This is a genomic window from Pseudomonas sp. TH37 (genome assembly GCF_016650735.1).
Taxonomy (GTDB): Bacteria; Pseudomonadota; Gammaproteobacteria; order Pseudomonadales; family Pseudomonadaceae; genus Aquipseudomonas; species Aquipseudomonas farris.
Genome location: NZ_JAEKFD010000001.1, coordinates 1 through 57,671 on the forward strand (window position 1 = coordinate 1; position 57,671 = coordinate 57,671).

Sequence of the window (57,671 nt, forward strand, 5' to 3'; positions counted from 1 at the left end):
AAACACTGCCCCGGCCATCTCCCGCCGCTTCTCCGTCGCCCCGATGATGGATTGGACTGATAGGCATTGCAGGTTTTTCCTACGCCTACTATCCAAGCACGCCCTCCTCTACACAGAAATGGTCACCACCGGAGCACTCCTTAACGGCGACCACGACCGCTTCCTGCGTCACAACGAAGCCGAGCACCCGCTCGCCCTCCAGCTCGGCGGCAGCGTCCCATTGGACCTGGCCGCCTGCGCACGCATGGCCCAGGAGCACGGTTACGACGAGGTGAATTTGAATGTCGGCTGCCCGAGTGATCGGGTGCAGAACAATATGATTGGGGCGTGCCTGATGGGGCATCCGCAGTTGGTGGCTGATTGTGTGAAGGCAATGCGTGACGCGGTGTCGATTCCGGTGACGGTGAAACATCGGATCGGGATCAATGGGCGGGACAGTTACGAGCAGTTGTGTGATTTCGTCGGCACGGTTCGGGATGCCGGGTGCACGAGTTTTACCGTGCATGCGCGGATTGCGATTCTGGAGGGGTTGTCGCCGAAGGAGAACCGCGACATTCCGCCTCTGCGCTATGACGTGGCGGCGCGGTTGAAGACGGATTTTCCAGAGCTGGAGATTATTCTCAACGGCGGGATCAAGACGCTGGAGGCTTGTCACGAGCATTTGCAGACGTTCGACGGCGTAATGCTGGGCCGTGAGGCGTATCACAATCCTTATGTGATGGCTGAGGTGGATCAGCAGCTGTTCGGCAGCAAGGCCCCGGTGATCAGCCGGGCCGAGGCGCTGGCGCAGTTGCGGCCTTACATTGCCGAGCATCTGCTGGCGGGTGGGGCGATGCATCACATCACCCGGCATGTGTTGGGGCTGGGCACCGGGTTTCCGGGGGCGCGGAAGTTTCGGCAGCTGTTGTCGGTGGATATTCATAAGGCCAAAGAGCCTTTGGCGTTGCTGGATCAGGCCGCGGAGTTGTTGGAGGGGCGTTAACGGTCACCTGCGTTGAACCTGTCCCCCATTTCAGCATCGTATCTACCGATACCACGCCCCGCCTTTCAAACATCCGTTTTCAGGTTGTTGCCGCTGGGGCCATCGATACACGTACGCGCCCTTGAGTGGCTGCAAGCGCTCGGGTAATGTCATTAGACCCATAGGACAGAGCACGCTCATGACTTCCAAGCTGGAACAACTCAAACAAATGACTACCGTGGTTGCCGACACCGGCGACTTCGAAGCAATCGCTCGCGTTAAACCCGTGGACGCTACCACCAACCCTTCCCTGCTGCTCAAAGCGGCGGCCATTCCCGGTTATGCCGAGTTGCTGAACGCTTGCGTTCACGACTGCAAGGGCGATGTGGGCCTGGCCAGCGACCGTTTTGGCGTTGCGGTAGGGCAAGAAATCCTGAAGGTTGTACCGGGTCGTATTTCCACCGAAGTGGATGCGCGCCTGTCGTTCGACACTGACGCCGTATTGAAGCGTGCGCACCGTCTGATCGACCTGTACGACAAGGCCGGCGTTGGCCGTGACCGTGTGCTGATCAAGATCGCTTCGACCTGGGAAGGCATTCGCGCTGCCGAGAAGCTGGAAAAGGAAGGCATTCAGTGCAACCTGACGCTGCTGTTCTCCTTCGCTCAGGCTGCCGCTTGTGCCGATGCCGGGGTGTTTCTGATTTCGCCGTTCGTGGGCCGCATCTACGACTGGTACAAGAAAGCCACCGGCAACGACTACACCGGCGCGGATGATCCGGGTGTGCAGTCGGTGACGCGTATCTACAACTACTACAAGGCCAATGACTACAAGACTGTGGTGATGGGCGCGAGCTTCCGTAATCTGAATCAGATTGAGCAGTTGGCTGGGTGTGATCGCCTGACCATCAGCCCGGATCTGCTGGAGAAGCTGGCGGCGGACACTGGCAAGCTGGAGCGCAAATTGGCGCCAGGGCATGCCGGTGAAGCGCGTCTGAGCTTGAATGAAGCGCAGTTCCGTTGGTTGTCCAACGAGGATGCGATGGCGACCGAGAAGCTGGCTGAGGGTATCCGCCAGTTTGCTCGGGATCAGGAGAAGCTTGAGGCGTTGTTGCAGGCCAAGCTGTGATCTAGCTCGCAGCGATGCAAAAAGGGCGAACCTTAGCGGGTTCGCCCTTTTTTGTGTGCGTTTGGTAGTGGGGATTGGGTTGGCTTCGCGCTAGTGCCCGTGGTGGATGTGCGGACGCCTTCGCGGGCAAGCCCGCTCCCACAGGGATTTATGGTATGGCTGAGATCGGTGTGGGAGCGAGCCTGCTCGCGATGGGGTCAGAGCGGCCCTCCATCACTTCAAAGGATCAGTGCCGCTCCAACGCATTCACCAGGTCATGGAACGCTTCACGGTTGGAGTCGTTCAGGCCCATGAGGATTTTGTGCGCTTCGAGGACTTTGATTCGTACCACTTCTTCGGACTGGTCCTGGTCTGGCAGGTCGGTCAGGCATTCAGGGCATGGGATCGGGCGGTCAACGATGTTGAACACTTGCTCGAAGCCCATGGACTGCAGCAGACGGGTGATGTCTTCGTGGGTGGTGACGACGGTCGGCAGCAGGCCGACCTTTTGCCGAGACAGGATCGACAGTTTGGCCAGCAGGCCCAAGGTGGTGCTGTCGATGCTGCGGGTTTCGGTCAGGTCGATCACGATGGCGTTGAAATTCAACGCAGTGAAGATCCGCTCAATAGTCGCATCCAACGCCGAACACAGGGTCAGGCGAACTTCACCGACGAACTTCAGGACGAAGGTGCCGTCCTGCTCGGCGAACTGGATTCTACCGGTACTCATTAAAGATTCCTGCTCAACACCAACAGGGCGATATCATCCGGCATCTCCCCTAGCGTGGCCAATCCAAAAACCTGGCGCAGACCATCCAGGCTGCCGCCCGCTGCCTTCACCCGTTGAGGTAAAGCAGCTTCTTTATCTTTGAGTGTGGGTTCTGGCAAAAGGTCCAAAATGCCATCAGACATCAGCGTCAAGCTGAACACTGGCGGCAATTCCAGTACGTGGTCTTCGTAGGTGGCTTCATTGAAGAGGCCCACCGGCAGACCGCGCCCTTCCAGGTAACGAACACTGTCTGGCGTGTACAACACAGGCAACGGCAGATGACCGCCGATGCTATAGGTCAACAAACCGGTCTCCTCGTCGATGACTCCACCGACCATTGTGACGTGTTTACCCAGCTTACAACTGATCAGGCCCCGGTTGATATGACCAAGAACCTCTGAAGGCTTGAACTCTGGCAATGTGCCGTTGCGCTTGGATTCGAACAGCAAGCGCGTGGTCATGAACTTCAACAGCACGGTAACGAAGGCTGAAGAGGCGCCATGACCGGAAACGTCCGCCAGGTAAAACGCTACCCGACGCTCGTCGACCCGAAAGTAGTCAACGAAATCGCCCGACAGGTACAGCGATGGAATGATCTGGTGCGCAAACTGGAACTCATCAATGCTCCAGGGGCTGACCGGCAGCATGTTCATCTGCACCTGGCGACCGGCGTTCTGGTCTTCCTGGAGCAGGTTCAGGCTGGCTTCGAGCTCGCGGTTGGCCTTTTCCAGCTTCTCGCGATAGCGCTGGTTTTCCAGCAGCAGACGCGCACGATCCAGAGCCCGGCGCACGGAGTGCTCGAGCACGGCCAGATCTTCGAGAGGCTTGATCAGGTAGTCCGCCGCGCCCAGGCGCAGGGCCTCGACCGCGTCGTTCATCACGCCGGCGCCCGACACCACGATTACCGGTGTTTGCGGCGACAGCTCGGTGACCTGGCGAATGAGTTCGAGTCCGCCCATCTGCGGCATGCGCAGATCGCAGATGACCAAATCGGGCTTGTCTTGCTCGAATACCTGAAGACCCTGCTGGCCATTGCTGGCCTGCAGGACACTGAAACCACTGTCTTCCAAGTAGGCCGCGAGGCTCGCGCGCACTACTTCGTCATCATCGATTATCAGCAGCGTGGCACTGGTTTTTGGCATGTGGGCAAACGGCGCCAGAATTAGGTTGGCGTAGCAGGCTGGGCATTTGGCCCTGCTCACACTACTGGATTCGCTTTCTAGCCTCTCTGGCTGCACTGTTTTCGAGCGTTTGCCCTACTCACAAGTCCACCAAAGGTGCCCTTCTAAGGCGCAGACGGTACTCCCATCCGCGAGGCGTTTCAAGCTCACGCCGATGGTCGCTTGACGTCTTTACTTGTCAAATCACCGAGAGTTATAAGAACAGGCAAAACCGTAACCCAAAGGAAGGATCGAGCCCATGAGCCAAACTGATCGGGACTACAGCGAAAAGCGCGATTTCATCCGCATGCGGGTCGATGCCGATGTGGCGCTGATTCATGAGGGCGATGAGGTGCCAGCCGTCTGCATCGACCTTTCCAGCAGCGGTATGCAGGTTGAGGCGCCCCGCTTATTCAAGGTCGGTGACCGGCTCAGTGTGCGGATTGATTCCGATCACGCGGCGCTAAAAGGCCTTGAGGCCGATACCGAAGTGGTGTGGGTGAAAGCACAGGACGGTGGCAGTCAGAAACTCGGGCTTACAATCCTGAAGATGAAATAACCCGATTTAACCCGTAAGCCAAACGAAAGAAGGCGGCCAAATGGCCGCCTTCTTCGTTTTACCGGTCGAGATTAAAAATCGTCTTCGACCTGGCCGTCCTTGACCTTGAATTCGCGGTTTTGCAGGTATGCATTGCGAATGAAGGTGTATTTGTCGCCGCTGATCAACTTCTCGGCCGACAACAGGCTGGCGCGGGCGTCGACGATGTTCAGGCCAAAGATCGAGTTACGCACCGGCACGTCGTGAATGTAGCGGTATGGGCCGGTATAGCCGTCGACATATTTGGAAGGCGCATCACGCAAGGTGCTTGGGCCCAGGAACGGCAGCATTACGTATGGACCGCTGCCCACGCCCCAGTAACCGAGGGTCTGGCCGAAGTCTTCATCGTTGCGATGCAGGCCCATCTGAGTGCCCACGTCGAAGAAGCCCAGCAGGCCGAAGGTGGTGTTGAAGATCAAACGCGCGGTGTCGACGCCTGCCGCGGCGGGTTTGACCTGCAACACGTCGTTGGCGAGGTTGGTCACGTCGCCGACATTGCGGAACATGTTGTGGATGCCATCTTCCAGAAACTGCGGCGTGACGAATTGATAGCCCTGAGCCAATGGCTTCAGTGCGTAAGTGTCGACAAAATCGTTGAACTTGTAGATCGGGCGGTTAATGCTTTCCCAAGGATCTTCTTCCGTGGCAGCCTGAGCCGCAAACGGAACCAGCAATACACTGGCACACATACAAAGCTGAGCGAGTCGATTGCTCCAGCGCATAGAGAAACTCCTTGGATTGTACTGACGCGGGCGCTTGGCCCAGTCGCAAAGACCGCTAGTATATGATGGATAACACGGTTTAGGCAGCATCGTGCGCGATGGCCTGCGACTGACTGTTCCTGGCTGGGAGCGATTCACATCAGTGTCACTCAACTGTCACCGTCCACGAATAGCCTTGTTACTATTTCAAGGATGTTGACATGCCACGCGCCGAAACCTCGCCTCTCATCGCACCCAGCCTGACCGCTGTACTGTTCGGCCTCAGTGGATGTCTGGTGGATTTCGGCGCACGCACTCGCCAAGCCGGCACACTGACTGCCGAGCATGCCGAAGTCACGCTCGGCGCTCTGGATAGCCTGTCCAGCTTGCAGCGCCAACAGATTCCTTGCGCCTGGCTCGATGAACTGTCCCCCGCCCTCAGCCACTCTCTGGCCGCGGCACTCCCGGACTGGATCAAACCTTCGCAACACCCGGCAACAATCAATCCATGGCCGGCCCCGAACGCCTGCTGGCAAGCGTTGATGGCGTTGAATGTCGAACGTCTGGACGGTTGCGTGCTGGTCAGCGGCGAACCGCGTCTTCTGCAATCGGGCCTGAATGCCGGTTTGTGGACCATTGGCCTGGCGTCCTGCGGCTCGCTGTGCGGGCTGGCCCCCAGCGAATGGCAGGCCTTGAGTCAAAAGGAACGGGAACACTTGCGCGGCAAGGCGACAATGCAGTTGTTCGGCCTGGGCGTGCATTCGGTGATCGATCATCTGGGCGAACTCGACACCTGTCTGGCCGATATCAGTCTGCGCCGGCTCAAGGGCGAAAAGCCCTGATCGCCGCCTCACACCTATGAAGGCATGCAGGTTGCGCGCGAGTGGATTAATCTAAAGGTCAAGCCATAGACCTTTGGCATGCTGCTGCGGTCTATGCCAGTGCCTATCGATAAAAGGAAGAACGCCATGCCTGCCCGCGAACTGCAAGAACAGCTCAACAAACTGCGCGAGCAATTGGAACAGAATCCACCGCTGACCGAAGCCGAGCGCGAAGACCTGCACACGCTGATGCAACAGATCGAACTTGAGCTTGAACTCGAAACCAAAACCCAGGACACCAACCTCGCCGACAATGTGAACCTGGCCGTCGAGCGCTTCGAACTTGAACACCCAACCCTTGCTGGCACCTTGCGCAACATCGTGCAAGCCTTGGGCAACATGGGGATCTGAACCCGCCAGATGCAAAAAGTCCCGCTATCGATAGCGGGGCTTTTTAATGTCTGCGACCTGAAATGCAATCCCTTGTGGAAGCTTTACTGACGGACCAAGCGATGGTTCGGCAGTTGCACGTCTTCGGTGCTGCGATACGGGTTGATGTCCAACCCGCCGCGACGCACATACCGTGCATACACCGTCAGTTTCTCTGGTTTCAGCAACCGTTGCAGGTCGAGGAAAATCCGCTCCACACACTGCTCATGGAAGTCCGAGTGCTGGCGGAAGCTCACGATGTATTCCAGCAAACTCGCATGGTCCAGCGCCGCGCCACGATATTCCACCGCTACGCTGCCCCAATCCGGCTGGCTGGTGACCGGGCAGTTGGATTTGAGCAAATGGCTGTGCACGCTCTCTTCAATAATGAGCGACTCATCGCACCGCAGCAGTTCCGGGCGCGGGTGCTCATAGTTGCTGACGCTGATATCCAGGTCATCGATGCACACACCCGGCAACGCCACGACGCCTTCTGCCTCAACATCTTTCAAGCTGCGAATCCGCACGCCCACCGGTTTGCCGGCAGCGGCCGAGAGGTCTTTCGCCAGTGTCGCCTCAAGGCTTGCGGTATCGGCAAACGCTGTTTGGTTCAGCGAGTTGAGGTACAGCTTGAACGACTTCGATTCGATGATATTCGGCGAATCCGCCGGAATGCTGAATTCGCCAATCGCCACCACAGGCTTGCCGGATGGCAACAGCCACGACAGTTCGAAGCAGTTCCAGAAGTCCACGCCCTTGTACGGCAAGGTTTCAGCCGTCAGGCCCAGCTCCGCCCATTTCGCGGTACGCGGGATCGGGAACAGCAAGGACGGCGTGTAGGTGGCGATGTATTCGCTGGATTTGCCCAGCGGCGAATGTTCGGCTGCGGGATGCATGGCGGAAACCTGACTAAAGAATCAGCGGATTCTACCAGCCTTTGCTCCCGCCTTTGAGTGCTTACTGACTGACTGTCAGTTTGCCGACCATACCGGCCTGATAGTGGCCGGGGATATTGCAGGCAAATTCCAGATTGGTGGCCTTGGTGAAGGTCCAGGTCAGCTCGGCGGTTTTACCCGGTTCCACCAGCACGCTGTTCGGGTCATCGTGTTTCATCCCATGCCCTTCGGAAGAATGGCCCATGGAGCCGTGGTCCATTGCCTTCAGCCCTGTAGGCATCAGCATGCCGCTTTGCTGCATCTGGAGCATTTCCTGCTGGTGCCGGGCATGCATCGCCATGTCGCCGAGGTTGAATTCGTGCAGCAACTGGCCTTTATTCACCAGTACAAAACGCACGGTTTCCCCGGCCTTGATATCGATTGCCTTGGAAGTGAAGGACATGTCGCCCATCACCACTTCAATGCTGCGGGTAGCCTTGGTCGCCGCCGCCGGTTGACCGAAGTCATAGGAATGCGCGGGTGAAGCCTCAAGCCCCAGGCTCAGAGTCAGCAAGCAAGCAGCCAGTACCAGACGATTTTGCAAAAACATAGTCGCGCTCCAACAAGATAAGGTTCAGCTTGTGGGAAACTCTAAGCTGCGGGTACTGCCAACCACCTGACAGACAAATTACAACTTTGTCAGGTTGGCCTGCATCGCCGCCGCCCACGGTATAACGCACCCGTTCCAACTGCCCGAGTCGCCCATGAAACTGCTGATTGTCGAAGACCAACCGAAAACTGGCCATTACCTGCGTCAGGGCCTGACCGAGGCCGGGTTCACCACCGAACTGGCGGCAGACGGCAACACCGGCCAGCAACTGGCGTTGAGCGGCGATTACGCCTTGTTGATTCTCGATGTGATGCTGCCTGGTCGCGATGGCTGGCAGATTCTGCAAGCGGTGCGCGGCGCTGGCCTGGACACTCCGGTACTGTTTCTTACAGCCCGAGACGCAGTGGAGGACAGAGTGCACGGCCTGGAGCTGGGTGCCGACGACTATCTGGTCAAACCGTTCGCCTTCTCCGAACTGCTGGCGCGGGTTCGCAGTCTGCTGCGTCGCGGCAACGCCACGCCTCAGGAAACCAGCCTGCAACTTGCCGATTTGCGCCTGGATCTGATCCGCCGCCGGGTCGAGCGCAACGGTCAGCGCATCGACCTGACCGCCAAGGAATTCGCCCTGCTGGAAATGCTCCTGCGGCGACAAGGCGAAGTTCTGCCCAAGTCGCTGATCGCTTCCCAGGTGTGGGACATGAATTTCGACAGCGACACCAATGTTATCGAAGTGGCGATCCGCCGCTTGCGCCTGAAGATCGACGATGACTTCCCGAACAAGTTGATCCACACCGTGCGCGGCATGGGTTATGTCCTTGAAGAGCGCCCTGCCTGATGCGCCGACTCTCACTAAGCAATCGTCTGGCGCTGCTGTTCGCAGCTTGCACTGCCGTGGTGTCGTTGTTCGCCGGGGTGTTGTTCAGCCGCGCCAGCGAGGCGCACTTTATCGAGTTGGACCAGCAGTTGCTGGATGGCAAACTGATTGGTTTGCGCCGGGCGCTGGATGACATTCAGTCCAGCGAAAGCGAGACCAGGCTGGCCGATGAATTGAGCCGACAAGCCGATCTTTCGCTGCGCATCATCGGCAGTGACGGCCAACGGTTGTACGACAGCTCGGAGCGTTTACCCAAAGACTTGCCGCGCCAGTTGGGCCTATCGACGGTAAGCGATGACGGCACCGACTATCGCGTCCTGAATGCACCGCTGTTCCTCGACAAACCCGATTCACCGCAACTGACCCTGCTGCTGGACATCACCCATCACCAGCACTTTCTGCAGCGCATGCAGCACCTGATTTGGCTGACGGTCGGTTTGTCGGCGCTGGCCACCGCCCTACTCGGTGCCTGGGCCGCACGCAGTGGTTTGCGCCCGCTGCGGCGCATGAGTGCGGTCGCCAGCGGTGTTTCGGCGCAATCGCTCAACGCGCGGCTGCCGGAAGCAGACATGCCGCCAGAACTCGCGGAAATGGCCCACAGCTTCAACGCCATGCTCGGACGCCTTGATGACTCTTTTCAGCGGCTTTCGGCGTTCTCCGCCGACATCGCCCATGAACTGCGCACACCGCTGTCGAACCTGCTGACCCACACCCAGGTCACCCTCACCCGCCCTCGCCCAATCGAGGATTACCGCGAAGCGCTGCACAGTAACCTCGAAGAACTGCAATGGATGGCGCAACTGGTCAACGACATGTTGTACCTGGCCAAGGCTGACCACGGCTTGCTGATGCCCAAGCGCGAACCGCTGGAACTGGCGGAAGAAGCCGATGTGCTGCTGGAGTTCTTTGCACCGTTAGCCGAGGACGCTCAAGTGAAGTTGAGTCGTGACGGCAGCGCGAGCATGCAGGGCGACCGCAGCATGTTGCGTCGGGCGCTGTCCAATTTGCTGGACAATGCGTTGCGGTTTACCCCGGTCGGTGGCCAGGTGCGGGTGAAGATTGGCGAGCAGCCGACAGGCTTGAGCCTGACTGTCGAAAACAGTGGTGAAGGGATTTCTGAAGATTTGTTGCCGCGTTTGTTTGACCGCTTCTACCGGGCAGACCCGGCGCGTCGTGAAGGCAGCAGCGAGCATGCGGGGTTGGGATTGGCGATTACCCAGTCAATCATCCGCGCCCATGGCGGGCAGATTCGTTGCGAATCGGATAAGGGGTGGACGCGGTTTGTGATTGAGTTGCCAAAGGGGGATTGAGGGCAGCAGGTCTGGCCCCATCGCGGGCAAGCCCGCTCCCACAGTGACCGAGTTGAATCACAATGATGTGAACGACTCGAAACCCTGTGGGAGCGGGCTTGCCCGCGATAGCGATCTACAGGCTTACGAATACCGCAACGCAGTAGCTGGCTCGACTTTCGCCGCCCGCCACGCCGGATACACCGTCGCCAAAAAGCTCATGATGAAACCGGCGGAACAGATCAACAACACATCCGCGCCCTGCAGCTCCGACGGCAAGTTACTGACAAAGTACACATCGGAACTGAAGATGTGCTGCCCACTGACCCGCTCCATCCAGCCCACCAGTTCACTGACGTTCAGCGCTGCGATCACGCCCAGCACGCCGCCAATCAAGGTGCCGACAACCCCGATCACCGTGCCCTGCACCATGAAGATCGCCATGATCTGCCGAGGCGTCGCGCCGATGGTGCGCAGGATCGCGATGTCCGCGCCCTTGTCGTTCACCACCATGATCAGGGTGGCGATGATGTTGAACGCCGCCACCGCGACGATCATCAGCAATAGCAAGCCGATCATGGTTTTTTCCATCTTCATCGCGCTGAACAGACTGCCTTGGGTGTGGGTCCAGTCGTCAGCCTTGTAGGCGGCGCCCAAGCCGGTCGCGATGTCGCTCGACACTTGCGGCGCTGCGTACAGATCCTTCACCGCCAGGCGCACGCTCTGCACCTGATTCGGCTGCCAGTGCTGCATCTGCGCGGCATCGGCGAGGTGGATCAGCGCCATCGAGCCGTCCAGCTCGGCGCCAACCTTGAACACACCGACCACGTTCAGGCGCTGCATGCGCGGGGTAATCCCACCCGGTGCGCTGCTGATTTCCGGCACGATCAGGGTGATCTTGTCGCCGACATTCAAGCGAAAACGTCGCGCGGTGATCTCACCGACCACTACGCCGAACTCGCCCGGCTTCAAGGCATCGAGACGTCCCTGAACAATGTGCTTGGCAACGATCGAGACCTTGCCTTCCAGCGCCGGGTCGACACCGCTGACCTGGATCGGCTGCATCGTGCCCTTGTAGGACAGCATGCCTTCCATCTCGGTGAACGGCACCGCCGCCGTCACTTCAGGATTCTTCATCGCGGCGGCGGCCACCGGCTGCCAATCGTCGATAGGGTTCACGCCGACGATGGTCGCGTGGGGCACCATGCCGAGGATGCGCGAGCTCATTTCGCGCTGGAAGCCGTTCATCACCGACAACACCACGATCATCGCCAGCACGCCCAGGGCGAGGCCGATCATCGAGGTCATCGAGATGAAGGAAACAAAGCGATTGCGGCGCTTGGCGCGGGTATAGCGCGTGCCGATAAAGATCGATAACGGTCTGAACATTCGCTGGGGCACCGTATAAAAATAAAAGACCCGACGCACTGTTCAGTACGCCGGGTTTCGGTCAATCAGATGGGTGTCAGGTAACCTTCCTGCAAATGCAGGACGCGATCCATCTGGCGAGCCAGGTTCATATCGTGGGTCACCACCAGGAACGCGGTGCGCATCGAGGTGCTGAGTTCCAGCATCAAATCCTGAATGCCTTGGGCAGTATGGGAGTCGAGGTTGCCGGTCGGCTCGTCGAGCATCACCAGGCCTGGCTTGTTCACCAGGGCGCGGGCGATGGCCACACGCTGGCGTTCGCCACCGGACAATTCCGCCGGTTTGTGCTCCAGACGATGGCCCAGCCCTACCCGCTCCAGCAACGCCGTCGCACGCTGACGCGCTTCCGGGATCGCGGTTTTACCGATCAGCAACGGCATGCAGACGTTTTCCAGCGCGGTGAACTCAGGCAGCAAGTGGTGGAACTGGTAAACGAAACCCAGCGACCGATTGCGCAGCAGGCCACGGGCCTTTTCGTTCAGTGCCGAGAGCTCTTCACCGGCCAGCCAGACGCTGCCCTTGGTCGGCGTATCGAGGCCGCCCAGCAGGTTGAGCAAGGTACTTTTGCCCGAACCCGAGGTACCGACGATCGCCACGCGCTCACCTGGGTGCAACTCCAGTTGCAGTCCCGCCAGAACCTCTACCGATTCCGGGCCTTCCACGTAGGATTTGCCCAGGTTGCGGCAGCTCAAGATTGCTTTATCACTCATGCCCGACTCACTCATAACGTAGCGCCTCCGCAGGCTGGGTGCGCGCGGCACGCCAGGCTGGATACAGGGTGGCGAGGAAACTCAGGACCAACGCGGCGGCGCAGACCATCAATACGTCCTGACTCTGCACTTGCGACGGCAGGTAATCGATGAAATACACGTCGGCGTTCAGGAATTTATGGCCGATCAGCCCTTCAAGGGCCGAAATCGCGGCGCTGACGTTCAGCGCGGCGAAGATACCGACCACAGCGCCGATCAACGTACCGACCACGCCAATGACCGTGCCCTGGACCATGAAGATCGCCATGATTGAACCCGGCGTGGCGCCAAGGGTGCGCAGGATCGCGATGTCGCCCTTCTTGTCGTTCACCACCATCACCAGCGTGGAGATGATGTTGAACGCTGCAACAGCGACGATCAGCAACAACAGCAGGCCGATCATGGCTTTTTCCATGCGGATCGCTTGATACAGATTGCCGTGGGTGCGGGTCCAGTCGCGGGCGTAATACTTGTCTTCGCCGAGCTGCTGGGCGATGGTCCACGCCATGCGCGGCGCCTGGAACAGATCGTCGAACTTCAAGCGGATGCCCTGGACCTGATCCGGCTTCCAGCGGTGCAGCTTCGCCAGATCCTGCAGATTAGTGATGCCCAGATAGCCGTCGATCTCACCGGCGCCGACGTGGAAGATGCCGACCACGGTAAAGCGTTTCATGCGCGGGAACATCCCGGCCGGGGTCACGGTGACCTCCGGCGCGACAAATGTCAGCTTGTCGCCGACCGCCACGCCGAGCTTGGCCGCGGCCTTGTCGCCGATGACGATGCCGAAACTGCCCGGCGCCAGGTCGTCGAGTTTGCCCTGCTGCATGAAGTTATCAATGATCGACACCTGCCGTTCCTGCACAGGGTCGATGGCATTGAGCAGCACTTTGGAGACCTTGCCGTTGTTGGTCAGCAGGCCCTGCATCTGGACGAAGGGCGCAACCGCCGCCACCTGCGGGTTCTGCTTGACCTTGGCGGCCAGGCTTTGCCAGTCGCTGATCGGCTCACCGGACTCGATGGTCGCGTGGGGCACCATGCCCAGCACGCGGGTGCGCATCTCATGATCGAAGCCGTTCATGACCGACAGCACGACGATCATCACGACCACGCCAAGGGCAAGTCCGATCATCGAGGTCAGGGAAATGAACGACACAAAATGATTGCGACGCTTTGCACGGGTATAACGCGTGCCAATAAATACGAAGAGAGGTCTGAACATGTCGGGGCTTGTTCGGAGGGAAAAGGAACGTCCTTGTGGCGGGGGTCGATAACCAGCTTTACACTCAGACCACCGCCGCTACCATGGGTTCGCCATGTCGACATTAGATGAAGAAGATCGCCGCGAATACTACCGTATCGAGGACACGATCGCACTGGAAATTCGGCCCCTGTCTGCTCCCGAAGCCGCAGGCCAGGAAGTGTTGCAGGATGCTTCCCCTCTATTCAACCTGCTCAGCGAACTGCACCTGAGCGAATTCGAGTCGCAACACCTGCTGCGACAGATCAGCGAACGCGACCGGACCATCGCCGCGTTCCTGAAATCCCAGAACAAACGCATCGATCTGCTGAGCCAGGTGGTCGCCCTGACCGTGCTCGGACAGATCGGCGAACCGCAGCCGGTGATTATCTCCGAAGGGGGCATCGACTTTCAGTATCCGACGTCCATCGCCACCGGCGCGCACCTGTCGGTGAAACTGGTGCTGATGCCGCAAGCCCTTGGCCTGTTGCTGCGGGCTCGTGTCACCCATTGCGACCGCAAGGGCGACGGCTATGACATCGGCACCGAGTTCGAATACCTGTCCGATGCCCAGCGGCAATTGCTGGCCCGTTACATCTTGCAGCGACAGGCACAAGAACGACGCCTGGCCCGCGAACAAAACGAATCAGGCATTTAATTTAAGGAAGAACCGTGACTCTCATCTACGGCCATCGCGGCGCCAAGGGCGAAGCACCGGAAAACACCCTGACCAGCTTTCAGGAATGCCTCAAGCACGGCGTACGCCGCTGCGAACTGGACTTGCACCTGTCCAAGGATGGCGAGTTGATGGTGATCCACGACCCGACCCTCAAACGCACCACCGAGCGTCGCGGCAAAGTAGTCGAACATACCGCCGCGGAGCTGGTGACCTACGACGCGCGCAAGGGTGGCCCGGGCTGGATCAAACCCTGCCCGATTCCAACGCTGGAAGAATTGTTCGAGAAATGCGATTTCGAGCACTGGCAGCTGGAAGTCAAAAGCGCTTCTCGCACCCGTGCCGCGAGCACCGTGCTGGCGATTCGGGAAATGGCGCAGCGTTTCGGTATACGGGACAAGATCACAATTACGTCGAGTTCACGCGAAGTATTGAAAGCCGCGCTGGACCTGGTGCCGGACGTGTCTCGCGGATTGGTGGCCGAGTACGCTTGGCTCGACCCGTTGAAGGTCGCGCAAAACTATGGCTGTGAGATGCTGGCGCTGAACTGGACCCTGTGTACGCCGGAACGCCTGCAGAAGGCGCAGCGTCAGGGGCTGCATGTGTCGGTGTGGACAGTCAACGAGCCCGCGCTGATGCGCAGACTCGCCGACTTCGGCGTTGACAGCCTGATTACAGACTTTCCCGGTTTGGCCACTGCCACGCTCGAGAATTGCTGAAATCGGTCTCCCCGGCCGGCTCAGGCCACCGGCCGGAGCCGCTCAAAAAAGCCGGTTGAGGCCATCGTACGCCGCTACCCGATAGGCTTCAGCCATGGTCGGGTAGTTGAACGTCGTGTTGACGAAATACTTCAGAGTGTTCTGTTCGCCCGGCTGGCTCATGATCGCCTGACCGATGTGCACGATCTCCGACGCCTGATAACCGAAGCAGTGAACGCCCAGCACTTCCAGGGTATCGCGATGGAACAGGATCTTCAGCATGCCTTGCGGCTCGCCGGCGATTTGCGCACGCGCCATGCCCTTGAAGAACGCCTTGCCCACTTCGTACGGCACTTTGGCCTGAGTCAGCTCCTGCTCGTTCTTGCCGATCGAGCTGATCTCCGGAATGGTGTAGATGCCGGTTGGCACGTCGTTGACGAAGCGCCAGCTGCCATTGTCGACAATGCTGCCAGCGGCCGAACGACCCTGGTCGTGGGCGGCACTGGCCAGGCTCGGCCAGCCGATCACGTCACCGGCACCGTAAATATTCGGCACGCAGGTGCGGTAGTTTTCATCGACTTCGATCTGGCCACGGCTGTTGACCTTCACGCCGATATTTTCCAGACCCAGCTGATCGGTGTTGCCGGTACGGCCGTTGCACCAGAGCAAGGCATCAGCCTTGATCTTCTTGCCGGACTTCAGGTGCAGGATCACGCCGTTGTCCACGCCTTCGACGCGGTCGTAGTCTTCGTTGTGGCGAACCGTGATGTTGTTGTTGCTAAAGTGGTAGCTCAGCGCCTGGGAAATTTCCGAGTCAAGGAAGCTCAGCAACTGACCGCGGTTATCCACCAGCTCAACCAGCACACCCAGACCACTGAAGATCGAGGCGTATTCGCAACCGATCACGCCAGCGCCGTAAACGATAAGTTTGCGCGGGGTGTGGCCGAGGCTGAGGATGGTGTCGCTATCGTAGATACGCGGGTGATGGAAATCGATGTCCGCCGGGCGATAAGGACGCGAGCCGGTGGCGATGATGATGTGCTTGGCCACCAGTTTTTCAACCACGCCGTTAGCGCAGACCACTTCGATGGTTTGCTCGTCAGCGAAGCTGCCGGTGCCGAAGAACACGTCGACGCGGTTACGGGCGTAGTAGCCGGTGCGCGAGGCGACTTGTTTGGAGATGACTTTTTCGGCGCTTTTCAAAACGTCCGGGAACGAGAACCAGCGCGGCTCACCAATCGCCCGGAACATCGGGTTGGTGTTGAACTGCATGATCTGCCGGACCGAGTGACGCAAGGCCTTGGACGGGATGGTGCCCAGATGGGTGCAGTTGCCGCCGACCTGGCGACGACTATCGACCATCGCCACCTTGCGTCCTGCTTTGGCGGCATTCATTGCCGCGCCTTCTCCCGCCGGGCCGGAACCCAACACCACCACGTCGTAGTTGTAGACAGCCATGCATACTCCTCAGAACAGGCCGCGGCGCCCTCGGCACCTGCGGCTAAATCACGCCGATCTGCGGCGTGAAGGAACAATTTGGGGCCAGTGCAGAACCCGGACACAGTCTATAGAAGCGTCAACGCCGGGCACATTAACCCTTGGTCGCGTCGTAGGCTAGTTTTGCCTGCACTACAACGCCATCAAAAATGCTTTTGAGACCGCAATCACTTGGTTTTCTCACCCGCCAGGCGCTCAAAAGCCTGATTGGTGCGTGTGACGAAACCTGTATCAGCACGAATTACAAAGAATGCACCAATGTCATGGGTTTCGGCATAGTCCCAACCCCGTTCAGGACCGAGAATCAGCAACAGCGTCGATAGGCCATCGGCCATTAACGCTGAAGGATGAATCACTGTGACTGACGCCAGGGTGTGTAGGACCGGCGCGCCGGTGCGGGCATCGAAGGTGTGGGAATAGCGCTGACCGTTCTGCTGAAAATAATTGCGGTAGTCGCCGGACGTGGACACAGCGTAGCCGTCGACGGCGATGATTTTTTGCGCGATTTGCTGATCGTCCCGAGGCTCTTCTAACGCGATGCGCCAAGGTGAACCGTCGAGCTTTTTGCCGGCAGCCTTGAGTTCACCGGTGACCTCCGCCAGGTAGTTGTGGATGCCCTGCTCTTCAAGCTTTGCGGCAATCGTGTCGACCGCGTAACCGGCAGCGATGCTGTTGAAGTCGATCTCAACCGCAGCGTCCTTGCACAACTGATCACCGTCGATGCGCAAGTGGCTGTGGCCGACGCGTTGCTGAATCTCGGCAAGCGCTTCGGCGCTCGGGACTTTTTCCTCACGCGCCTGCGGACCGAATCCCCATAGGTTGAGCAGCGGCTCCACCGTCAAGTCGAAGGAGCCGTCGCTTTGGGATGACAACTGCTCGCCCACGCGGATCAATTCGAGCACAGGGCCAGGCATGACCTGACAGCGACCGGCCGGCAGCGCGTTGAAGCGTACGGTGTCCGAGTCGCTGCGATAGGTCGAGAATTGTCGATCCACTTCGGCGAGGATATTTTCTACTTCAGCCTGCACCGCTTTCGGCCCGGGCGTGGAGGAATGTCTTACGTATTGGATGGAATAACGACTGCCCATGGTCGGGCCGTCGAATCGTTCCAGGCTGTCGCCGTTGCCACAACCGGACAAAACGCCGGCCAGCACCACAAGTCCACTCCACCGTCCAGTTAACAAATCTTCATCTCCCCTCAAAACCGCGCCCGCCATTATGGGCCTCAGAGCGCATGAGAGCGAGGTCTGCCAGCGCCCGTCAGTCAAACGCAAAACCTGTGGGAGCGAGCTGTGCCCCCCCCACAGGTGCAGCGTTTTCAAACAAGATTTACCAGCGTGAGTACCTACAAATGTCTTCCAATACGAGCAACGGCAAAGCAATTTTTCGCGTCGTCAGCGGAAACTTCCTGGAGATGTTCGACTTCATGGTCTACGGCTTTTACGCCACGGCCATTGCTAAAACCTTCTTCCCTGCCGACAGCGCTTTCGCTTCCCTGATGCTGTCTTTGGCCACTTTCGGGGCCGGCTTCCTGATGCGTCCGCTGGGGGCGATTTTCCTCGGGGCTTACATCGACCGTCATGGCCGCCGCAAAGGCCTGATCATCACATTGGCAATGATGGCCGCCGGCACAATATTGATTGCCTGCGTGCCGGGTTACGCGACGCTGGGTGTCGCGGCACCGCTGATCGTATTGCTCGGTCGACTGTTGCAAGGCTTCTCGGCGGGCGTGGAACTGGGTGGTGTATCGGTGTACCTCGCCGAGATATCCACACCAGGCCGCAAAGGCTTCTTCGTCAGTTGGCAGTCCGCCAGTCAGCAAGCTGCGGTGGTATTCGCCGGCCTGCTCGGCGTGGGTTTGAACCATTGGCTCAGCCCGGAAGAAATGGGTGAATGGGGCTGGCGCGTGCCGTTCCTGATCGGCTGCATGATCGTGCCGGTGATCTTCGTGATCCGCCGCTCGCTGGAAGAAACCCCGGAATTCCAGGCGCGCAAGCACCGCCCTACCCTGCAAAACATTGTCCGCTCGATTGGTCAGAACTTCGGCATCGTCCTCGCCGGCATGGCGCTGGTGGTGATGACTACAGTGTCGTTCTACCTGATCACCGCCTACACCCCGACCTTCGGCAAAGCCGAACTGCATCTGTCGGATCTGGATACGTTGCTGGTGACCGTGTGCATTGGCCTGTCGAATTTCTTCTGGCTGCCGGTAATGGGTTCTGTGTCTGACAGGATCGGGCGCAAACCCCTGCTGTTGGCGGCGACGATTCTGGCGATCCTCACGGCCTATCCAGCGCTGTCATGGCTGGTGGCGAACCCGAGCTTCAGCCATCTGCTGATCGTCGAGTTGTGGCTGTCGTTCCTGTATGGCTCGTACAACGGCGCCATGGTGGTGGCCCTGACCGAGATCATGCCGGTGGAAGTTCGCACGACCGGTTTCTCCCTTGCCTACAGCCTGGCGACCGCGACCTTTGGTGGTTTCACACCGGCGGCCTGCACGTATCTGATCCATGTGCTGGACAACAAGGCGGCGCCGGGGATATGGCTCAGTGGTGCGGCGGTGCTAGGGTTAATCGCAACCCTCGTATTGTTCCGTGGCAATCGGCATGAATTGCGGACTGCGCAAGCCGCTGTGGTCGGCGGCGCCTGATAAATCGCCATCGCGGGCAAGCCCGCTCCCACAGGGTTATGCGGCGCTCCCACCATTGCGAAACCACCACCAAAACATGTGGGAGCGGGCTTGCCCGCGATGAGGCCCGCATAAACAACACCCTCCAACCGGCCTATCACCCACAAACAAAAACGCCCCGACCAAAGTCGGGGCGTTTTCATGTGCGGCTAAGGCTTAGCGCGGGAACGCTGGCGGGTTTACACCGGCCATGTCTTCCATCACGCGGACTACCTGGCAGCTGTAACCGAACTCGTTGTCGTACCAGACGTACAGAACAACGCGGTTGTCCTGAACGATGGTCGCTTCAGCGTCCACAACGCCTGCGTGGCGCGAGCCAACGAAGTCGGTGGAAACCACTTCCTGCGAATTGACGTAGTCGATTTGCTTGTGCAGATCGGAGTGCAGCGCCATGTAGCGCAGGTACTCGTTCATCTCTTCACGGGTGGCGGCTTTCTCAAGGTTCAGGTTGAGAATGGCCATCGACACGTTCGGCGTCGGAACACGGATCGCGTTACCGGTCAGCTTGCCGGCCAGCTCAGGCAGCGCCTTGGCAGCAGCGGTGGCAGCACCAGTCTCGGTGATGACCATGTTCAGCGCGGCGCTACGGCCACGGCGATCACCCTTGTGGAAGTTGTCGATCAGGTTCTGGTCGTTGGTGTACGAGTGAACAGTTTCGACGTGACCGTTGATGATGCCGAACTTGTCATTCACAGCCTTCAGCACCGGCACGATGGCGTTGGTAGTGCAGGAAGCGGCGGACACGATCTTGTCGTCAGCAGTGATTTCACCGTGGTTGATGCCGTGAACGATGTTCTTCAGCTTGCCTTTGCCAGGCGCGGTCAGAACAACGCGGTCGATACCCGGGCAGGCCAGGTGCTGGCCCAAGCCCTCGGCGTCACGCCATACACCGGTGTTGTCCACCAGCAGCGCATTTTTGATGCCGTACTGGGTGTAGTCCACTTCAGTCGGGTTCTTCGCGTAGATAACCTGGATCAGGTTGCCGTTGGCGGTGATGGTGTTGTTGGCTTCATCAATGGTGATGGTGCCATTGAACGAACCGTGCACCGAGTCGCGACGCAGCAGGCTGGCACGTTTGACCAGATCGTTCTCGGCGCCCTTGCGGACAACGATGGCGCGCAGACGCAGGCCGTCGCCACCACCGGTTTTCTCGATCAGGATGCGCGCCAGCAGACGACCGATACGACCGAAGCCATACAGGACAACGTCGGTGCCGGTACGACCGGAACCATTCTGCTTGCCGACCACATCGGCCAGTTCGTCACGGACGAACGCTTCGGCGGTACGGCCATTACCTTCGGCTTTGAATTTGACAGCCAGCTTGCCCAGATCTACCGAAGCAGCGCCGAGCTTGAGCTCGCTCATTGCCTTGAGCAGCGGGAATGTTTCGTGGACGGACAATTCGCTGTCATCGGACTGGCGATGGCGAGCAAAGCGGTGAGCTTTGAGAATCGCGATGACAGACTGGTTGATCAGACTGCGGCCATAGATCGAGCTCACCACGTTGTTATTGCGGTAGAGCTGACCGATAAGCGGAATCATCGCTTCTGCGAGTGCTTCACGGTCGATCCATTCACCAAGACACTGGTCGGGCTTCTGAGTCACGGGAACCTTCCACATGTAGGGGCAGAAAAAAGGGGCTACATTATGCCGCCGACTGCCTCCCGTAGCAATGCGCGCCTGTCGCACGGGCAGTGACAGAATCCCGTTCAAAAAAATTACGCCCCGCTCCAGCCCAGTAAAACCGGGGCCTCCAGCATCGTCAAATTTTTGGAGGCATCGCCACCTTGTCCGTAACCATCCGTAACACGCGTTCGTTTTGCCACTACATAATCAGTAATTTTCACTAAAAAACCGCTCGATTTTGTCATTACCACTACATTTTGCCCAACCCGCGTAATAGACATATCTGCAACTGACAGCCGGCACCTGAGGCCGTTACAATTGTCGACTTTGTCGCAACGCTTGGAGCTCAACCTTCCGTGCCCGTTCTGCGTCTACCGCTTCTCCCTGCCGCGGCAGGTAAACAGCACTGGGGCAACCTGCCCGGTGCCGCCCTGAGCCTGGCCATCGCCGAGGCCGCCAGCGCTGCCAAGCGCTTTACCCTGCTACTGACCGCCGACAGCCAGAGTGCCGAACGGCTGGAACAGGAGCTGAGTTTCTTCGCCCCGGATTTGCCTGTCCTGCATTTCCCCGACTGGGAAACCCTGCCCTACGACCTGTTCTCGCCACACCAGGACATCATCTCTCAGCGCATCTCGAGCCTGTATCGGTTGCCGGAGCTGGAGCATGGCGTGCTGGTCGTGCCGATCACCACAGCCCTGCACCGCTTGGCGCCGACCAAATTCTTGCTCGGCAGCAGCCTGGTGCTGGATGTCGGCCAGAAGCTTGATGTCGAGCAAATGCGCAGCCGGCTTGAGGCCAGCGGCTATCGTTACGTCGATACAGTCTATGAGCACGGCGAATTCACCGTACGCGGCTCGTTGATCGATCTGTTCCCGATGGGCAGCAAACTGCCCTTCCGCATCGACCTGTTCGACGACGAAATCGAAACCCTTCGTACCTTCGATCCGGAAAACCAGCGTTCCATCGACAAGGTGGACACCGTTCGCCTGCTGCCGGCGCGGGAGTTCCCGCTGCAAAAGGACGCGGTCACCCGTTTCAAGGCGCGCTTTCGCGAGCGTTTCGATGTCGACTTCCGTCGCTGCCCGATCTTTCAGGATTTGAGCAGCGGGATTACACCGGCGGGTATCGAGTACTACTTGCCGCTGTTCTTCGATGAAACCTCCACGCTGTTCGACTATCTGCCCCAGGACACACAAGTGTTCTCTTTGCCGGGCATCGAACAGGCGGCAGAGAATTTCTGGAACGATGTGCGCAATCGTTACGAAGAGCGTCGCGTCGATCCATCCCGTCCTTTATTGCCACCGGCCGAGCTGTTTTTGCCTGTGGAAGATTGCTTTGCCCGCCTGAAGAGCTGGCCCCGTGTGGTTGCCAGTCAACAGGACGTGGAAACCGGTGTCGGTCGCGAGCGCTTCCCGGCTCAGCCGCTGCCGAACCTGGCCATCGAAGCCAAGGCCACTCAGCCGTTGGCGGCGCTGGCCGGTTTCCTCGACGAATTCCCTGGCCGCGTGCTGTTTACCGCCGAGTCCGCGGGCCGCCGTGAAGTGCTGCTGGAATTGCTGGAACGCCTGAAGCTGCGACCGAAAACCGTCGACAGCTGGCCAGACTTTGTTGCGAGCAAGGAGCGCTTGGCGATCACCATCGCGCCGCTCGACGAAGGCCTGTTGCTGGACGATCCAGCGCTGGCCCTGGTCGCTGAAAGCCCGTTGTTCGGGCAGCGCGTGATGCAGCGCCGTCGTCGCGAGAAACGCGCCGATGCCAACAACGATGCAGTGATCAAAAACCTCACCGAGCTGCGCGAAAACGCACCGGTGGTGCACATCGATCATGGTGTCGGCCGCTATCTGGGGCTGACGATTCTGGAAATCGACAATCAAGCCGCCGAATTCCTGACCCTTGAGTATGCCGAGAACGCCAAGCTGTACGTCCCGGTAGCCAACCTGCACTTGATCGCCCGCTACACCGGCAGCGACGATGCCCTGGCGCCGCTGCACCGCCTCGGCTCCGAGACCTGGCAGAAAGCCAAGCGCAAAGCCGCCGAACAGGTGCGCGACGTGGCCGCCGAGTTACTCGACATCTATGCCCGCCGCGCCGCTCGCGAGGGTTATGCCTTCGCCGACCCGAAAGCCGATTACGCGACCTTCAGCGCCGGCTTCCCGTTCGAAGAAACCCCGGACCAGCAGACCACCATCGAAGCGGTGCGCGCCGACATGCTCGCGCCAAAACCGATGGATCGTCTGGTCTGCGGCGACGTTGGTTTCGGCAAGACCGAAGTGGCGATGCGCGCGGCGTTCATCGCGGTGCATGGCGGTCGTCAGGTGGCGATTCTGGTGCCGACAACCCTGCTCGCCCAGCAACACTACAACAGCTTCCGCGACCGCTTCGCCGACTGGCCGGTGAGCGTGGAAGTGATGAGCCGCTTCAAGTCGACCAAGGAAGTCAACGCCGCGGTCGCGGACCTGGCCGAAGGCAAGATCGACATCGTCATCGGCACACACAAGCTGCTGCAAGACGACGTCAAAATCAAAAACCTCGGGCTGGTGATCATCGACGAAGAGCACCGTTTCGGTGTCCGTCAGAAAGAACAGCTCAAAGCACTGCGCAGTGAAGTCGACATCCTGACACTGACCGCTACGCCGATTCCGCGCACGCTGAACATGGCGGTGTCGGGCATGCGCGACCTGTCGATCATCGCCACGCCACCGGCCCGTCGCTTGTCGGTACGCACGTTCGTCATGGAGCAGAACAAGAGCACGGTCAAAGAAGCCCTGCTCCGTGAGCTGCTGCGTGGCGGTCAGGTCTATTACCTGCACAACGACGTGAAGACCATCGAGAAATGCGCCGCCGACCTCGCCGAACTGGTGCCGGAAGCACGGATCGGCATCGGCCACGGGCAGATGCGTGAACGCGATCTCGAACAAGTGATGAGCGACTTCTACCACAAGCGCTTCAACGTGCTGATCGCCTCGACCATCATCGAGACCGGCATCGACGTGCCGAGCGCCAACACCATCATCATCGAGCGTGCCGACAAGTTCGGCCTGGCGCAGTTGCACCAATTGCGTGGCCGAGTCGGTCGCAGTCACCACCAGGCGTATGCTTACCTGCTGACACCGCCGCGCCAACAAATCACTCCCGACGCAGAAAAGCGTCTGGAAGCGATCGCCAATACCCAGGACCTCGGCGCGGGCTTCGTACTCGCCACCAACGACCTGGAAATCCGTGGTGCCGGCGAACTGCTGGGCGACGGTCAGAGCGGGCAGATCCAGGCAGTTGGTTTCACGCTGTACATGGAAATGCTCGAGCGCGCGGTGAAGTCGATCCGCAAGGGCGAACAACCGAACCTCGACCAGCCGCTGGGCGGTGGTCCCGAAGTCAATCTGCGTGTACCGGCGTTGATTCCCGAGGACTATCTGCCAGATGTGCATGCTCGATTGATTCTCTACAAACGCATTGCCTCGGCCACCGATGAGGAAGGCCTCAAGGACCTGCAAGTGGAGATGATCGACCGTTTCGGTTTGCTGCCGGAGCCGACCAAGAATCTCGTGCGGATCACGGCGCTGAAATTGCAGGCCGAACAACTGGGCATCAAGAAAGTCGACGGCGGCCCGCAAGGCGGTCGTATCGAGTTCGCGGCGCAGACACCGGTCGACCCGCTGACACTGATCAAACTGATTCAGAGCCAGCCCAAACGCTACAAATTCGAAGGCGCCACGATGTTCAAATTCCAGGTGCCGATGGAGCACCCAGAAGAGCGTTTTAATACTGTAGAGGCGCTGTTCGAGCGCCTCATTCCGACCACTGCTTAAGGACGCCGCATGCGCCTGTTTCGCTCACTGACCTTGTTGACGATGTTAATCACGACGCTGCTCGCCCCCACGGCGTTTGCGGATGATCTGTATCAGGTTGAAATGATTCTGGTGCGGCAAAACACCGTGCCCGCGATCGTCAGCCGCGCCGCGCCGGAAGACTGGGATGCCGGCGCTCAACGCGTCAGCCCCGACAGTTTTCGCACGCCGAGCCTTAATCCCGAAGTGGAAAAGCTCACCGCCAGCAATGAATACACAGTGCTGATGCACAAGGCCTGGCAACAAAAGCTCGGCGAAGAAGCCAGCAAAGTCGCGATCAGCGAAGGCACCGAGCAGTTCGGGCAGTTCCCGATCGAGGGCACGCTGAGCCTGAAATTGGGGCGTTTCACCGACGTCGATGCAGACTTCTGGGTCAATAAGATTGATGCCAACGGCCTGGTCACCGCCAGCGAACGCCTGAAACAGGAAAGCCACACCAAGAACGGCCAGCTGAACTTTCTCGACAACGGCCACTTGGGCCTGCTGATCAAGATCACCTCGCTGACCGCCCCTGCGCCTCGGCCAGTCCCCGATGTAATTCCGGACTGATTGATTCTTTATGCCTCCGACCCTGAGCAAACCCCTGGCAACATCCTGGGTCAGCCGATTCAAGGAACAGAGCCTGGAGCGTGGCCGCCGCTACGCACTGGAGAACCGCGTCAGGATCGTCGAAGTCGGCGACGCCACCATCACCGCCAGTTGCGAAGGCTCTGGCGGTAACGTTTACCGTCAGACCATTCGCCTGCGCGAGTCGGCCAAAGGCACCTTGCTGATGATCGACGCCACGTGCACCTGCCCGGTTCATAGCAACTGCAAACATTGCGCGGCGGTGTTGCTGCAAGTGCAGGAAACCCTCGCTTATCCGGCGGCGGCCAAAGATGCTGAACTGCTGGAAAAACTTCAGGCCGTACTGGAAAACCGTAGCCCGAAAGCGCCGCCACAAGTGTTGGTGGACAACGTGCAACCGGTGCCGCGCCTGTGGCTGGCGAGCATCGAGTTCAGCGCCTTCGAACCGCGCAACGGCAAAATGCAGCGGTACATCCAGCATCGCGCGGCGCTGTCCTTCAGCTATCTGGATGAATACGTCAGTGGGCAGAAAAACACTGACATCCTGATCCGCCAGGAGACGCAGACACTGCGGATAAAACGTCACCCGGAAGTCGAACAAGCCTACAGGGAACAGCTGCGAATCCTCGGTTTCAAGATCGCAACCCGACAAAGCAAGGCTTTGCCGGAAAGTGCCGGCGAACTCTACGAGATGGTCAACGACAGCGCCTGGCTGACCTTCACCCTCAACGAACTGCCGAAGCTGCGCACCCAGGGCTGGGAGTTGCAGATCGACGAGGACTTCGGCTTCGACCTGACCGCCGTTGATGACTGGTACGCCACTGTCGAGCAAGCACCCGAGCGCGACTGGTTCGACCTGGAATTGGGGATCATCGTCAACGGCGAACGGCTGAGCCTGTTGCCTATCCTGTTGAACCTGATGCGCTCCCACACCGAGATCCTCAACCCGGAACGGCTCGCCCGACGTCGCGACGACGAATTGATTCTGGTGAACATTCCGCAGCGCCGCAGTACCGACCAAGGCCCGTTGCAGGTCGCCCTGCCCTTCGGCCGCTTGAAGCCGGTGCTGGCCACTCTCGGCGAGTTTTATCTGCAGGAGCCCGGCGAAACCACGCTGCGCCTGAGCAAGGCCGACGCCACGCGGCTGAATCCGCTGGAAGGCCTGCCGCTGCTCTGGGAAGGTGGCGAGCAGATCCGCACCTTTGCCCAGCGCCTGCGCGACATCAAGGACCACACCGCGGCGGCGCCCGAAGGCTTGAACGCCACCTTGCGTCCGTATCAGCTGGAAGGCCTGAGCTGGATGCAGTCGTTGCGGCAACTGGAAGTCGGCGGGATTCTCGCGGACGACATGGGCCTGGGCAAAACCCTACAGACCCTGGCGCACATTCTCAGCGAGAAGAACGCCGGGCGCCTCGATCGGCCGTGCATGGTGGTCATGCCCACCAGCCTGATCCCCAACTGGCTCGACGAAGCCGCGCATTTCACGCCGCAGCTCAAAGTGCTGGCGTTGTACGGTGCCAGTCGCAAAAAGCATTTCGACAACCTGGCCGATTACGACCTGATTCTGACCACCTATGCGCTGCTGCCCAAGGACGTCGAGCGCCTGGCCGCGCAACCGTTTCATGTACTGGTGCTGGATGAAGCGCAGTACATCAAGAACCCTAATAGCAAGGCCGCCCATGCAGCCCGTGAGCTGAATGCTCGCCAGCGCCTGTGTCTGAGCGGCACGCCGCTGGAAAACCATCTGGGCGAGTTGTGGTCGCTGTTCCACTTCCTGCTGCCCGGCTGGCTCGGTGACGTGAAAAGCTTCAACCGCGATTACCGCGTACCGATAGAAAAGCGTGCCAGCGAAGTAAGACTTCAGCACCTCAATGGTCGGATCAAACCGTTCCTGCTGCGCAGAACCAAGGAACAGGTAGCCACCGAACTGCCGCCGAAAACCGAGATCATCCATTGGGTCGAACTCAACGAAGCCCAGCGCGACGTGTACGAAACCATGCGACTAGCCATGGACAAGAAAGTCCGCGACGAAATCACCCGCAAGGGCGTGGCGCGTAGCCAGATTATCATTCTTGAAGCCCTGCTGAAGCTGCGTCAGGTGTGCTGTGATTTGCGCCTGGTCAACGATGCCGCCCTGCCCGCGCGGGGCAGCACTTCCGGCAAGCTCGATAGCCTGATGGAAATGCTGGAAGAGTTGTTTGAGGAAGGTCGGCGAATTCTGCTGTTTTCGCAGTTCACCTCAATGCTGTCGTTGATCGAGGACGAGCTGAAAAAGCGTAGCGTGGCGTATGCGATCCTGACCGGACAAACCCGCGACCGACGCACGCCAGTGAAGGAATTCCAGAGCGGCAATCGTCAGATCTTTCTGATCAGCCTGAAGGCTGGCGGCGTAGGACTGAACCTGACCGAAGCGGATACGGTGATTCACTATGACCCTTGGTGGAACCCGGCGACGGAAAATCAGGCGACCGATCGTGCGTATCGCATCGGTCAGGAGAAGCCGGTATTCGTCTACAAGATGATTGCCAGGGGCACGGTGGAAGAGAAAATTCAGCATCTGCAGAAGGAAAAATCCGATCTTGCCGCAGGCGTGCTGGATGGGCGCAAGACCGGGGACTGGAAATTGCAGAGCGATGATATCGAAGCGTTGTTTGCGCCGTTGCCGGAAAAAATTGATAGGTAGTGGCGATAGGTAGATCGCCTTCGCGGGCAAGCCTCGCTCCTACAGGAAATCACTGTACCTGTGGGAGCGTGGCTTGCCCGCGATGGGGTCGACTCGGTTTAACGATCTATCAACCTTTCAACACCCGCGCCAACGTCGACTTCACCTTACCCATCCCGTCATGCAATGCCCGCTCGATCTCGGCCATGGTGATCACCGCTGTCGACTTGCCCGCCGCCGGGTTCACCACCAGCGCCAGACAGGCGTAATCCAGTCCCAGCTCGCGCGCTAATGCTGCTTCAGGCATGCCGGTCATGCCGACGATGTCGCAACCATCGCGTTCCAGCCGCGCAATTTCAGCGACGGTTTCCAGACGTGGCCCCTGGGTGCAGGCGTACACGCCTTGGCTGCTGTAGCCAACGCCTTCAGCCGCCAACGCCGCGATCAATTGCTGACGCAGGGCTTCGCTGTATGGATAGCTGAAGTCGATGTGTGTGACCTGTTCCAGATCATCAGCGAAATAGGTGTGTTCGCGGCCGCTGCTGTAGTCGATCAATTGATGCGGCACGCAGAAATGCCCGGTGCCCATCGCAGTGTGAATCCCGCCCACGGCATTGACCGCGAGAATCGCTTCGGCACCAGCCTGCTTCAAGGCCCACAGGTTGGCGCGGTAGTTCACCTGATGTGGCGGGAAACGGTGTGGGTGCCCATGACGCGCGAGAAACAGCACTTCCTTGCCAGCATACTCACCGATCTGCACTTCGGCCGAAGGCGTACCGTAAGGCGTGTCCACCGCCAATGACTGACGAATGTTCAGACCTTCGAGTTGTGTCAGGCCGGTGCCACCGATAATCGCGTAAACCGTCATAACGAAGAGTCCTTAATCGATCAATTGAGCTTCTCTGAGCGCGCCGATGGCCGCCAGCCAGCGTGGATCTTGACGGTATTCGGTGCTGGCGTACGCCTGCCCGCGCATCCGCGCAATGCGCGCCGAAGGTTTGACCTTCAAACGCTGGGCGGCGCTCAAGGCCAGCTCGGCAGCTGCACGATCGTTGCACACCAGGCCCATGTCGCAACCGGCGGTCAATGCCGCTTCGATGCGACTGGCGGCATCGCCGACCACATGGGCACCCGCCATGGACAGGTCGTCGCTGAAGATCACGCCATCGAACTGCAGCTCGCCGCGCAGGATGTCCTGCAACCAGCGACGGGAGAAACCGGCGGGTTGTGAATCGACCTGTGGATAAATCACGTGGGCCGGCATGACGGCGGCCAGTTGCTTGCTCAATCGTGCGAACGGCACCAGGTCGTTGGCGCGGATTTCGTCGAGGCTGCGCTCGTCGTTGGGAATCGCGACGTGGGAATCGGCCTCGGCCCAGCCATGACCCGGAAAATGCTTGCCGGTGGCAGCCATTCCGGCACTGTTCATGCCACGGATGAATGCACCGGCGAGCAAGGCGGCGCGCTCTGGATCGCCTTCGAACGAACGAGTGCCGACCACCGCGCTGCGCTGGTAATCCAGGTCCAGCACCGGGGCGAAGCTCAGGTCGAGACCCACCGCGAGCACTTCGGTCGCCATGATCCAGCCACACTGCTCGGCCAGCTCTTCGGCATTCGGGTTATCGGCGATGGCGCGCATGGCTGGCAGTCGCACGAAGCCCTGACGCAGCCGCTGAACCCGACCACCCTCTTGATCCACCGCCAGCAGCAGATCGGGACGAATGGCGCGGATCGAAGCGCTCAATTCGCGCACTTGACGCGGATGTTCGATGTTGCGGGCAAAAATGATCAGGCCGCCCACTTCTGGTTGGCGCAACAATTGGCGATCTTCAGCCGTCAGCCAGGTACCGGCGACGTCCACCATCAACGAGCCTTGCAGGCCAGCAGTCATAGAGATTCCTTGATTACGATAAACCCGGCTCGCGCGATTCGCCGCCATGGGCTGGGCCCGGCAGGTCGGCGATATCAATGAGGAGCGGGTTCAGAACGAGAGTCGACATGGGCGGCTAGCTTAGCGGATGTCAGCCGCCGCGCCCACCCGTGTGCGGTTAAACCTTGGCGGCGACCGGGGTCGATTTGCTGCGTGGACGCAACTGCGCGGTGGCCATGGCAGTGTCGGTGACGCCGGTTTCGGCCCGCATGCCAGCAGCCAGAAATGGCACCATCAGTCGCATTACTTGCTCGATGGAGGTGTTGACGCCGAAATCGGTCTCGGCAATCGCACGCAAGGCCTTGATCCCCGACATACTGAACGCCGCGGCACCCAGCATGAAGTGCACACGCCAGAACAGTTCGATCGGGGGAATCCGCGGAGCGGCCTCGTTGACCAGCATCATGTAGCGGCGGAACACCTTGCCGTACATATCTTCCAGATAACGACGCAAGTGCCCTTGGCTCTGACTGAACGCCAGCCCCAGCAAACGCATGAAAATGGACAGATCATTGCCGCTGCGTGGCTGCACCACCAGAGCTTGCTCGACAAGAATTTCCAGCAGCTCTTCAAGGGTCGGCTTGTTCTCGGGCTTGGCCTGACGGCGCTCCAGCTCTTTATCGAGACTGAGACAAAATGGCCCGAGAAAACGCGAGAAGACCGCCTGAATCAGCGCCTTCTTCGACCCGAAGTGATAATTCACCGCCGCCAGATTGACACCGGCCTTGCTGGTGATCAGACGCAATGAGGTTTCAGCAAAACCTTTTTCCGCGAACAACTGCTCGGCAGCATCGAGAATGCGTTCAACGGTTTCCGACTGGGCCATGGCTACTCCGCCTGACAAACACTTGTTTGAAACATACGTTTCAGCCTTGGCCTTGTCAAGTCTGGCGGTTCGTTTTGGGAATGGTCGGTCAGGTATTTAACCATACAACAGTGCCGCTTCAATCAGCGAGCGAAATGACCGTCCAGCGGCCGACAAAAAATGGGGCATTGCCAAGACCAGTTCACTGTATATAATCCCAGTCACTGTATAAAAAGACAGAGCGATCAATATGCTAAAGCTGACGCCACGCCAAGCAGAGATTCTGGCCTTCATCAAACGTTGCCTCGAAGACAACGGCTACCCGCCGACCCGTGCGGAAATCGCTCAGGAACTGGGTTTCAAGTCGCCCAATGCGGCGGAAGAACACCTCAAGGCACTGGCTCGCAAGGGGGCGATCGAGATGACCCCGGGCGCCTCTCGCGGCATCCGCATCCCTGGCTTCGAAGCCAAGGCCGACGAGTCCAGCTTGCCGATCATTGGTCGGGTGGCTGCCGGTGCGCCGATCCTCGCCCAGCAGCACATCGAGGAATCCTGCAACATCAACCCTTCGTTCTTCCATCCTCGCGCCGACTATCTGCTGCGGGTCCATGGCATGAGCATGAAGGACGTCGGCATTTTCGACGGCGACCTGCTGGCCGTCCATACCACCCGCGAAGCCCGCAACGGTCAGATCGTGGTGGCGCGGATCGGCGACGAAGTGACCGTCAAGCGCTTCAAGCGCGACGGCAGCAAGGTTTGGTTGATTGCCGAAAACCCTGAATTCGCCCCTATCGAAGTCAACCTGAAAGATCAGGAGCTGGTTATCGAAGGCTTGAGTGTCGGCGTGATTCGCCGCTAAAGGAGGCTTTATGCAGTTCCCACATACCTCACAGCAAGCCCAACTGCCGTTGTTTGAGGCGTTCATGGCACAGCCATTGGCGCCGATCCTGAAAGACGTGGTCGAATCGCCCTGGAGCGCCGAGCCCGAAGTCTTCAGCGAGCTATCACTGCGCGGCGCGGCCGGGAACTGCCTGAACCTTCTGGCACCGATTCTCAGGGAACTGAGTCAGGACCAGGATGCACGCTGGCTGACACTGATCGCCCCGCCCGCCAGCCTGACACAAGCCTGGTTACGCGACGCCGGTTTGAACCGTGAGCGCATTCTGCTCCTGCAACCGCGCGGCACGCAGAGCGCTCAGCAGTTGACCTGCGAAGCCTTGCGACTTGGCCGCAGCCATACGGTCGTCAGCTGGCTTAACCCGCTGAGCACAACGTTGCGGCAACAGTTGATCAGCGCCGCCCGTATCGGGGATGCGCAAAGTCTGAATATTCGACTGGGTTAACTGACAAACACTGTGCGCGCTGAACAGCGCGGGGCTTCTCCAGGGATAGAGAAGCCAATCTGTAGAGGCATCCGAAGAATCCGACGGGCGGGATCAATGAAGAACCCGCGGCCCCTCTTCCTTATCAAATTCGCCTTCAACCAGACGTCCTGCCATCTGAACACCGACGCTCAACATCGCCTTGGCGACTTCCACATGCTGGCCTTGCAGGAAAACCTTGGCATCCTCGGAGAAATCCAAAGTAACCAGAGAACCCTCGTCCTCGGCCCTGCGCAGCTCGATTCGGCCGTCTGGTAACTCGACAATTTCTAGAAAGGACGTTGGCATAAAGGTCTGTTCTCCACGAAAGGCGGGGATTATATAGGCATCAGCCAAGCTTCGCTCGGGATCTTGACCAAATGCCATCACGAAGAGAAATTTCTGACATCACTCTTCCTTGAGCGGACCCATCCCTAAATACTCAATCTTTCAGCACTCGTTCAACCCTTCGCGAAACCGAATCGCCAGGCTTTTAAGGTTCTGACGCCAGCTCTCCAGCTCTTCCCGACTCAGCTCTTCCGGCGCCTCTTCTTCATCCAGATTAACGGCCAGAATAAGCGGTTGCGTCACATTGCCCTTGGGCTTGTGCGGAGTGCGAGGCGGCTGAAACAGTACTGCATGTGCCGACAGCAGCTTGGCTAGCCAGGTTTCAGGGTTTTGCGCCAGCTCAACCATCTCGACCATTTCCGGAATAGCGATGGTTTCGAGCACTTCGCGGGTAAGCAGCATCTCTGCCCGCGGTGCATTGGCCTGAGGCAAACGATAGAAACCAGCGATTTCATGGCACAGCCCCAACAGCGCACCGTACAGGTGAAACAACGCCGATTCGCGTCCGGCCTGAATCAGCGCCAGGGAGTTCATCGCCCGCCCCTCTTCGGCTTTGGCCAGCGCTTCCAGCGACAGGCCGGCGAAATAAATCTTCTGGTTGGTACGGGTATAGAGTTCGTGGGCCATGACGGCAGCCTCCACAACGAAATAATTGCTTCACGCAGGTCAGACAGTGTCGTGGATCACCTGAGCTTCCCGCAAGCCCAAAACAAAAGGCCGCATGAAAACCCGAGAGTTGTCATGCGGCCTTTTGTGTACAGCCTTTTAAGCCTTGGCTGATGGACGCTTGTCTTCAACCGTCCACTTGCCGCCGTCGTAATACGCCTTCCAGCCAGTCGGCTTACCGTCGACCTCTGTCTGCACGTACTGCTCTTTGGTCTTGCGGCTATAACGGATCACTGCCGGGAGACCGTCCGGGTCTTTCTTCGGCGCTTCGCAGAGGAAGTGATACTTCGGATCGATCTCATCCTTGTGCGGCACGATCTCCATGACCAATGGAGCACGGGTCTCGCGATTTTTCGGGAACTGGCTGGCCGCCAGGAACAAGCCGGAAGCACCGTCGCGCAGGATGTAGGTGTCGTTGACCTTTTCGCATTTGAGCTCAGGCATCTTCACCGGATCCATCTTCGGCGGCGCCGCGTCACCGCTTTTCAGCAGCTTGCGGGTGTTCTTGCAGGTGGCGTTGGTGCAACCGAAGAACTTGCCGAAACGGCCGGTCTTGAGCTGCATCTCGCTGCCGCACTTGTCGCATTCCAGGCTCGGGCCTTCATAACCCTTGATGCGGTAGGTGCCCTCTTCGATTTCGTAGCCAGAGCAATCCGGGTTGTTACCGCAGATGTGCAGCTTGCGCTTCTCGTCGAGCAGGTAAGCGTCCATGGCCGTGCTGCAGATCGGGCAGCGATGCTTGCCACGCAGTACCAGCGACTCGGACTCACCCTCGTCGTCCGCGGCGATTTCATCGCCCGGCACCAGGTTGACGGTGGCTTTGCAGCGCTCTTTCGGCGGCAGGCTATAGCCCGAGCAACCGAGGAATACGCCCGTCGAAGCAGTACGGATCTGCATCGGACGACCGCACAACACGCACGGAATGTCAGTCATCACCGGCTGATTGGCGCGCATGCCGCCTTCGGCACTTTCGGCTACTTCGAGTTTCTTCTTGAAGTCGCCGTAGAACTCGTCGAGCACGTTTTTCCAGTCGCGTTCGCCCTGAGCCACGTCATCGAGGTTCTCTTCCATGCCGGCGGTGAAGCCGTAGTCCATGAGATTGGAGAAGCTCTCGGCCAGACGCTCGGTGACGATGTCGCCCATCTTTTCCGAATAGAAACGACGGTTGTGCAGCGCAACGTAGCCGCGGTCCTGGATGGTCGAAATGATCGCCGCGTAGGTCGAAGGACGACCGATGCCGCGTTTTTCCATTTCTTTAACCAGGCTCGCTTCCGAGTAACGCGCCGGCGGCTTGGTGAAGTGCTGGGTCGGATCAAGCTTGATCAGCTTCATCGCGTCGCCCTGGGCCATGTCCGGTAGCACGTCGTCATCGCCAGGCTTGGCAATTTGCGGCATGACGCGGGTGTAACCGTCGAACTTCAGGATGCGGCCCTTGGCACGCAGCTCGAAGTCGCCGGCACCAACGGTGACTGTGGTCGACAGGTATTGCGCCGGCAGCATCTGGCAGGCCAGGAACTGGCGCCAGATCAGCTCGTAAAGCCGCTCAGCATCACGCTCCATGCCCGATAGCTTGCTTGGCTCGGTATTGGCATCGGACGGACGAATCGCTTCGTGAGCCTCTTGTGCGCCTTCCTTGCTGCTATAGACGTTCGGGTTTTCCGGCAGGTACTTCTTGCCGAACTCACCTTCAATATAAGTACGCGCCATCGCCACGGCATCAACCGAGAGGTTGGTGGAGTCGGTACGCATATACGTGATGTAGCCGGCTTCGTACAAACGCTGGGCCATCATCATGGTTTTCTTCACACCGAAGCCCAGGCGGTTACTCGCGGCCTGTTGCAGGGTGGAGGTGATGAACGGTGCCGACGGCTTGCTGCTGGTCGGTTTGTCTTCGCGCTTGACGATGCTGTAGCTGGAAGCCTTGAGCTTTTCCAGCGCGGCCATGGCCTGGGCTTCGTTCAGCGGCTTGAAGGCTTCGCCTTTCTCGCGGGCCACGTCGAAACGCACGGTCGCGCCCTTGGCGGTGCCGAGGTCGGCATGAACTTCCCAGTACTCTTCCGGGTTGAACGCGCGAATTTCACGCTCACGCTCGACCACCAGCTTCACGGCAACCGATTGCACGCGACCGGCGGACAGGCCACGGGCGACCTTGGCCCACAGCAGCGGCGAAACCATGTAACCCACCACGCGGTCGAGGAAGCGACGCGCCTGCTGGGCGTTTACTCGATCGATGTCCAGCTCGCCCGGTTTGGAGAAGGCTTCCTGGATCGCTTTCTTGGTGATTTCGTTGAACACCACGCGCTTGTAGCGGCTGTCGTCACCACCGATGGCTTCGCGCAGGTGCCAGGCAATGGCTTCCCCCTCGCGATCCAAGTCGGTTGCGAGATAGATGGTGTCAGCATCTTTGGCGAGCCGGCGCAGCTCTTCGATGACTTTTTCCTTGCCCGGGAGGATCTCGTACTTGGCTTTCCAGCCATGATCGGGATCGACACCCATGCGAGAGACCAGCTGCTTGCGCGCTTTCTCTTTCGGCGTGAGCACCGGACCTTCACCTGCGGCGGCCTTGCCGCGCTTGGCGGCAGGCTCTTTGCTGGCGCTAGCCGAACCGCTGGTGGGCAGGTCTCGGATATGGCCGATACTCGACTTCACCACGTATTGGTTACCCAGATACTTGTTGATGGTCTTGGCCTTAGCCGGGGATTCCACAATGACCAGCGATTTGCCCATGGATCAGAAAATTCCTGAATTCTAGAAGTGAAAGGCGGTTGGCGCCTGACGCGGCACCGCTATATATAGTGGCTACAAGGTGAGGTCAAGCGCAGGGTTCTGCGCGCACTCCCCTTATGACTGCGGAAAAACGCTCGGTTCGGCTTGTACCAAAGCAAAGCGTGGCACCTGTTCGCCGTCAACCTCGACCGACTCCAGGAACATGCTCAAGGGGCGCACCCAAAAGCCGTAATCGCCATACAGGGCTTGGTAAAAGACCACTTCCTCTTCGGTTTCCGAATGCCGCGCAACCGCGAATACGCGGTACTGCGGACCTTTGTAATGTTCGTAGAGCCCAGGTTGTATCGGCATGCTTTGGCCCTCACTCAAATTTTTTCAAAATAAAAACAAAATAAATCCGGAAAAACAAAAACCGGGGCACTTGGCCCCGGCTTCCATCAGCGAAACGCTTAAACGCGTTCGAAGACGGTGGAGATGCCTTGGCCGAGACCAATGCACATGGTAGCTACCCCGAAGGTGCCGCCATTCTGCTTCATCACGTTCAGCAAAGTGCCGGAGATACGGGCACCGGAGCAACCGAACGGGTGACCCAGGGCGATCGCGCCGCCGTGCAGGTTAACCTTCTCGTTCATCTTGTCGAGCACTTTCAAATCTTTCAGCACTGGCAGCGCCTGTGCGGCGAAAGCTTCGTTGAGCTCGAAGAAGTCGATATCGTTGATACCAAGACCCGCGCGCTTCAGTGCTTTCTGCGTTGCCGGTACTGGACCATAGCCCATGATCGCCGGGTCCACACCTGCCACTGCCATCGAACGAATCACCGCCATCGGCTGGATGCCCAGGTCTTGGGCACGCTGCGCCGACATCACGATCATGCACGAAGCACCGTCGGTGATCTGCGACGAAGTACCGGCTGTCACGGTGCCGCCCTTCGGATTAAACGCTGGCTTCAGAGCTGCCAGGCTTTCCAGGGTGGTTTCCGGACGAATGGTTTCGTCGTAGTCGAACAGTTTCAGGAAACCGTTCTCGTCGTAGCCCTGCATCGGGATGATTTCGTCTTTGAACTTGCCTTCCAGAGTCGCCTTGTGGGCGAGCTGGTGGGAGCGCACGCCAAAGGCGTCCTGTTGTTCGCGAGTAATACCGTGCATTTTGCCGAGCATTTCTGCGGTCAGGCCCATCATGCCCGAGGCTTTCGCCGCGTACAGGGACATGTGCGGGTTCGGATCGACACCGTGCATCATGCTCACGTGACCCATATGCTCGACGCCACCAACCACGAACACGTCACCGTTACCGGTCATGATCGCTTGCGCAGCGGTGTGCAGAGCACTCATCGACGAGCCACACAGACGGCTGACGGTCTGGCCGGCCGCGGTGTGCGGGATCTGCGTCATCAGGGACGCCATGCGGGCGATGTTCCAGCCCTGCTCCAGGGTCTGGTTCACACAGCCCCAGATCACGTCTTCAACTTCGCTCGGGTCGACCTTGACGTTGCGTTCCAGCAATTTGCTGATCAGGTGCGCCGACATGTCTTCGGCGCGGGTGTTGCGGTGCATGCCGCCCTTGGAGCGGCCCATCGGTGTACGACCGAAGTCGACAATCACGACGTCTCTAGGATTCAAGCTCATATACTTTCACTCTCGCTCTAGTGTGGGCGCTTAACCGAAGAAGCTCTGACCGTTTTTGGCCATTTCACGCAGCTTCGCGGTCGGGTGGTACAGCGCGCCCAAATCAGCGTACTGGTCAGCCAGGGCAACGAACTCTGCAACACCGATCGAGTCGATGTAGCGCAGCGCACCGCCACGGAATGGAGGGAAACCAATACCGTAGACCAGGCCCATGTCGGCTTCGGCGGCGGTTTCGACGATGCCGTCTTCCAGGCAACGCACGGTTTCCAGGCACAGCGGGATCATCATCCAGTTGATGATGTCTTCGTCAGTGACTTCGCGCTGTTCGAACACGATTGGCTTGAGCACTTCCAGTACCGAAGGATCGGCGACTTTCTTCTGCTTGCCGCGCTTGTCGGTCTCGTAGGCGTAGAAGCCCTTGCCATTCTTCTGGCCCAGACGCTTGGCTTCGTAGAGCACGTCGACGGCCGAACGGCGATCGTCCTTCATGCGATCCGGGAAGCCTTCAGCCATTACATCGCGACCGTGGTGACCGGTGTCGATGCCGACCACGTCCATCAGGTACGCCGGGCCCATCGGCCAGCCGAATTTTTCCATGACCTTGTCGATGCGGACGAAGTCCACGCCGGCGCTGACCAGTTTGGCGAAACCGCCGAAGTACGGGAACAGCACGCGGTTGACCAGGAAGCCCGGGCAGTCGTTGACGACGATCGGGTTCTTGCCCATTTTCTTGGCGTAGGCAACGGTGGTGGCAACGGCCACTTCGCTGGACTTCTCGCCACGGATCACTTCAACCAGCGGCATCATGTGCACAGGGTTGAAGAAGTGCATGCCGACGAAGTTTTCCGGACGCTTGAGGGCTTTGGCCAGCAAGGTGATGGAAATGGTCGAGGTGTTGGACGCGAGGATGGTGTCCTCTTTGACCTTGCCTTCGACTTCGGCCAGAACGGCTTGCTTGACCTTAGGGTTCTCGACAACGGCTTCGACGACCAGGTCGACGTGACCGAAATCACCGTAAGACAGGGTCGGACGAATGCCGTTGAGCACTTCAGCCATTTTCGCCGGGGTCATGCGACCTTTATCAACGCGGCCCACCAGCAGCTTGGCGGCTTCGGCCAGACCTTGCTCGATGCCGTGCTCGTTGATGTCTTTCATCAGGATCGGCGTACCTTTGGAGGCCGACTGATAAGCGATACCGCCACCCATGATGCCTGCGCCCAATACAGCGGCCTGCTTCACGTCCTTGGCGATTTCATCGTAGGCCTTGGCCTTTTTCTTCAGCTCCTGATCGTTCAGGAACAGACCGATCAAGCTCTGCGCGGCAGAGGTCTTGGCCAGTTTGACGAAACCGGTGGCTTCGACTTCCAGCGCCTTGTCGCGACCGAAGTTCGCGGCTTTCTGGATGGTCTTGATCGCCTCAACCGGTGCCGGGTAGTTCGGGCCCGCTTGACCGGCCACGAAACCCTTGGCGGTTTCGAACGACATCATTTGTTCGATGGCGTTGAGCTTGAGCTTTTCGAGCTTCGGCTGACGCTTGGCCTTGTAGTCAAATTCACCGGAGATGGCGCCCTTGACCAGGTTCAGAGCCGCTTCCTGCAATTTCTCCGGGGCGACCACGGCGTCGACGGCACCGACTTTCAGCGCGTCTTCAGCGCGGTTTTCCTTACCGGCAGCAATCCACTCGATGGCGTTGTCAGCACCGATGATGCGCGGCAAACGCACAGTACCGCCGAAGCCCGGGTAGATGCCCAGTTTGACTTCTGGCAGACCGATTTTGGCGGTATTGGCCATGACGCGGAAATCTGCCGCCAGGCACATTTCCAGACCGCCACCCAGTGCGATGCCATTGATAGCGGCGACAGTCGGGACGTTGAGGTCTTCGAAATCGCTGAAAATCTTGTTGGCTTCGAGGTTACCAGCAACAAGCTCTGCATCCGGCAGCTTGAAGTTGTCGACGAATTCGGTGATGTCGGCGCCGACGATGAACACGTCCTTGCCACTGCTGACGATCACACCCTTGATCGAAGCATCTGCCTTGATGGTGTCTACAGCCTGACGCAGTTCGTTCAGGGTAAGACGGTTGAACTTGTTGACGGACTCACCCTTGAGGTCGAATTTCAATTCGACGATGCCACTTTCAAGAGCCTTAACCGTGATGGCTTTACCTTCGTAAATCATCAACTGATCTCCACGATATGGAAGCTGAACAGTACACGTCGGACGCAGGCGACTGGCTCGGCAAGGACGTTTATCGTCGATGCTACGCCAATTCACCCGGCACACCCGCCAACGCGATAGTCGGGATTCTGTAGGAGCGCTCTGTAATACAAACGCTCAATTCATACGCCCGTTTGATTTGGGTATGTCACCTTCACGGAATTTCCGGCAATTGTCAATCGCCCAAAATACTGGTTGAAACGCGACTTTCCGGTCACTTCCGTACCACGAAGCGCTGCAACACGCTGATGCATGTGAGGCCATTCATAGAATCAATAGTTAGAAAAGTCGCCCTAATTAGCGGCAGCCTGTGTTTAACAAGCTACGCTGGCGGGACCTTGAAGAAAAAATTTGAACGCTTTGACGAATGCCCAGCGTAAGATCAGCGCACAAAGAATTACCGGCCTGCCTGGCCAACCTCAGCCCGATGATGATGTCGGGCTTTTTATTGCCTGTCTGTCACGCGACGACGCACGACAGGGATCAGTCTCAGGCAAGTGCTTTCAGCGTGGCATCGATCTGTTGCAGAACCTCGGCCTCGCCCTTCTCACCCCAATAGAGGGCAATCATTTGCTTGTCTGCCTCGACCTTGTAGACGTTGGCAGGCAATTTTTCGAAATGATTCAGCAGCATCCCATCCTCACAGACCTCCTGCCACTGATTGACCCACACGCCCGGCGCCTTCTGCCAATAACTCCAGCACGCCGGTCGCGTGCCACGGCGCGGCCGATGGTACTGGGCACAAGGGCTCGGCGGCTCCTCGCTCAGCCAGTGCGGCCATTCCTGGGGCGCCAGCTGCATGGCCAGGCCAATGCGCCGCGCCTCCATGCGCAGGGCCATGCGCCCGCTCTGAGTACGAGACGGTCGCAACCATGCCAGCGGGCTCAAGACCACCAGCAGGATTGACACCACTATCCAGACCGTCATATCTGTACTCCCGATTCTTGATGAGCCCATTGAGTCACTTTGAAACCAATGCGCTTGAAACCAGCCATACTTACCAATATTGCAATCCTCAGGAGGAGCACCTCATGCCCTACCACCATATTCTGGTCGCTGTAGATCTAACCGAAGAGTGCGATCCTGTAATCCACCGAGCTCGCGAACTCTCGGTGAGCAATGGCGCGAAGCTGTCCCTGGTGCATATCGTCGAACCGATGGCCATGGCCTTTGGTGGCGACGTGCCGATGGACCTCTCCCAGTTGCAACAGCAACAGTTCGATCAAGCCAAAGAGCGCCTTGAGCGATTGATCGTGAAATACCCGGAACTCTCCAAGGAATACAGTCACTTGACCTACGGCCAGCCGCGTCAGGAGATTCACCACCTCGCCAAGGAGCAAACGTGCGACCTGATCGTGGTGGGCAGTCATGGCCGACATGGCCTGGCATTGCTGCTCGGCTCCACCGCCAATGACGTACTGCACGGCGCGCCTTGCGATGTGCTGGCGGTGCGCCTGATCAAAAGCTGACAACACAAAACCCCTGTAGGAAAAAAGCCCGACATTCGAGTTACCGAAGTCGGGCTTTTTTATCGCCGGATCAATCAGGCATCCAGCTCGGCCCAGCGCTCGACCATCACGTCGAGCTCAGCCTGCAACTGCTCCAGCTGAGCGATCACCGCAGCCGTTTCGGCAGCAGGACGCTGATAGAAGCCGGCATCCGCCATCTGCGCTTCAACCACTACGATCTGCTGCTCCATGGCTTCGATCTGACTCGGCAACATTTCCAGCTCACGCTGCAACTTGTAGCTGAGCTTCTTCTTTGCCACCGGCGCCTCTACCACCGCAGCGACTGGCACTGGTTCAGCAGTGACGACAGCCGAGTTCAGGTCGGCCTTGCCGGATTTGCTCTCGGTCACGCCCAACAGCCGCGGCGAGCCGCCCTGACGCAGCCAGTCCTGATAACCACCGACGTATTCGCGAACCTTGCCTTCGCCTTCGAAGACCAGGGTGCTGGTGACCACGTTGTCGAGGAATGCCCGGTCGTGGCTGACCATCAGCACGGTGCCGTTGAAGGTCAGCAAGACCTCTTCCAGCAGCTCGAGGGTTTCCACGTCCAGGTCGTTGGTCGGTTCGTCGAGTACCAGCAGGTTCGCCGGTTTGCTGAAAAGTTTGGCCAGCAACAGACGGGCACGCTCACCACCGGACAGCGCCTTGACCGGCGTGCGGGCACGCTGCGGGCTGAACAGGAAGTCGCCGAGGTAGCTCAGCACGTGGCGGCTCTGACCATCGATATCGATAAAGTCGCGACCTTCGGCCACGTTGTCGATCACGGTCTTTTCCAGGTCCAGCTGATGGCGCAACTGGTCGAAGTAGGCCACGTCGATGCGCGTCCCCTCTTCCACTGTGCCGCTGGTTGGCTGCAGGCCGCTGAGCATCAGCTTGAGCAGCGTGGTCTTGCCGGTACCGTTGGCGCCGAGCAGACCGATACGGTCGCCGCGCGTCAGGACCATCGAGAAATCCTTGATCAGGAACGGGCCACCCGGGTGAGCGAAGCTCACGTTCTCGAGGACCATCACCTGCTTGCCGGACTTGTCGGCGGTATCCAGCTGAATGTTGGCCTTGCCGGTGCGCTCACGACGCTCGCTACGCTCAACGCGCAAGGCTTTCAGGGCGCGGACGCGGCCTTCGTTACGGGTGCGGCGAGCCTTGATGCCCTGGCGGATCCAGACTTCTTCCTGGGCCAGCTTCTTGTCGAACAGCGCGTTGGCGGTTTCTTCAGCAGCCAGAGTCGCCTCTTTGTGCACGAGGAAACTGGCGTAGTCGCCGTTCCAGTCGATCAGGCCGCCACGATCCAGTTCGAGGATGCGGGTCGCAAGGTTCTGCAGGAATGAACGGTCGTGCGTGATGAACAACACGGCGCCCTGGAAATCCTTCAGCGCTTCTTCGAGCCAGGCAATTGCACCGATGTCCAGGTGGTTGGTCGGTTCGTCGAGCAGCAGCAGATCCGGTTCGGAAACCAGGGCCTGAGCCAGCAGGACGCGGCGACGCCAGCCGCCGGACAATTCGGCGAGGGTCTTGTCGGCCGGCAGTTGCAAACGGCTCAAGGTGCTGTCGACCAGTTGCTGCAAACGCCAGCCGTCGCGGGCTTCGAGGTCGTGCTGGACATGCATCAGTTTGTCCAGATCGGCGTCGGTGACGATGTTCTGGCTCAGGTGGTGATACTGCGCGAGCAGCTCGCCGACACCGTCCAGGCCTTCGGCAACCACGTCGAACACGGTCCGCTCGTCGGCTACCGGCAATTCTTGCGGTAATTCGCCAATTTTTAGGCCAGGTGCGCGCCAAACAGAGCCCTCATCAGGCTTCTGGTCGCCCTTGACGAGCTTCATCATGCTGGACTTGCCAGTGCCGTTGCGGCCGATGATGCACACCCGCTCACCACGGGCGATCTGCCAGGACACCTTGTCCAACAACGGCATAGCGCCGAAAGCAAGGGACACATCGCTGAATTTGAGCAGGGTCATGAGCTTCTCCAAAAACCGGGCGCGCATTCTACCTGACTTGAGGCTTCAGAAGGCCGGCAATTTCGCTACGACAGCACTCTGACTAATAATTGTTGCGAACTTGTGCCGGCAGCCCGGCAAAGCTTTCGCCGGTTGGTGGCAAAAGGCTAAGCTACATATATTAGGTGCGGGCGTTGCCGGCACATGTCACGATTTCTCTGTCCGGATGCCTCATGCGCAGTCGCCTTTTCAGTCTTTTTTCATGCTTGCTTCTTACTGCCGCTGCCGCTCAATCCGCTCAGGCGGTGGACTTGTCTACCCAACGCCAATATTACGATGAAGCCAAGCGTGCCTTGGCCAAGGGCGATTCCGGCCCTTATTTCCGTTATAGCCAGGCGCTTGCCGATTATCCGCTGGAACCCTACCTGGCCTATGACGAGCTGACCGCGCGACTGAAAACCGCGAGCAACGCCGAAATCGAGAAATTCCTCGCCGAGCACGGTGACCTGCCGCAAGCCAACTGGATGAAGTTGCGCTGGCTACGCTGGCTGACCGAACGCGGCGATTGGGCAACCTTCGTCAAATATTATGACCCCAAACTCAATTTCACCGAACTGGACTGCCTGAACGCGCAGTATCAGATCAGCAATAACCGCAAGGCCGAAGGCTACGCCAACGCCGATAAACTCTGGCTGACCGGCAAAACCCAACCCGACGCTTGCGATGGTGTGTTCGGCATGTGGGCCGCCGATGGCCAACTGACTGAACAGAAACGCTGGGAACGCACCAAGCTCGCCGCCCAGGCGCGCAACTATCCGCTGGCCAACAGCCTGATCAATGGCCTGACGACACTCGCCCCGCGCGGTCGCCTGCTGGTGGATGTGGCGCAAAAACCCGAGTTGCTCGATCAGCCGTCGCGCTTCACCCCGGCCGATGAACCGATGTCCGACATCGTCAGCCTCGGCCTGCGCCGCCTGGCTCGTCAGGATCCGGACAAGGCCATGGCCCTGCTCGACGGCTACGCCAGCAGCATGCACTTCTCCCGTGACGAAAAAGTCGCGATTGCCCGGGAAATCGGGCTGACCCTCGCTCGTCGTTTCGACAGCCGCGCGCTGGACGTGATGACCAAATACGACCCGGAGCTGCGGGACAACACCGTTTCCGAATGGCGCTTGCGCCTGCTATTGCGTCTGGCCCGCTGGGACGACGCCTATCAGCTGACCCGCCGCCTGCCTCAGGAGCTGGCCACCACCAACCGCTGGCGTTACTGGCAGGCTCGTAGCCTGGAGCTGGCGCAGCCGCAGAATCCGGAAGCACAGACGCTTTACAAGGGCCTGGCTCGCGAGCGCGACTTCTACGGTTTCCTGGCGGCCGATCGCTCGCAATCCCCCTATTCGCTGAACAACAAACCGCTGCTGCTCAGTCAGGCGCTGATCAACAAGGTGCGTAACACCCCCGGCATACGACGCGCCCTGGAATTCCATGCACGCGGGCAGATCGTCGACGGTCGTCGCGAGTGGTACCACGTCAGCCGGCACTTCAGCCGTGACGAAATGGTCGCCCAGGCGAAACTGGCTTACGACCTGAAATGGTATTTCCCGGCGATCCGTACCATCAGTCAGGCGAAGTACTGGGACGACCTGGATATCCGCTTCCCGATGGCCCACCGCGAAACCCTGGTCCGTGAAGCCAAGGTCCGTGGCCTGCACTCGAGCTGGGTATTCGCCATCACCCGGCAAGAAAGCGCCTTCATGGCCGATGCACGCTCCGGCGTCGGAGCCAGCGGCCTGATGCAACTGATGCCCGGCACCGCCAAGGAAACTGCGCGCAAGTTCAGCATTCCCCTCGCTTCGCCGCAGCAAGTGTTCGATCCGGACAAGAACATCCAGCTCGGTGCCGCTTACCTGAGCCAGGTCCACAGCCAGTTCAACGGCAACCGCGTCCTCGCCTCCGCCGCCTACAACGCCGGCCCCGGCCGCGTACGTCAATGGCTGCGTGGCGCCGATCACCTGAGCTTCGATGTGTGGGTGGAAAGCATCCCGTTCGACGAAACCCGGCAATACGTGCAAAACGTGCTGTCGTACTCGGTGATTTACGGCCAGAAGCTCAACTCACCACAACCGCTGGTGGATTGGCATGAACGGTATTTCGACGATCAATGAGCCTGCTTTGAAACGCTGACAAAAAATGCCCGCATCAATTGATGCGGGCATTTTTTATGGTGCTCTACTGGGTCGGTTACTTAGTCGGTTACTTGGTCGGTTGGGGCATGGCGCCCATCACTAAACTGCAACGCCGCCAGCCGTGCATACAGCGCATTACTCGCAATCAACTCCTGATGCGTCCCCACCGCCACCAGCTTCCCTTGGTCCATCACCGCGATCCTGTCGGCGTTTTTCACCGTGGCCAGTCGGTGGGCGATGACCAGCGTCGTGCGATTTTTCATCAGGCTGGGCAGGGCTTGCTGGATCAGGTGCTCGCTTTGGGCGTCGAGGGCGCTGGTGGCTTCGTCCAGCAGCAGGATCGGCGCGTCCACCAGCAGCGCCCGGGCGATAGCCAGGCGCTGGCGTTGCCCGCCGGACAAACCGAGGCCAGCGTCGCCGAGATGAGTCTGGTAGCCGTTGGGCATTTGCTCGATGAAGTCGTGGGCATAGGCGATTTTCGCGGCTTCCTGGACCTGGGCCAAAGTCGCCGTCGGGCGGCCGTAGCGAATGTTCTCTTCGATGCTGCCGAAGAACAGCGCCGGGGACTGCGAGACGAGGGCGAAGCAGCGACGCAGATCCAGAGGGTCGAGTTGGGTCAGCGGCACGCCGTCCAACAGGATGTGTCCTTCGATGGGGTCGTAAAAGCGCAATAGCAGGTCATACACCGTCGACTTGCCGGCACCGGACGGCCCGACCAATGCGAGCGTTTCGCCGGCGTTGATCGTCAGACTCAGACCATCGACGGCATAGCTTTGCGGACGCGACGGGTAGGAAAAGCGCACATCTTGCAGCACCAGATCGCCCTTCACCCGTTCAGGCAACGTCACCAGGCCCTGGGTCGGTGGCTGGATGATGTTTTCCGAACGCAATAACTCGGCAATCCGCTCCGCCGCCCCTGCTGCACGCTGCAGTTCGCCGATCACCTCACTCAACGTGCCGAAGGCACCACCGACGATCAGGCTGTAAAAGACGAACGCTGCCAGCTCACCCGCGGAAATCCGCCCGGCGATGACATCCATGCCGCCGACCCAGAGCATCACCCCGACCGCGCCCAACACCAACAGGATCACCAGGGTAATCAGCCAGGCGCGCTGGAAAATGCGCTTGCGGGCGGTATTGAAAGCCTCTTCCACGGTTGTGGCAAAACGCTGCTCGTCCTGAACCTGATGGTTGTAGGCCTGCACGGTTTTGATCTGACTCAGGGTTTCGGAGACATAGCTGCCGATATCGGCAATCCGGTCCTGGCTCAGACGTGACAGAGTGCGCACCCGGCGACCAAAAATCAGGATCTGCGCGACCACCAGCGGCAACGCGACTACCACGATGCTGGTGAGTTTGGGGTTGGTGATGAACAGCAAGACAATCCCGCCGATCACCATCAGCCCATTACGCAGGAACAGCGACAGCGAAGAGCCGATTACCGATTGCAGCAGCGTGGTGTCTGCGGTCAGCCGCGACTGGATCTCGGAGCTGCGGTTGTCTTCATAGAACCCCGGATGCAGGTAGACCAGATGGTTGAACACCCGACGGCGGATGTCGGCGACAACGCGCTCGCCGATCCACGACACCAGGTAAAACCGTGCAAAAGTGCCAATCGCCAGACCGACCACCAGCAGCATGAACACGCCGATGGATCGGTTGAGCAAATGCGGCGACCGGGTCATGAAACCCTGATCCACCAACAGACGAATCCCCTGCCCCATGGACAAGGTGATGCCGGCAGTGACGATCAACGCCAGCAAGGCACCCAAAGCCGGCCAGCGATAAGGCGCGAGGAAACGACTGGCCAGACGAATGGCGCGGCGGTGACGGGAAGAGAGCATGAAGATCATCCGATGGCGCAACCAATGGTTTTAACTCGACCAAGCCTACACCGGTCATGGGATTGAACGCTGTAAATCATAATGAGTCAGGTTAATTATGACCGCCAAGACTAGTGGCTAGAGATTATTGGTCTAAAGTCCGGGTGGAAACGTCAGGGTATTTCTGATGGACTGAGGATGCCGACCTGAAGATCGCAGGGAGTTGTCACAGCCCGGTCACCTGGCGGTTCTACAGTAAGCACACAACCTGATGAGGAGACAGGCCATGTCCTTGCAAAACAGCAGCGATGACAAGATTCCAGTGATCCGCACGCAGCCAGACCAGTCTCTGGGTTGCTCGATTATTGATAAGGATGGGCACGAAGTACCGATCACTGAAAACATGATCCAGGACGCTTGCCGCGAACTGGAAAAGCGATTGGTCAAGCCTGCCGAACAAGAGTGATATAGCCACCGTCTTCTTGGCCCGGCTCTTTTAGCCGGGTTTTTTATGGGCGCCTTTTGAGGGTGCTGCGCACCCTATCGCGGGCAAGCCCGCTCCCACAGGATTACCGCGATTTCAAAATTGACGCATGACCTGTGGGAGCGTGGCTTGCCCGCGATAAGGCCAACGCGGCACTCAGACAGCCGAAGCACCCAACGCCGCCACAATCTGCTGCAATGCCGGCGAATCCCCCTCGATCCGCACCTTCAACCCATCGATCTCACGCCGCAGCGGGTAATGCTTGCGTAGCGCATCGAACGCCGCGCGCTGCTCGCTCACGTTGCCTACAAGGCTGCGACGGAAATCCGCGTCGTCACGGCGCGGGTCGTACACGCCACGGCACAACATCGCCAGTGCCCAGGCCGGATCGCTGTCAGCGTTCAGCGTCACTGCCGACAGCCAAGGGGCTGGCAGCAAGTCGCTCAGGTGGACCTGTTCCGGTTGCCCGAGGAATTCGCAAAACGCCTGATAGATCTGCGCCGTCCCGCGCTGTTTGCCGTCGAGGCTGTAACCGGCAATGTGCGGCGTCGCCAACACACACAACTCGGCCAGTGCCACATCGACCTCAGGCTCAGCCTCCCAGACATCCAGCACCGCTTGCAGATCTTCACGCTGCAACAGCACCTGGCGCAGGGCGGCGTTGTCGATGACCGGGCCACGACTGGCGTTGATCAGCCAGGTGCCAGGCTTGAGCTGGTTCAAGCGGGTTTTATCGAACAGATGCCAGGTCGCCTGAGGGCCTTGCTTGTCCAGCGGGGTGTGCAGACTGATGACGTCGCATTGTTCGATGATCTGCTCAAGGCTGACGTAATCGCCCCCTTCAGCGGCTTGCCGGGGGGGATCGCAGACCAGCACGTTCCAGCCCAGACCTTGCAGAACCTTGATCAGCCGCCCGCCCACTTCGCCGGCACCGACCACACCGTAGGTGCGCCGAGTCAGGTCGGCACCTTCGATTTCGGCCAGGGTCAACAGGCTGCCCAGCACGTAATCGACCACACCCCGGGCATTGCAACCTGGCGCGCTGGACCAGGTGATATCGGCCTGCTGAAAGTAATCCAGATCCAGATGATCGGTGCCGATGGTGCAGGTGCCGACAAAGCGCACCTTGCTGCCTTCGAGCAATTCGCGGTTGACGTTGGTCACCGAGCGCACCAACAGCACATCGGCCTGCTCGACAGTGGCGCGGTCGATGGCACGTCCAGGCACCCGGCGGATTTCACCGAAACCTGCGAAGAAGGCATCGAGCAGCGGGATATTTTCGTCGGCAACAATCAGCATGGCAGGCTCCTTTGGCGGATCGGCAGTGTAGGCGGAGATGGCCGTGATGGGCCAGCAGGCATTGTTTACCTCAGGTGCAAAAGCACCACCTGCCCCTGTGGCGAGGGGGCTTGCCCCCGCTGGGTTGCGAAGCAGCCCCTTGAAGCAGCAACCGTGCAATTACAGACACACCGCGTGCAATGGATTGGCGACTGCTTCGCAGCCGAACGGGGGCAAGCCCCCTCGCCACAGGGAATATCGCAACGTCCGAAAACCATTTACAAATCCGCAACACAGGACTTTTCCTGACCACTGCGTCAAGGCGTAGAATGCGCCGCCTGCGCATCAAAACCCTTTTGGACGTTTCGCCTTGAATTCCGTGACTGACCGCCCCTCCGCTATTTCCCTCAATCGCCCGGCCCGGGTTCGCCTGGAGCTTAAAAACCTGCTCGGCCTGGCGTTGCCGATCATGATCGCGCAACTGGCGACCACCGCCATGGGCTTCGTCGATGCGGTGATGGCCGGTCGGGTCGGGCCTCGAGATCTGGCGGCCGTCGCGCTGGGCAACTCGATCTGGGTGCCGGTGTTTCTGCTGATGACCGGCACACTGCTGGCCACCACGCCGAAAGTCGCCCAGCGCTTCGGCGCTGGCACTCACAGCGAGATTGGCCCGATCGTGCGCCAGGCGTTGTGGCTGGCGCTGGTGGTGGGTTTGATGGCGACCGGCATGCTGTTCAGCGCCGAACCGATCCTGCACATCATGAAGGTCGATCCCGAATTGATCGGCCCATGCATGCAGTATCTGCACGGCATCGCCAGCGGCCTACCTGCCGTCGCGTTCTATCACGTGCTGCGCTGCTTCAGTGACGGCCTGGGTCGCACCCGCCCGGCCATGGTCCTTGGCCTGTGCGGGTTGGCACTGAATATTCCGCTCAATTACATCTTCATCTATGGCCACTTTGGTGTGCCGGCCATGGGTGGCGTCGGCTGCGGCTGGGCCACGGCGATCGTAATGTGGGTGATGGCGCTGGGCATGGCCGGCTGGGAGCGCTGGGCGCCGGCCTATCAGTCGAGTGAGTTGTTCAGCCGTTTCGACTGGCCGCAGTGGTCGGTGATCAAGCGTCTGCTGGGCATCGGCCTGCCGATCGGCATTGCGGTGTTCGCCGAGTCGAGCATCTTCGCCGTGATTGCCCTGCTGATCGGCAGCCTCGGCGCCACCGTGGTCGCCGGGCACCAGATCGCGCTTAACTTCAGCTCGCTGGTGTTCATGATCCCCTACTCCCTCGGCATGGCCGTGACCGTGCGAGTCGGCCAGGCACTCGGCCGTGAGGAACCACGCGAAGCCCGCTTCGCCGCCGGTGTCGGCATGGGCACCGCCCTGGCGTATGCGTGCCTGTCGGCGAGCATGATGCTGTTGCTGCGTGAACCCATCGCTGCGATTTACACCGCCGATCCGACGGTGATTCAGGTGGCCGCGATGCTGATCGTGTATTCGGCGCTGTTCCAGTTTTCCGATGCGATCCAGGTGACGGCGGCGGGCGCACTGCGCGGCTATCAGGACACGCGGGTGACGATGATCCTGACGCTGTTCGCGTACTGGGGGATTGGTTTGCCGGTGGGTTACGCCCTGGGCCTGACCGACTGGCTCGGTGCGCCGAGCGGCCCGAGCGGGCTGTGGCAGGGTTTGATCGTCGGCTTGAGTTGCGCGGCGCTGATGCTGTCGATCCGCCTGACGCGCAGTGCACGCAAGCGGATCCGCATCAGTCGTTCAGCGGGTTAGGCGAGTTTCTTACGGATCCAGTAGAGGTAGGTGCCTGCCTCTTCGTGCTGCGCGACCAGTTCGTGGTCGAGAAACACGCAAAACTTGGGGATGTCGCGACGGGTTGACGGGTCGGTGGCGATCACCTTCAGCAGGCCGCCGGGCACCAGGTCACGGATGTGCTGGTGCAGCATCATCACCGGTTCCGGGCAATTGAGGCCGGTGGCGTCGAGGGTGCCGTCTACCGGCGTATCGATCATTTCACTCATGATTTACTCCTGAAACTTGCCGGCATTGTCGCGCATTGCCGGGTGTTCGGTCATCTGTCGCGTACACCGTACCTGTGGGAGCGGGCTTGCCCGCGATAGCGGTTGATGAGCCAGCATAAATGCTGAATGTACCGGCCTCATCGCGGGCAAGCCCGCTCCCACAGAGTCCGTGTACCTTAACGGGATTTCGGTTTCTTCACGTCCAATCGGCGCAAATGGCAGGTCACTTCCTCACGATCGTGATACAGCTGCTTGCAGCCAATCTCGACCCGAATGCCCCGCGCCTTGAACCCGTCGGCAATACGTTCCAGCAAGCGCTTCACTTCGGCATAACGCTGTTTCATCGGCAGCTTGAGGTTGACCACCGCTTCCCGGCAATGCCCCTCGCCAATCCATTCTTCCAGCATCGCCGCGTTGCGCGCCGGTTTCTCGACGATATCGCAGACCATCCAGTCGACCGGTTGCTTGGGCTTGAAGGTGAAACCGTCGGCCATCAAGTGCTGCACCAAACCGGTGTCCATCAGGCTTTCGGCCATCGGGCCGTTGTCGATGGCGGTCACCAGCATGCCGCGGTTGACCAGCTGCCAGGTCCAGCCACCGGGCGCAGCGCCGAGGTCGACACCGGTCATGTCGCTGTGCAGGCGCTCGTCCCACTGGTCGCGGGGGATGAAATGGTGCCAGGCCTCTTCCAGCTTGAGGGTCGAACGGCTCGGCGCTTCACGCGGGAATTTCAGGCGTGGAATGCCCATCGGCCACATCGCCGAATTATTCGATTCCGCCAGGCCCATGAACACTTCGCGACCACTCTTGAAGGTCAGCAACAGCCGTGGCTTGTGGGCGTCTTCCACCAGTTTGCCGGCCGCCATCAGCGCCTTGCGCAGGTGGCCTTCGAATTTCTTGCAGAAGTTCGACAGCTCTTTGCCATCGTTGGTGTCGACCATTTCCAGCCACAGGCTGCCGCACAGCGGGAAGTCCGCCATGTGCGCAAGGATCACGCTGATGCGGTCGGTTTCCGGCAGATCGATGAAGATCCCGCGAGCCCACTGGCGAGGGAAGATCAGGTCAGAGAAACGCTGGCCACGCATTAGGCGCTCGGCGCCGTCTTCTTCGGTGCAGATAAATTCGGCGCAGGCGCTGGCGGTCTTGGCCTTGGCATAGCCGGCCACGTTCAGCCGCGCGGCATGTTCGGAAATCTCGGAACAGACTTCGCTTTCGAAGCCCGGCCGGCAATGCATAAAGAGGGTGTTCATTCTTACTCCTGGGCAGTTGGCGAAGAATTCAGCCACTGCGCGATGCCCAGACTTGCGTTGAAGCAAAGCCTGTCACGAAAACCGGCGCATGATAGCCGAGTTCGGAACCTTGGACTTGTCCATAGAGTCCAGTTATTAGCCAGCTACTGAAAACAGGGCTAGCTTTAATGCTCTGTCCGTCCCCTCAGTCCGTAGCCGTGCGGACTTAAAGGAGTGATCGCAATGCCGTCCCTCGATAGCCTGAACACCCTTAAAACCTTACAAGTCGACGACAAGACCTACCACTATTTCAGCCTGCCCGAAGCCGCCAAAAGCCTGGGCGATCTCGACAAGCTGCCGATGTCGTTGAAAGTGTTGCTGGAAAACCTGCTGCGCTGGGAGGACGAGAAAACCGTTACCGGCGCCGACCTCAAGGCGATTGCCGCTTGGCTCAAGGAGCGTCGCTCCGATCGCGAAATCCAGTACCGGCCCGCGCGGGTATTAATGCAGGACTTTACCGGCGTTCCCGCCGTGGTCGACCTGGCCGCCATGCGCGCCGCCATGGCCAAGGCCGGTGGCGACCCGCAGCGAATAAATCCGCTGTCGCCGGTGGACCTGGTGATCGACCACTCGGTGATGGTCGACAAGTACGCCAGCTCAAGCGCCTTCGAACAGAACGTCGACATCGAAATGCAGCGTAACCACGAGCGTTACGCCTTCCTGCGCTGGGGCCAGAGCGCCTTCGACAATTTCAGCGTGGTGCCACCGGGCACCGGCATCTGCCATCAGGTCAACCTTGAGTACTTGGGCCGCACAGTCTGGACCAAGGATGAGGATGGGCGCACCTATGCTTTCCCCGACACCCTAGTTGGCACCGACTCCCACACCACCATGATCAACGGCCTCGGCGTGCTCGGCTGGGGTGTGGGCGGGATCGAAGCGGAAGCAGCGATGCTTGGCCAACCGGTGTCGATGCTGATCCCGGAAGTGATCGGTTTCAAACTCACCGGCAAGCTCAAGGAAGGCATCACCGCCACCGACCTGGTGCTGACGGTGACCCAGATGCTGCGCAAAAAAGGTGTGGTCGGGAAATTCGTCGAGTTCTACGGCGACGGCCTCGCCGACCTGCCGCTGGCCGACCGCGCGACCATCGCCAACATGGCCCCGGAATATGGCGCCACCTGCGGCTTCTTCCCGGTGGACGAGGTGACACTGGAGTACTTGCGCCTGTCCGGCCGCAGACCGGAAACCGTGAAACTGGTGGAGGCCTACAGCAAGATCCAGGGTCTGTGGCGCCTGCCCGGCAAAGAGCCGGTGTTCACCGACAGCCTGGCCTTGGACATGGGCAGCGTCGAGGCCTGCCTCGCCGGGCCGAAACGCCCGCAGGACCGCGTCTCGCTGCCGAATGTCGCGCAAGCGTTCACTGACTTTCTCGGCCTGCAATTCAAACCCTCCAGCAAGGAAGAAGGTCGCCTCGAAAGCGAGGGTGGCGGTGGCGTCGCGGTGGGCAACGCCGATCTGGTCGGCGAAACGGACTACGACCACGAAGGCCGCACATATCGGCTGAAAAACGGCGCGGTGGTGATCGCCGCGATCACCTCTTGCACCAACACCTCCAACCCCAGCGTGATGATGGCCGCGGGTCTGGTGGCGAAGAAAGCCATAGAGAAAGGCCTCAAGCGCAAACCTTGGGTCAAGAGTTCGCTGGCCCCTGGCTCGAAAGTGGTCACCGACTACTACAAGGCAGCGGGCCTGACCCAATACCTTGATGAACTCGGTTTTGCGCTAGTCGGTTATGGCTGCACCACCTGCATCGGCAACTCCGGACCGTTGCCGGAGCCGATCGAAAAAGCCATTCAGAAAGCCGACCTGACGGTTGCCTCGGTGCTCTCGGGCAACCGCAACTTCGAAGGTCGCGTGCATCCGCTGGTGAAAACCAACTGGCTGGCCTCCCCGCCACTGGTCGTGGCCTATGCATTGGCCGGCACGGTGCGCATCGACATCAGCAGCGAACCGTTGGGCAACGACAAGGACGGCCACCCGGTTTATCTGCGAGACATTTGGCCGAGTACCAAAGAAATCGCCGACGCGGTGACTCAGGTGAACACTGCGATGTTCCACAAGGAGTACGCCGAAGTGTTTGCCGGCGACGAGCAGTGGCAGGCGATCGAAGTGCCGCAGGCGGCGACTTATGTCTGGAACAACGATTCGACGTATATCCAGCATCCGCCATTCTTCGATGACATCGGCGGCCCTGCGCCGGTGGTCAAGGACGTCGAAGGAGCGAAAGTCCTCGCGCTGCTCGGTGATTCGGTGACCACCGACCACATCTCCCCGGCCGGCAACATCAAGGCTGACAGCCCTGCCGGCCATTACCTGCGCGAGCAAGGGGTGGAGCCGCGGGACTTCAACTCCTACGGCTCGCGTCGCGGCAACCATCAAGTGATGATGCGTGGCACCTTCGCCAACATCCGGATTCGCAACGAGATGCTCGGCGGTGAAGAAGGCGGCAACACGATTTATATGCCGACCGGGGAGAAGCTGCCGATCTACGACGCGGCCATGCGTTATCAAGCGTCAGGTACGCCACTGGTGGTGATCGCCGGGCAAGAATACGGCACCGGTTCGAGCCGCGACTGGGCGGCCAAGGGCACCAATCTGCTGGGCGTGAAAGCAGTCATCGCCGAGAGCTTCGAGCGGATCCACCGTTCCAATCTGGTGGGCATGGGCGTATTGCCGTTGCAGTTCAAACTGGATCAGAACCGCAAGAGCCTGAACCTCACTGGCAGGGAAACTCTGGATATCCTTGGCCTCACTGGCGTCGAATTGACTCCGCGGATGAACCTGACGCTGGTTGTCACCCGTGAAGACGGCAGCAAGGAAAAGATAGAGGTGTTGTGCCGGATCGATACCCTCAATGAAGTGGAGTACTTCAAGGCCGGAGGGATTTTGCATTACGTGTTGCGGCAATTGATTGCCTCGTAACAGCCTCTGACAACGACACCGCCTTCGGGCGGTGTTTTTGTTTACGCGGTGTGCGTCTCTATAATCGCGCGCCCATTAGTTTTGTGTCGATCACAGGACAAATGTGGCCTGTGGTGAGGGGACCTGTGGCGAGGGGGCTTGCCCCCGTTTGAGGGCGTAGCACTCACAAGATCTTTGGTAATCAGAGATTTGGGGACTGCTTCGCAGCCCAACGGGGGCAAGCCCCCTCGCCACAGGGCTCCCACAGGGACTTAGGCAATCCGCAGAATCTCTGAAACAAGGACTTAACATGATCGCTCTGCCATGGACTTATCTGGCACTTCTCTCCATTGGCTACGGCCTGGCGTTGATCTATGGCCATCTCGGTTGGCTCGCTGGTATCTCCTTCGCGTTGCTGCTGTTCGCCGGTTTCGCGGTTCGCCAACAACACGTTCCCATTGGCCGCTATCTCGGCCACGGCTTGTTCATCGTCCTGGCGGTGGCGCTGGCAATGCACTGGCTTCCCGGTTTCTTCAATGGTCGCGCCATTGATCCCCAACGTTTCACCGACGATGCGGTGCCGTTTGCGATGTACCTGAATCAGGACAAACCTCTGATCGGCTTCTGGCTGTTGCTGGTTTGTCCATGGATTGTCGGCCGGCGCTCGTTGCGGCTGTCCGTTTATGCCACCGCCCTCGCCCTGACCGTAAGCGCTGTGCTGGCCTTGGGTGGCGCGCTATTGCTGGGCGTGATCAGTTGGGCACCGAAGTGGCCGGATGAGTCCTGGTTGTGGGTACTGAACAATCTGTTGCTGGTGACGCTGGTAGAAGAAGCGTTGTTTCGCGGCTACATCCAGGGCGGCCTGAGCCGGCAGTTCAAACACCTGCCTTATGGCGAAAATCTCGCCTTGTTGCTCGCATCAATGCTGTTCGGCCTCGTTCATCTGGGCGCTGGCTGGCAATGGGTGTTGTTGGCGGGCCTCGCGGGTGTCGGTTATGGCCTGGCCTACCGTTTCGGTGGATTGGGGGCGGCCATCGCCACCCACTTTGGTTTGAATCTGCTGCATTTCGGGCTGTTCACTTATCCGATGCTCGCCGGCTGACGCAATGGTCGTTTTGCGACACGTCACTGATTTATGAAAAAAACATTTCAATAAATGCCTGACGATGCCGATACCCCGTCAAAGCCTTGCGGATTGAAAAAGCCATGCGTAACAACCAGCCCATTACACAACGCGAACGGACCTTCCCGGCTCAGCAACGGTTGATTTCCACCACCGATGCCAAGGGCGTGATCACCTACTGCAACGACGCCTTCGTCGAAATCAGCGGGTTTTCTCGTGAGGAACTGCTCCGTGCGCCGCATAACCTGGTCCGTCACCCCGACGTCCCGGCTGCGGTGTTCGCGCACATGTGGGGCACACTGAAACAAGGCTTGCCATGGATGGGCATTGTCAAGAATCGCTGCAAGGCCGGTGACCACTACTGGGTTAACGCCTATGTCACACCCGTGTTCGACGGCAATCAGGTGATCGGTTACGAGTCGGTGCGGGTCAAACCCACCGCCGAGCAGATCCGCCGCGCCGAAGCGCTCTACCTACGCATCAATCAGGGCAAGTCTGCGATTCCCTCTACAGACAAATGGCTGCCGGTGCTTCAGGACTGGCTGCCGTTCATTCTGGTCAGCCAGTTGAGCTTCATGATCGGCGCCACCCTGACGTCCCAATGGGGCTTCGCCCTCGCCGCCGGCCTTTCGGTGCCGTTGGGCTTGATGGGTTTGAGCTGGCAACAGCGCGGTATCAAGCGTTTGCTGCGTCTGGCCGAACAGACCACGTCCGATCCGCTGATCGCGCAGATGTACACCGACAGCCGTGGTGCCCAGGCACGCCTGGAGATGTCGATCCTCAGTCAGGAAGCACGCCTGAAAACCTGTTTGACCCGTTTGCAGGACACTGCCGAACACCTGACCGAACAAGCGAAACAGTCCGACGCCCTGGCCCACAACAGCTCCACTGGCCTGGAACGTCAACGCGTCGAAACCGAGCAAGTGGCGACCGCTGTGAATCAGATGGCCGCTACCACTCAGGAAGTCGCCAGCCACGTGCAGCGCACCGCTGACGCCACTCAGGAAGCCAATCGCCTGACCGGTCGCGGTCGCGACATCGCCGGGGAAACCCGCGAAGCCATTCAACGTCTGTCGGTGGTGGTCGGTGAAACCGGCCTGACGGTCACGCAACTGGCCAAAGACAGCGACGAAATCGGCGGCGTGGTCGATGTGATCAAAGGCATCGCCGACCAGACCAACCTGCTGGCCTTGAACGCCGCGATTGAAGCGGCTCGCGCCGGTGAGATGGGTCGTGGTTTTGCGGTGGTGGCCGACGAAGTGCGTCAACTGGCGCAACGCACCAGCGAATCCACCGGGCAGATTCACGCCCTGATCGCCAAGTTGCAGCAAACCGCCAGCACCGCGGTGCAAACCATGGAAGCCGGACATCGCCAGGCCGAAGAAGGTGTGGCGCGAGTGTTGGAAGCGGACCAGGCGCTGGTGGGCATCAGCGAAGCGGTGGCCAACATCACCGACATGACCACCCAGATCGCTGCCGCCACCGAAGAGCAAAGCGCAGTGGCCGAAGAAATCAGCCGCAACATCAGCAACATCTCACAACTGGCTGACCAGACCTCGGAACAGGCACAGC

The 57,671-nt window shown here is 59.5% G+C and carries 48 protein-coding genes (1 of these 48 running past the window's edge); 22 read left to right on the forward strand and 26 right to left on the reverse strand.

All coding sequences use genetic code 11. The annotated features are described in order from the left end of the window. Positions 1-16: 16 nt before the first annotated feature. Both dusA and tal read left to right on the forward strand, forming a co-directional pair. Complete coding sequence (gene dusA, locus JFU11_RS00005; protein ID WP_201087340.1) at positions 17-982, forward strand: tRNA dihydrouridine(20/20a) synthase DusA; 966 nt, start codon at positions 17-19, stop codon at positions 980-982. Between the two features lie 178 nt (positions 983-1,160). Beyond that, the gene (gene tal / locus JFU11_RS00010) at positions 1,161-2,087 is read left to right on the forward strand and encodes a transaldolase (protein WP_201059231.1); all 927 of its coding nucleotides are present in this window, start codon (positions 1,161-1,163) and stop codon (positions 2,085-2,087) included. Positions 2,088-2,313: 226 nt separating this feature from the next. Here the strand turns inward: tal and rssC are convergent, their stop codons facing one another. Further along, complete coding sequence (rssC, locus tag JFU11_RS00015; RefSeq protein ID WP_007935262.1) at positions 2,314-2,796, reverse strand: anti-sigma factor antagonist RssC; 483 nt, start codon at positions 2,794-2,796, stop codon at positions 2,314-2,316. Continuing rightward, positions 2,796-3,977, reverse strand: a complete 1,182-nt coding sequence (gene rssB, locus JFU11_RS00020; RefSeq protein WP_038979995.1) for a two-component system response regulator RssB — start codon at positions 3,975-3,977, stop codon at positions 2,796-2,798. Before rssB ends, rssC begins: the two co-directional genes overlap by 1 nt. 277 nt (positions 3,978-4,254) lie before the next feature. Between rssB and JFU11_RS00025 the strand changes: the two genes are divergently transcribed. Beyond that, positions 4,255-4,554 carry a PilZ domain-containing protein gene (locus JFU11_RS00025; protein WP_123720896.1) on the forward strand — a complete coding sequence of 100 codons (300 nt, stop codon included), beginning with the start codon at positions 4,255-4,257 and terminating at the stop codon, positions 4,552-4,554. 71 nt (positions 4,555-4,625) lie between these two features. On the opposite strand, the gene JFU11_RS00030 is transcribed toward JFU11_RS00025, so the two are convergent. After that, positions 4,626-5,315, reverse strand: coding sequence for a VacJ family lipoprotein (locus tag JFU11_RS00030; protein WP_123720895.1), 690 nt, complete (start codon positions 5,313-5,315; stop codon positions 4,626-4,628). Between the two features lie 200 nt (positions 5,316-5,515). Between JFU11_RS00030 and JFU11_RS00035 the strand changes: the two genes are divergently transcribed. Further along, positions 5,516-6,136, forward strand: a complete 621-nt coding sequence (locus JFU11_RS00035) for an HAD family phosphatase (RefSeq protein WP_123720894.1) — start codon at positions 5,516-5,518, stop codon at positions 6,134-6,136. A 126-nt stretch (positions 6,137-6,262) separates the two neighbouring features. After that, entirely contained in the window at positions 6,263-6,526 is a 264-nt protein-coding gene (locus tag JFU11_RS00040) for a DUF4404 family protein (RefSeq protein WP_123720893.1), read from the forward strand. An 83-nt stretch (positions 6,527-6,609) separates the two neighbouring features. Here JFU11_RS00040 and queF read toward each other — a convergent pair whose 3' ends face one another. Both queF and JFU11_RS00050 read right to left on the reverse strand, forming a co-directional pair. Next, positions 6,610-7,440, reverse strand: a complete 831-nt coding sequence (gene queF / locus JFU11_RS00045) for an NADPH-dependent 7-cyano-7-deazaguanine reductase QueF (RefSeq protein WP_052965477.1) — start codon at positions 7,438-7,440, stop codon at positions 6,610-6,612. A gap of 61 nt (positions 7,441-7,501) precedes the next feature. After that, positions 7,502-8,029 carry a cupredoxin family protein gene (locus JFU11_RS00050; protein WP_123720891.1) on the reverse strand — a complete coding sequence of 176 codons (528 nt, stop codon included), beginning with the start codon at positions 8,027-8,029 and terminating at the stop codon, positions 7,502-7,504. Positions 8,030-8,183: 154 nt separating this feature from the next. On the opposite strand from JFU11_RS00050, the gene JFU11_RS00055 reads away from it, so the two are divergent. Both JFU11_RS00055 and JFU11_RS00060 read left to right on the forward strand, forming a co-directional pair. Next, a complete protein-coding gene (locus JFU11_RS00055) occupies positions 8,184-8,864 on the forward strand; it encodes a heavy metal response regulator transcription factor (protein WP_123720890.1) in 681 nt (226 codons plus the stop codon). Further along, a complete protein-coding gene (locus JFU11_RS00060) occupies positions 8,864-10,213 on the forward strand; it encodes a heavy metal sensor histidine kinase (RefSeq protein ID WP_201121208.1) in 1,350 nt (449 codons plus the stop codon). Before JFU11_RS00055 ends, JFU11_RS00060 begins: the two co-directional genes overlap by 1 nt. Before the next feature lie 123 nt (positions 10,214-10,336). Here JFU11_RS00060 and JFU11_RS00065 read toward each other — a convergent pair whose 3' ends face one another. The 3 genes from JFU11_RS00065 to JFU11_RS00075 form a co-directional block, all read right to left on the reverse strand. After that, a complete protein-coding gene (locus tag JFU11_RS00065; RefSeq protein WP_123720888.1) occupies positions 10,337-11,581 on the reverse strand; it encodes a lipoprotein-releasing ABC transporter permease subunit in 1,245 nt (414 codons plus the stop codon). Between the two features lie 65 nt (positions 11,582-11,646). Beyond that, positions 11,647-12,330, reverse strand: coding sequence for a lipoprotein-releasing ABC transporter ATP-binding protein LolD (gene lolD / locus JFU11_RS00070; protein ID WP_020700644.1), 684 nt, complete (start codon positions 12,328-12,330; stop codon positions 11,647-11,649). 7 nt (positions 12,331-12,337) lie between these two features. Further along, positions 12,338-13,588 (reverse strand): lipoprotein-releasing ABC transporter permease subunit, encoded by a 1,251-nt coding sequence (locus JFU11_RS00075; protein ID WP_123720887.1) that lies wholly within the window; start codon positions 13,586-13,588, stop codon positions 12,338-12,340. A gap of 94 nt (positions 13,589-13,682) precedes the next feature. Here JFU11_RS00075 and JFU11_RS00080 point away from each other — a divergent pair, with 94 nt between their 5' ends. Then, positions 13,683-14,264: a PilZ domain-containing protein gene (locus JFU11_RS00080; RefSeq protein WP_123720886.1), complete on the forward strand. Its 582-nt coding sequence runs from the start codon at positions 13,683-13,685 to the stop codon at positions 14,262-14,264. 14 nt (positions 14,265-14,278) lie between these two features. Beyond that, the gene (locus JFU11_RS00085; protein ID WP_123720885.1) at positions 14,279-15,001 is read left to right on the forward strand and encodes a glycerophosphodiester phosphodiesterase; all 723 of its coding nucleotides are present in this window, start codon (positions 14,279-14,281) and stop codon (positions 14,999-15,001) included. Between the two features lie 42 nt (positions 15,002-15,043). Here JFU11_RS00085 and sthA read toward each other — a convergent pair whose 3' ends face one another. Further along, entirely contained in the window at positions 15,044-16,438 is a 1,395-nt protein-coding gene (gene sthA / locus JFU11_RS00090) for a Si-specific NAD(P)(+) transhydrogenase (RefSeq protein ID WP_008073074.1), read from the reverse strand. Between the two features lie 206 nt (positions 16,439-16,644). After that, positions 16,645-17,631 carry an FAD:protein FMN transferase gene (locus tag JFU11_RS00095; protein ID WP_201059233.1) on the reverse strand — a complete coding sequence of 329 codons (987 nt, stop codon included), beginning with the start codon at positions 17,629-17,631 and terminating at the stop codon, positions 16,645-16,647. Positions 17,632-17,828: 197 nt separating this feature from the next. On the opposite strand from JFU11_RS00095, the gene JFU11_RS00100 reads away from it, so the two are divergent. Beyond that, positions 17,829-19,127, forward strand: coding sequence for an MFS transporter (locus tag JFU11_RS00100; RefSeq protein WP_201059235.1), 1,299 nt, complete (start codon positions 17,829-17,831; stop codon positions 19,125-19,127). Positions 19,128-19,322: 195 nt separating this feature from the next. Here JFU11_RS00100 and JFU11_RS00105 read toward each other — a convergent pair whose 3' ends face one another. Beyond that, positions 19,323-20,786, reverse strand: coding sequence for a glyceraldehyde-3-phosphate dehydrogenase (locus JFU11_RS00105; RefSeq protein WP_123720883.1), 1,464 nt, complete (start codon positions 20,784-20,786; stop codon positions 19,323-19,325). Positions 20,787-21,148: 362 nt separating this feature from the next. On the opposite strand from JFU11_RS00105, the gene mfd reads away from it, so the two are divergent. The 3 genes from mfd to JFU11_RS00120 are packed head-to-tail and all read left to right on the forward strand — an operon-like array spanning position 21,149 to position 27,887. Next, positions 21,149-24,598, forward strand: a complete 3,450-nt coding sequence (gene mfd / locus JFU11_RS00110) for a transcription-repair coupling factor (protein WP_201059239.1) — start codon at positions 21,149-21,151, stop codon at positions 24,596-24,598. A 9-nt stretch (positions 24,599-24,607) separates the two neighbouring features. Continuing rightward, positions 24,608-25,186: a CsiV family protein gene (locus JFU11_RS00115; protein WP_123720881.1), complete on the forward strand. Its 579-nt coding sequence runs from the start codon at positions 24,608-24,610 to the stop codon at positions 25,184-25,186. A gap of 10 nt (positions 25,187-25,196) precedes the next feature. After that, on the forward strand, positions 25,197-27,887 hold the full coding sequence (locus tag JFU11_RS00120; RefSeq protein WP_123720880.1) for a DEAD/DEAH box helicase: 2,691 nt from the start codon (positions 25,197-25,199) through the stop codon (positions 27,885-27,887). A gap of 109 nt (positions 27,888-27,996) precedes the next feature. Here the strand turns inward: JFU11_RS00120 and JFU11_RS00125 are convergent, their stop codons facing one another. The 3 genes from JFU11_RS00125 to JFU11_RS00135 all read right to left on the reverse strand — a co-directional run bounded on the left by JFU11_RS00125 (position 27,997) and on the right by JFU11_RS00135 (position 30,622). Then, on the reverse strand, positions 27,997-28,734 hold the full coding sequence (locus JFU11_RS00125; protein ID WP_201059241.1) for an S-methyl-5'-thioinosine phosphorylase: 738 nt from the start codon (positions 28,732-28,734) through the stop codon (positions 27,997-27,999). Between the two features lie 12 nt (positions 28,735-28,746). Continuing rightward, positions 28,747-29,745, reverse strand: a complete 999-nt coding sequence (nagZ, locus tag JFU11_RS00130) for a beta-N-acetylhexosaminidase (protein WP_177318835.1) — start codon at positions 29,743-29,745, stop codon at positions 28,747-28,749. 169 nt (positions 29,746-29,914) lie between these two features. Beyond that, positions 29,915-30,622 (reverse strand): TetR/AcrR family transcriptional regulator, encoded by a 708-nt coding sequence (locus JFU11_RS00135; RefSeq protein WP_007933170.1) that lies wholly within the window; start codon positions 30,620-30,622, stop codon positions 29,915-29,917. Between the two features lie 229 nt (positions 30,623-30,851). Here JFU11_RS00135 and lexA point away from each other — a divergent pair, with 229 nt between their 5' ends. Both lexA and sulA read left to right on the forward strand, forming a co-directional pair. Beyond that, positions 30,852-31,460 (forward strand): transcriptional repressor LexA, encoded by a 609-nt coding sequence (gene lexA / locus JFU11_RS00140; RefSeq protein WP_007907770.1) that lies wholly within the window; start codon positions 30,852-30,854, stop codon positions 31,458-31,460. Between the two features lie 10 nt (positions 31,461-31,470). Continuing rightward, positions 31,471-31,944, forward strand: coding sequence for an SOS-induced cell division inhibitor SulA (gene sulA, locus JFU11_RS00145; RefSeq protein WP_123720878.1), 474 nt, complete (start codon positions 31,471-31,473; stop codon positions 31,942-31,944). A 93-nt stretch (positions 31,945-32,037) separates the two neighbouring features. On the opposite strand, the gene JFU11_RS00150 is transcribed toward sulA, so the two are convergent. The 7 genes from JFU11_RS00150 to JFU11_RS00180 form a co-directional block, all read right to left on the reverse strand. Continuing rightward, complete coding sequence (locus JFU11_RS00150) at positions 32,038-32,271, reverse strand: hypothetical protein (protein WP_007907774.1); 234 nt, start codon at positions 32,269-32,271, stop codon at positions 32,038-32,040. A 141-nt stretch (positions 32,272-32,412) separates the two neighbouring features. Next, on the reverse strand, positions 32,413-32,937 hold the full coding sequence (locus JFU11_RS00155; protein WP_201059243.1) for a DUF6586 family protein: 525 nt from the start codon (positions 32,935-32,937) through the stop codon (positions 32,413-32,415). Between the two features lie 138 nt (positions 32,938-33,075). Beyond that, positions 33,076-35,703 carry a type I DNA topoisomerase gene (gene topA / locus JFU11_RS00160; protein WP_052965460.1) on the reverse strand — a complete coding sequence of 876 codons (2,628 nt, stop codon included), beginning with the start codon at positions 35,701-35,703 and terminating at the stop codon, positions 33,076-33,078. Between the two features lie 114 nt (positions 35,704-35,817). After that, positions 35,818-36,054: a DUF1653 domain-containing protein gene (locus JFU11_RS00165; RefSeq protein WP_008007078.1), complete on the reverse strand. Its 237-nt coding sequence runs from the start codon at positions 36,052-36,054 to the stop codon at positions 35,818-35,820. 98 nt (positions 36,055-36,152) lie between these two features. Further along, positions 36,153-37,328: an acetyl-CoA C-acyltransferase FadA gene (gene fadA / locus JFU11_RS00170; RefSeq protein ID WP_008007076.1), complete on the reverse strand. Its 1,176-nt coding sequence runs from the start codon at positions 37,326-37,328 to the stop codon at positions 36,153-36,155. 30 nt (positions 37,329-37,358) lie between these two features. Next, positions 37,359-39,506, reverse strand: coding sequence for a fatty acid oxidation complex subunit alpha FadB (gene fadB, locus JFU11_RS00175; protein ID WP_201059245.1), 2,148 nt, complete (start codon positions 39,504-39,506; stop codon positions 37,359-37,361). Positions 39,507-40,034: 528 nt separating this feature from the next. Further along, positions 40,035-40,472, reverse strand: a complete 438-nt coding sequence (locus JFU11_RS00180) for a hypothetical protein (protein WP_008007072.1) — start codon at positions 40,470-40,472, stop codon at positions 40,035-40,037. Positions 40,473-40,576: 104 nt separating this feature from the next. On the opposite strand from JFU11_RS00180, the gene JFU11_RS00185 reads away from it, so the two are divergent. Beyond that, on the forward strand, positions 40,577-41,014 hold the full coding sequence (locus tag JFU11_RS00185; protein ID WP_030128421.1) for a universal stress protein: 438 nt from the start codon (positions 40,577-40,579) through the stop codon (positions 41,012-41,014). A 74-nt stretch (positions 41,015-41,088) separates the two neighbouring features. Here JFU11_RS00185 and JFU11_RS00190 read toward each other — a convergent pair whose 3' ends face one another. Beyond that, positions 41,089-43,008, reverse strand: a complete 1,920-nt coding sequence (locus JFU11_RS00190) for an ATP-binding cassette domain-containing protein (RefSeq protein WP_030128422.1) — start codon at positions 43,006-43,008, stop codon at positions 41,089-41,091. Between the two features lie 212 nt (positions 43,009-43,220). Between JFU11_RS00190 and JFU11_RS00195 the strand changes: the two genes are divergently transcribed. Continuing rightward, on the forward strand, positions 43,221-45,149 hold the full coding sequence (locus JFU11_RS00195; RefSeq protein ID WP_201059252.1) for a transglycosylase SLT domain-containing protein: 1,929 nt from the start codon (positions 43,221-43,223) through the stop codon (positions 45,147-45,149). Between the two features lie 80 nt (positions 45,150-45,229). Here the strand turns inward: JFU11_RS00195 and JFU11_RS00200 are convergent, their stop codons facing one another. Beyond that, positions 45,230-47,023: an ABC transporter transmembrane domain-containing protein gene (locus JFU11_RS00200; protein ID WP_201121209.1), complete on the reverse strand. Its 1,794-nt coding sequence runs from the start codon at positions 47,021-47,023 to the stop codon at positions 45,230-45,232. A 256-nt stretch (positions 47,024-47,279) separates the two neighbouring features. Between JFU11_RS00200 and JFU11_RS00205 the strand changes: the two genes are divergently transcribed. Beyond that, positions 47,280-47,459, forward strand: a complete 180-nt coding sequence (locus tag JFU11_RS00205) for a PA1571 family protein (RefSeq protein WP_007907798.1) — start codon at positions 47,280-47,282, stop codon at positions 47,457-47,459. A gap of 174 nt (positions 47,460-47,633) precedes the next feature. Here the strand turns inward: JFU11_RS00205 and pdxB are convergent, their stop codons facing one another. After that, positions 47,634-48,776: a 4-phosphoerythronate dehydrogenase PdxB gene (pdxB, locus tag JFU11_RS00210; protein ID WP_201059256.1), complete on the reverse strand. Its 1,143-nt coding sequence runs from the start codon at positions 48,774-48,776 to the stop codon at positions 47,634-47,636. Between the two features lie 349 nt (positions 48,777-49,125). Here pdxB and JFU11_RS00215 point away from each other — a divergent pair, with 349 nt between their 5' ends. Continuing rightward, positions 49,126-50,535: an MATE family efflux transporter gene (locus JFU11_RS00215; protein WP_038979966.1), complete on the forward strand. Its 1,410-nt coding sequence runs from the start codon at positions 49,126-49,128 to the stop codon at positions 50,533-50,535. Here JFU11_RS00215 and tusA read toward each other — a convergent pair. Beyond that, complete coding sequence (gene tusA, locus JFU11_RS00220) at positions 50,532-50,783, reverse strand: sulfurtransferase TusA (protein ID WP_007907805.1); 252 nt, start codon at positions 50,781-50,783, stop codon at positions 50,532-50,534. The genes JFU11_RS00215 and tusA overlap by 4 nt on opposite strands. 176 nt (positions 50,784-50,959) lie before the next feature. Next, positions 50,960-52,033, reverse strand: a complete 1,074-nt coding sequence (rlmM, locus tag JFU11_RS00225; RefSeq protein WP_123720871.1) for a 23S rRNA (cytidine(2498)-2'-O)-methyltransferase RlmM — start codon at positions 52,031-52,033, stop codon at positions 50,960-50,962. A 222-nt stretch (positions 52,034-52,255) separates the two neighbouring features. On the opposite strand from rlmM, the gene acnA reads away from it, so the two are divergent. The 3 genes from acnA to JFU11_RS00240 all read left to right on the forward strand — a co-directional run. Beyond that, positions 52,256-54,997, forward strand: coding sequence for an aconitate hydratase AcnA (gene acnA / locus JFU11_RS00230; protein WP_123720870.1), 2,742 nt, complete (start codon positions 52,256-52,258; stop codon positions 54,995-54,997). 289 nt (positions 54,998-55,286) lie between these two features. Continuing rightward, positions 55,287-56,078 carry a CPBP family intramembrane glutamic endopeptidase gene (locus JFU11_RS00235; RefSeq protein WP_201059258.1) on the forward strand — a complete coding sequence of 264 codons (792 nt, stop codon included), beginning with the start codon at positions 55,287-55,289 and terminating at the stop codon, positions 56,076-56,078. A 104-nt stretch (positions 56,079-56,182) separates the two neighbouring features. Beyond that, a protein-coding gene (locus JFU11_RS00240; protein ID WP_123720867.1) for a PAS domain-containing methyl-accepting chemotaxis protein crosses the window boundary here: on the forward strand, positions 56,183-57,671 show its 5' portion. The gene runs 77 nt beyond the window's last position; 1,489 of the gene's 1,566 nt are visible here — the first part of the coding sequence; its start codon is at positions 56,183-56,185; its stop codon lies off the right edge, out of view.

What these genes read in the sequence shown, in the direction of transcription:
- JFU11_RS00035 (WP_123720894.1), top strand. Translation starts at nt 5,516, where the DNA reads ATGCCACGCGCCGAAACCTCGCCTCTCATCGCACCCAGCCTGACCGCT.
- fadB (WP_201059245.1), bottom strand. Translation starts at nt 39,506, where the DNA reads ATGATTTACGAAGGTAAAGCCATCACGGTTAAGGCTCTTGAAAGTGGC.
- JFU11_RS00205 (WP_007907798.1), top strand. Translation starts at nt 47,280, where the DNA reads ATGTCCTTGCAAAACAGCAGCGATGACAAGATTCCAGTGATCCGCACG.
- acnA (WP_123720870.1), top strand. Translation starts at nt 52,256, where the DNA reads ATGCCGTCCCTCGATAGCCTGAACACCCTTAAAACCTTACAAGTCGAC.
- tusA (WP_007907805.1), bottom strand. Translation starts at nt 50,783, where the DNA reads ATGAGTGAAATGATCGATACGCCGGTAGACGGCACCCTCGACGCCACC.
- JFU11_RS00060 (WP_201121208.1), top strand. Translation starts at nt 8,864, where the DNA reads ATGCGCCGACTCTCACTAAGCAATCGTCTGGCGCTGCTGTTCGCAGCT.
- JFU11_RS00125 (WP_201059241.1), bottom strand. Translation starts at nt 28,734, where the DNA reads ATGACGGTTTACGCGATTATCGGTGGCACCGGCCTGACACAACTCGAA.
- lexA (WP_007907770.1), top strand. Translation starts at nt 30,852, where the DNA reads ATGCTAAAGCTGACGCCACGCCAAGCAGAGATTCTGGCCTTCATCAAA.
- sthA (WP_008073074.1), bottom strand. Translation starts at nt 16,438, where the DNA reads ATGGCTGTCTACAACTACGACGTGGTGGTGTTGGGTTCCGGCCCGGCG.
- JFU11_RS00055 (WP_123720890.1), top strand. Translation starts at nt 8,184, where the DNA reads ATGAAACTGCTGATTGTCGAAGACCAACCGAAAACTGGCCATTACCTG.
- JFU11_RS00065 (WP_123720888.1), bottom strand. Translation starts at nt 11,581, where the DNA reads ATGTTCAGACCGTTATCGATCTTTATCGGCACGCGCTATACCCGCGCC.
- JFU11_RS00135 (WP_007933170.1), bottom strand. Translation starts at nt 30,622, where the DNA reads ATGGCCCAGTCGGAAACCGTTGAACGCATTCTCGATGCTGCCGAGCAG.
- rssB (WP_038979995.1), bottom strand. Translation starts at nt 3,977, where the DNA reads ATGCCAAAAACCAGTGCCACGCTGCTGATAATCGATGATGACGAAGTA.
- rlmM (WP_123720871.1), bottom strand. Translation starts at nt 52,033, where the DNA reads ATGAACACCCTCTTTATGCATTGCCGGCCGGGCTTCGAAAGCGAAGTC.
- JFU11_RS00040 (WP_123720893.1), top strand. Translation starts at nt 6,263, where the DNA reads ATGCCTGCCCGCGAACTGCAAGAACAGCTCAACAAACTGCGCGAGCAA.
- JFU11_RS00075 (WP_123720887.1), bottom strand. Translation starts at nt 13,588, where the DNA reads ATGTTCAGACCTCTCTTCGTATTTATTGGCACGCGTTATACCCGTGCA.
- JFU11_RS00165 (WP_008007078.1), bottom strand. Translation starts at nt 36,054, where the DNA reads ATGCCGATACAACCTGGGCTCTACGAACATTACAAAGGTCCGCAGTAC.
- JFU11_RS00120 (WP_123720880.1), top strand. Translation starts at nt 25,197, where the DNA reads ATGCCTCCGACCCTGAGCAAACCCCTGGCAACATCCTGGGTCAGCCGA.
- JFU11_RS00180 (WP_008007072.1), bottom strand. Translation starts at nt 40,472, where the DNA reads ATGACGGTCTGGATAGTGGTGTCAATCCTGCTGGTGGTCTTGAGCCCG.
- lolD (WP_020700644.1), bottom strand. Translation starts at nt 12,330, where the DNA reads ATGAGTGATAAAGCAATCTTGAGCTGCCGCAACCTGGGCAAATCCTAC.
- JFU11_RS00050 (WP_123720891.1), bottom strand. Translation starts at nt 8,029, where the DNA reads ATGTTTTTGCAAAATCGTCTGGTACTGGCTGCTTGCTTGCTGACTCTG.
- JFU11_RS00155 (WP_201059243.1), bottom strand. Translation starts at nt 32,937, where the DNA reads ATGGCCCACGAACTCTATACCCGTACCAACCAGAAGATTTATTTCGCC.
- fadA (WP_008007076.1), bottom strand. Translation starts at nt 37,328, where the DNA reads ATGAGCTTGAATCCTAGAGACGTCGTGATTGTCGACTTCGGTCGTACA.
- queF (WP_052965477.1), bottom strand. Translation starts at nt 7,440, where the DNA reads ATGCATCCCGCAGCCGAACATTCGCCGCTGGGCAAATCCAGCGAATAC.
- JFU11_RS00195 (WP_201059252.1), top strand. Translation starts at nt 43,221, where the DNA reads ATGCGCAGTCGCCTTTTCAGTCTTTTTTCATGCTTGCTTCTTACTGCC.
- JFU11_RS00030 (WP_123720895.1), bottom strand. Translation starts at nt 5,315, where the DNA reads ATGCGCTGGAGCAATCGACTCGCTCAGCTTTGTATGTGTGCCAGTGTA.
- pdxB (WP_201059256.1), bottom strand. Translation starts at nt 48,776, where the DNA reads ATGCTGATTGTTGCCGACGAAAATATCCCGCTGCTCGATGCCTTCTTC.
- JFU11_RS00185 (WP_030128421.1), top strand. Translation starts at nt 40,577, where the DNA reads ATGCCCTACCACCATATTCTGGTCGCTGTAGATCTAACCGAAGAGTGC.
- JFU11_RS00080 (WP_123720886.1), top strand. Translation starts at nt 13,683, where the DNA reads ATGTCGACATTAGATGAAGAAGATCGCCGCGAATACTACCGTATCGAG.
- JFU11_RS00025 (WP_123720896.1), top strand. Translation starts at nt 4,255, where the DNA reads ATGAGCCAAACTGATCGGGACTACAGCGAAAAGCGCGATTTCATCCGC.
- JFU11_RS00115 (WP_123720881.1), top strand. Translation starts at nt 24,608, where the DNA reads ATGCGCCTGTTTCGCTCACTGACCTTGTTGACGATGTTAATCACGACG.
- sulA (WP_123720878.1), top strand. Translation starts at nt 31,471, where the DNA reads ATGCAGTTCCCACATACCTCACAGCAAGCCCAACTGCCGTTGTTTGAG.
- rssC (WP_007935262.1), bottom strand. Translation starts at nt 2,796, where the DNA reads ATGAGTACCGGTAGAATCCAGTTCGCCGAGCAGGACGGCACCTTCGTC.
- JFU11_RS00200 (WP_201121209.1), bottom strand. Translation starts at nt 47,023, where the DNA reads ATGATCTTCATGCTCTCTTCCCGTCACCGCCGCGCCATTCGTCTGGCC.
- JFU11_RS00190 (WP_030128422.1), bottom strand. Translation starts at nt 43,008, where the DNA reads ATGACCCTGCTCAAATTCAGCGATGTGTCCCTTGCTTTCGGCGCTATG.
- topA (WP_052965460.1), bottom strand. Translation starts at nt 35,703, where the DNA reads ATGGGCAAATCGCTGGTCATTGTGGAATCCCCGGCTAAGGCCAAGACC.
- tal (WP_201059231.1), top strand. Translation starts at nt 1,161, where the DNA reads ATGACTTCCAAGCTGGAACAACTCAAACAAATGACTACCGTGGTTGCC.
- JFU11_RS00100 (WP_201059235.1), top strand. Translation starts at nt 17,829, where the DNA reads ATGTCTTCCAATACGAGCAACGGCAAAGCAATTTTTCGCGTCGTCAGC.
- JFU11_RS00105 (WP_123720883.1), bottom strand. Translation starts at nt 20,786, where the DNA reads ATGTGGAAGGTTCCCGTGACTCAGAAGCCCGACCAGTGTCTTGGTGAA.
- JFU11_RS00150 (WP_007907774.1), bottom strand. Translation starts at nt 32,271, where the DNA reads ATGCCAACGTCCTTTCTAGAAATTGTCGAGTTACCAGACGGCCGAATC.
- JFU11_RS00235 (WP_201059258.1), top strand. Translation starts at nt 55,287, where the DNA reads ATGATCGCTCTGCCATGGACTTATCTGGCACTTCTCTCCATTGGCTAC.